Here is a 57,455-nt window from a genome sequence, read left to right on the forward strand (position 1 = left end):
CGACCAGCAGAAAAATGTAGCAGACTCGATGGGATGGAGGTTTTCAATTTTAGATAAAGAAAGAAATCTTCTTTTCAGGCTGAATGAAAATAATATAAAAGAAGATAAAGATTTTGGCTGGCTGGCTTTTCATGCACCGCTTGCCTCAGGAATTTATTATCTGGTTTACAATGGCCCTGTGAAAAGAGAAATTCCGCTGTATGTTTTTGAAGACTGGCAGACGCAGTTTTTTTTGACTTTTAAAAGAACACCTATATTTCCGACAGCAAGAATTTTATTCAGAAAACCCAATTCGGCTTTCGGGACTTTTGAAAAAGACAATATGGAAGTAGACAAACTGCTGAGAAATATGCAGAATGCCATTTACCATGTTCCTGAACAGCTTTTAAACAGGATGGCTTCAGATGACTGGCAGAATCCGATGCTTGCGATTGTGGTTTGCTATGTTTATCTGATGAGCTCTGATGTAGAATCTAATAATTCAATTAAAAAAGTACTGGAAAATCTAAAACGGAGAATTTCAAATGCTTCCGACTGTCCGGATATCAGGGCGATTGAACTTCTTGCAGCCGTCCGTTTCGAAAAGAAAATCCCTGAAATGATTCTGGATGAACCCTGTATGCTGAAGGTAGGTTTTAAAACATTCCTCGAGCAGGCAGCCCGAAATCCTGATAAAATTCAGATTACTGAACTCAGTGAAATCATTACAAGTCTGCACGGCGATATGGTCTGGAGTTCTTACAAACCTGTTGAGAAGAAGAAAATGCAAAGAGCAGTCGGAAATGAAATCGGTTTGGAGATGAGTTTGGCTGAACCTGTTGCGGAACCGAAAGACTGGCTGAGCCAGACGATGATGAATCAGCTTTCGTCAGAAAATTCAGGTCAGAATTCCGTGGCCGATCTGGCAATTCAGTTTCAGGTGAGCCCGAATATGGTGAAAGGATGTCTTCAGAATTTACATTCCTATCTATCAAATACCGGAGTTGATGCTTTTGAAAGTTTTAATGCGGATCAGGAAATTTTAAAATCAAACATTCAGAAATTGATAAACACACAATAATTGGAAATTATCTTAAATAATTGATTAAAGCCAGACTTCTGTCCGGCTTTTTTTGTTCAGTTCAGAAAAGATTTAAAATTTAACTCAACAGATATCTGGCTTTTAAAAAAAATCTTCATCTTTATTAAATAATTAATCATCTTATGTGGAATTGTAACCTTTTTGAATTTATATTTGTCTAAACGTAATAACTGCTGATAAAAATCTAATTTATGAGATATATTTCTTTGTTTGTGCTGATTTCCGCAATGTTTCAGGCTCAAAAATTACAGGTTGTAGATGCTGAAAATGGCAGACCCCTTTCTAATGCGAGAATCATAGCAAATAATCAGATTCTGTACACGAACGACGACGGTTTTGCCCCTTTGGAAAGTACTGTCACCAATTTTGAAGTTTCCGCAGCAGGTTATACCGGTGAGAAGCTGCCTTCATTCAGAAATCTGGTAAGACTCAAACCTTCTTTAAGAGAGATTGATGAGGTGAAAATTGTAAGCGTGGATATCAGAAAACTGTTGGAGGATGTTTTTGATCATTACCATAAACGATACTTTGATAAACCGTCTCTGTATGATGTTGTTATTAAAAGTAAATATTTTGATAATAATAAACTTCATTTTATGGCGATTACCGAAGCTAAACTTTGGAGCAGATCTAATCAGTATGACTACAGGCAAGGTTACAAGAAAAACTATGATCACATATTGCAGCTGCAGGTAAATAACGTGAAATACTTGAAGAAAAGCAGTTCTGACAGTATTTTCAGGGCAGAGACTGACGAGTTCAGACATGAGAAAATAGGAAGTTATTTCTTAAACTATGAGCTTCAACGCACCTTGACTAACATCAGATCGCGGCATTCTAAATCATCAGGGAAACTGCTGTCTGAAAAAGATGGCGAACAGGACATCAGCTTTACAGTAAAAACTGAGAGAGGAACTCATATTAAAGGAAAAATCAAGTATCATACGGCAGACAAAGTAATTACTTTTTTTGAGGCAGATTATTCAATGGATGATTTACCGGTTAAAAAAATGATATCTACAGACGGCAGAGAATTCGGTTATAAATACGGAAACGCCATAATCACATACGATTTTTACAAAAAAGACGGTGTTTATGTTCCCGCGCTGATGAGACGTGAAAGTGATAATTATGTGATGACCTACAACAACGAATCTCATGTGAAAAGAGGGTTGCAGGAAATTATCTACAACACATTTTCAAAATCTGATAAAGACGGAATTGAACCAAGGGCTGATTTCAACAAAAGCATCTGGGAAAATGTTCCAACAAAAGACGATAAAGAATCAACCATTTTGCTTTCTAAAGAAGAGCAGACGTTCGTAAATAATCTTTAATATTAAAAAACTCAAAGTTTTTAGAGTTAAATAATATTTGCGGTTATATTTGCTCTGATCAAACAAAATTGTTTTATGAAATTTATTTTTCTTCTTCTGTTTTGCCCGTGTGCTTTTTTTTTCGGACAGACGGTTAAAGTTTTGGACGCTGAAAACGGAAAACCCATTTCCAGTGCAAGAATCATCATGAAAGATCAGATCGTATATACCAATGATGATGGATTGGCATCTTTAAATCCTGAAGAAAAAGATTACGAAATTTCTGCTTTCGGTTATAAAAAAGAAAAATTTAAAAATTTCAGCAGCATTATCAGGCTCAAAAGGCATTATAACGAAATCAAAGAAGTAAAAATAATTCCGGTAGATTTTAAAAGCATATTTAAAGATGTTCTGAAAAATTATGAAAAACGCTATTACAGCAAGCCTTCACTTTATGATGTAGTTATCAAACAGAAGAATTTTGACAATAATAAACTTCATCTGATGGTGGTTTCTGAAGCTAAACTTTGGTCTAAAAATAATGCTCACGACCTTTCTGAGCGCATGTACATCAATTCTGAACTTCAAATGCAGCTCAACAAAATAAAGTATCTGAAAAAAAATGTGTCTGACAGTATTTTTCTGGGCAATACCAATGACTTTATGCATCCCTTCACCAACGATATTTTTCTGAATTCTGAACTGAGCCGTGTTCTCACACATCTGGATAAAAAGAAAGCAAAATTTTCAGCAAAGATCTTGAATGACGAGGATGGCGAAAGAACGATTAGTTTTAAAATAAAGTCTTTTGCAGGAAATATTATTGAAGGAAAATTCCGATATGATACAGCGAAAAAAGTGATTACTTATTACCAGTCTGTTTATCTGATGGAGAATCTGCCATTAAAGCAGAAAATTTCGAAAGACCGGGTGATCTTTATGCAGAAATATGGTCTGGCGGTGATCACTTATGATTTTTACAGCAGAAATGGAGTGTACATACCTTCTTTTGCGAGGTATGAGATTGATGATTATAAAATGTATCATCAAAGCCGCGAGCACACGAAGAGAGCCATTCGCGAAATTGTTTTCAGCCGTTTTGAAGAATCTGATAAAAAGGGACTGAATCCCAAAGTAGACTTCCGGAAAAATATCTGGGAAAATGTTGAGGTTAAATCAGACACTGAAAGCAATGTTTTGCTGTCAGAGGAAGAGCAGGATTTTATAAATAAAAATTAGCTTCAAAGATAATTCAGCGGTAGATTCCGATCTTTCAACACAACCCGTTAAAAACTTTTTTGCAGGATTTAGCTAAAACTTAATTAAAAATAATCAGATAAAATAAAAACTGTGAAAATCAGTTTTGAAGATTAAAAAAAATATTTTAAACTCAATTTTTAACCTGAATTTTCACAGTTTCTTATATTTTTTAAAACTGATAAACAATCGCATTGATATTCATTCCTGCGCCTACAGAAGCGAAAAGAACAACGTCGCCTTTTTCAATTTTGTGAGATTCCAGTTCATCCTGCATAATCATCGTAAGCAACGAAGGGATCGTGGCTACACTGCTGTTTCCCAATTTGCTGATGACCATTGGCATAATATCCGGTGGAGTAGGAACGCCATAAAGTTCATAAAAACGGTTGACGATGGCTTCATCCATTTTTTCGTTAGCCTGATGAATGATGATTTTGTTGAGCTGATCAATGGTAAAACCACTGTCATCCAGACATTTTTTCATTGCTACAGGAACGTTCAGAAGGGCAAATTCGTAGATTTTTCTGCCATCCATCTTGATGTATTTCGTATCCTGACAGCTGTCATTGTTATACGATTTTCCAAAATAAAGAAAATCTTTTTCATTTAAAGTATAGGATGCAGACAGGTGAGATTTAATTCCGGAATCATCGCTGTCATTGGCTTCAATGATCACGGCACCTGCACCGTCAGCGTAGATCATGCTGTCTCTGTCGTGAATGTCAACCACTCTGGATAGAGTTTCTGCACCGATGACCAGACATCTTTTTGCAATACCTGATTTCACAAAAGCATTTGCCTGAATAACCCCTTCAATCCAACCCGGACAGCCAAACAGAACATCGTAGGCAACACAGAAATTATTTTCGATCTTGAGTAAATGTTTTACTCTTGAAGCCAGACTGGGAACCATATCTGACTGAATTGTGTTGTGACGCACATCGCCAAAATTGTGGGCAAATATGATGTAATCTAGAGTTTCAGGATCTATCCCGGAATTTTCAATAGCTTTCTGCGCTGCGATCAAACCTAAATCTGAGGTTACCTGATCACTCGTTGCGTATCTTCTTTCTTCAATACCTGTAATTTTTTTCAGCTTACTGGTAATGATGGCGTTGTCTTCTTTTAAGGTGATACCATGCTCGTTCAAAAAAACATGTTTGTCAAAAAATAAATTGGTTATGGTTTCTGAAGGGATGTAGTTGCCCACCCCAATAATTTTCCCGGTCATTCTAAATTCAGATTTCTAATTGTATAAAATATATAGCGCTGATTCTTATTTTTTCAAAAACGAAACCCCTTGCTGTTCACAAGAGGTAAAATAAGTAGATCAGTTCTAATTTAATTGCTCGATTAATAATGTATCAGACATGATTATAATGGTTGATATATTTTCATTAAAATCCCCTTTGACGGGGAAAATAGAAATATAAAGTATAATGATAATAAATAAATATGTGTTTTTTGTGTTTTTTATAATTCGTATTTCTAAGGATAAAGGTAAACGATTAAAACTGAAATACACTATAAATCACCAATTATTTTCAATGTATTAACAAATCTTTAAATTGCTTACAAAGCTATTTATTGCATATAGATTTTATTGCTGAATATTTAAATAAACTTCCGGTTTTATCTGAATTTGATTTTATTTGTTTTATGTCTGCGTTTACATCAAACTTTGTTTCAGAAGCATTTTAATTTCTTTCAGTTTGTATTCTTTCACGATATAGGTTTTGCACAAAATATTATTCATGTGCATTGTGAAGTTGGTCTCTTTGTGTTTTATTCCAAGTATTTCGTTCAAAGGTGGAATATAATCTGCAAAAAGCATATAAAATACCGCTAAACATAGTGTGTTTCTTAAGAACGATTTAAATATTGCCGGATTATTTGCGGAATCATCTATCACCTTTATTTTAAATACCCTTTTTCCTAATGTCGTTCCACAAACAGTTTCAGTAACACTTCCAAATAGGATTACTGACGGAATAAGAAGTAACGCTGACAGAATAGGTGATAAACCAAATATAAAATAGAATATTAGAAAAAACGGAATCGAATCAATCAGTTTTGCCAAAATTCTATCACGCTCGTTGCCGTCATAGTTTGTTTTAACAGGTAAATTATATTCAAAAACATCATAAATACGGTTTCCAGCCAGATCAAAATTTTGAGTTGGCCTGTGAATCAGTTTCTTTTCCTTTAACTCTGAAACTTTCATTGTGATTTTTATAAAATCATGCTCAGCTGAATTCTTTTTCTCGCTTCATCTACCTCTGTTACGCGTACCTGAACGTGCTGATGTAATTTCACCACCTCATTTACATCAGAAACAAAGCCGTCTTTCAGTTGAGAAATATGCACAAGTCCGCTTTCTTTAATTCCGAGATCTACAAAACATCCGAAAGCTGTGATATTATTAACGATACCCGGAAGAATCATTCCGGTTTTCAGGTCTGTCATTTTTTTGACGTTTGGATCAAACTCAAAAACTTTTGCTGCCTTTCGTGGATCTAAACCTGGTTTTTCAAGTTCCTTCAGAATGTCTTTAATTCCTAAAATTCCGATGTTTTCTGTAATGTACTGTTCAGGCTGAATTATACTGATTTTTTCTTTATTGGCGATGAGGTCATTGGTTTTTAAGCCCAAATCTTTCGCCATTTTTTCTACAATTCCATAGGCTTCCGGATGCACTGCGGAATTGTCTAAAGGATTTTCGGCGTTGGCAATCCGGATAAATGCCGCCGCCTGCTGGTAAGCTTTTTCACCTAATCGTGGAACTTTTTTCAGTTGTTTTCTGTTTTCAAAAGCTCCGTTTTCAGCACGGAAATTTACAATATTCTCAGCCATTTTTTCGCCGATGCCTGAGACATAGCTCAACAGAGATTTACTTGCAGTATTCAAATTGATTCCGACAGAATTCACACATTTCATCACAGTAGAATCCAGTTCGTTTTTCAGTTGAGTTTGATCTACATCGTGCTGATATTGTCCTACACCAATAGATTTCGCATCGATTTTCACTAATTCTGCCAATGGATCAGAAAGACGTCGGCCAATAGAAACAGCCCCGCGAACGGTCACATCATAATTTGGAAATTCATCACGCGCAATCTTGCTTGCAGAATAAACCGATGCTCCTGCTTCCGAAACCACAAAAACCTGCAAAGGTTTATCAAATCCTATTTTTTTAATGAAATATTCAGTCTCCCGGCTCGCTGTTCCGTTTCCAATGGAAATTGCCTGAATGTTATAGGCATTGACCATTGAACGGATTTTCTTCATCGCCATGCCACTTTCATTTTGGGGAGCGTGAGGATAAATAGTTTCGTTGTGAATTAAATCTCCTTTTTCGTCTAAACAAACCACTTTGCAACCACTTTTGTAACCCGGATCGATGGCTAAAATCCGTTTTTCTCCCAAAGGTGGAGCAAGCAGAAGCTGACTCAGGTTTTCAGAGAATATTTCAATTGCTTTCTTATCTGCTTTCTCTTTGGCTTCCTGCAAAGTTTCGTTTGAAATTGCGGGCTCCAAAAGTCTCTTGTAGGAATCTCTAATGGCCAAAACAATCTGTTCTGAGCTTTCATTTTTAGATTTAATCACAGCATTTTCAATGAAATTTAAAGCTTCTTCTTTATCAATTTCAATATTGGTTTTTACAAAACCTTCGGCTTCAGCTCTCAGCATGGCTAGAAGTCTGTGGGATGGAGTTCTGTTTAAACTTTCTTCCCACTCAAAGTATTGCGAAAATTTTTGAGCGCCATCTTCCTCTTTTTTAGCTTTTACCACTTTTGAAGTAATCACAGCTTTGCGTTGGAACAGTCGGCGGAGATTTTTACGCACATACATATTTTCATTGATCCATTCTGCCATAATGTCGCGTGCGCCCTGCAAAGCCTCGTCTTCAGAGGAAACCTGATCGTTCAGATATTTTGAAGCGAGAAACTGAATATCCTGTGCTTTCTGACTCATAATTATTTTTGCCAAAGGCTCAAGTCCTTTTTCCTTCGCTGCATCAGCTTTTGTTTTTCTGCGTTTTTTGAAAGGTAAATACAGGTCTTCGAGTTCCTGAAGGTCAAAGCTTTCATCAATTCTCTGCTTTAATTCATGAGATAGAGAATCCTGTTCTTCAATTGATTTTAAAATACTTTCTCTGCGTTTTACAATATCTTCAAACTGTCTATTCAGCTTAGAAATCTGCTCAATCTGTGTTTCATCCAAATTTCCTGTAGCATCTTTTCTGTATCTTGAAATAAACGGAATGGTGCAGTCTTCGGATAATAATTTTAAGGTAGCATTGATGCTTTTATCGGATAAATTGAGTTGTTTCTGAATAAAATTTACAGTGTTCATGAAAGATTTTTGAAGTGGCTAAAATACTGAAATTTCAGATGTAGAAAGTAGATTCATTTAACATTGACTGTGAAAAATTTAAATTAAAAAGTACCGAAAGATTTTCTTGATGTATGTTAATGATTTTTACGCTGCGCAGCCTTTATCTTTGCTCCGTTAATAAATCAAAGATTGGTAAATAAAACAATAATCATTATATTTATCACTTCTAAAACATTTAAATAATTACTTAATATGAAAAAACTAAGCGTAATCGCATTGGTAGCTGTAGGTTTGATCTCAGCATCTTGTAACAAAGACAAAACTGCAGACACTGCGAAAACAGGAACAGAACAAAACGTTGCAGAGGGCAAAGGTGAAGCTTTAAAAGCTGATGTTGCTGCTTCTAAAGTAAATTGGAAAGCTTTTCATAAAGGAGGTTTTGCACCAAGATGGGGTACACTTGCTATTCAGTCTGGTGAGTTGAACGTGGATGGCGGACAGCTTACTGCAGGTAACTTCGTAATCGATATGGCTTCTTTGAAAGTAGATCCTGCATCAGTTACTGAAAAAGACAAAAAATCTACAGATCTTGAAGGTCACCTTAAAAATCCTGATTTCTTCGATGTTACAAAATTCCCAACTGCTGATTTCAAAATCACAGGTGTAACTGACCTGGCAACTGCACCTGCAAACGCAGTAGCAGGAGCTAACAAGACTGTAAGCGGTAACCTTACTTTACTGGGCAAAACTGTGAACGTTTCTTTCCCTGCGAAAGTAGATGTTGCTGAAGGTTCAGCAGCTGTACAGGCTAATTTTACAGTGAACAGAGCTGACTGGGGAATCAAATTCGGTACAGACGAAACAGATCCTGCAGAATGGGCTATCAGCAAAGACATCGAAATTTCTGTTGATGTGAAAGCGGCTAAATAGTTTTCTTATTTTAGATAAAACAGTAAAGGCTCACTTCCATGAAGTGAGCCTTTGTTTATTTCATTTTCTGTATAAGTCTAATATTTCTCCGAAAGATACCTGTATGCCTTCAGATACTTATTAAAACGGTGAATATCTTTTTGAGTTAATTCTCTGTTGACTCTTCTCAAATCCATATTATCACGAAGGTCATTCAGTTTTACGGCAACAGCAAGGGGAGAGCGTTCAGTACGTTTTACAAAATCGTCATAATTTTCGTCCGGATCGTATTTGGTAAGGCAGTTGATCGCAAAAAGTATATATTCCGGGAAACCTTCCTCTCTGAGATATTCAAAACTGAATTCTTCGGGATGATCTTCCACCACGTCGTGGAGCACGCCGACAATTTTTTCATCCATTGTTTTTCCGTATTCCATTACGCGCATTACGTGGGCAATGTAGGGAGCGTGGTATTTATCTTTTTGCCCTCTGTGAGCTTTATCGGCAATTTTAATGGCGCGGTGCAGTAATTCTTCTTTGGTCATGTTTTTATGCAAGTAGACTGCAAAAATAAAAAATGAAATACAATTTCAGGGATTCGTTGAGATGAAAAAAACATTAAAATTAAATTTTACGACATTTATCTCATCTTCAAATGTTTCAGATAAATGTGTAACTATTTTTTTGGAAACGCTTTCGGATCTTCAATTTTTACAATCAGATCTTTTGTCTTACCCGCATTGAGGATTTCTATCATTTCAGCATCAGTTTTTTTCTTTACAAGACTTAAATACAACGAATCAGAAGGTTTTTTTACCAAAAGTAAATCCTTTTTCACCAATATGGAATCATGAGGTTTTGTAAAATATAATTTGTCAAGTGAAATTGAATCACTTTTTATATTTAAAGGTGTTCTTGTGCTCTGGCTAAAGAATAAAGCTGAACTGAACGTAGTTAAAAGTACAAGTAATTTCATTTGTAATGCAGATTTTCTGTTGGATAAATTTTGAATGATAAGGTTAAATAAAATTATAATGCAATTTATTAATATTTTTGCAGGTAAAACATAAACGATGATAAAAAGAGGTAGAGGGCAGGAAATATCACAGAAATATTTTAATTTTCTGGATGATCATATCGAAAAAGTAATTACCGGCGAGGTTCAGGATTTTTTCGAACTTAATGAAATTGCTTCACGGCTTGCCATTTCGCACCAACATTTAAGTGATACGATTAAAGCGGAATTGGGTCATCATCCCTGCCATTTTTATGATTTGAAAATCATTGAAAAAGCTAAAGAAATGCTTCTGAAGGAGAAAATATCTGTTTCGGAAGTTGCCCGCAGATTTACCTATGATCCATCTAACTTTTCAAAATTCTTCAAAAACTGGACAGGCGAAACTCCCGGGAGTTTTAGAAAGAAAAATATTTAATTTTTCCGAAAAGTTCACCATGTTTTAACATTTAGGCCTTGCGAAATTTGTAACATCAAAATTTACAGATTATGTCAAGAAATGATTTAAACGGAAAAACAGTATTAATAGCGGGTGGAGCAAAAAACTTGGGCGGACTTCTGAGCCGTAATTTTGCCCAAAAAGGAGCGAAAGTAGCCATTCATTACAACAGCGACAGCACCAAAACAGACGCCGAAAAAACTTTAGAAGATATTTCAGCTGCGGGAGGAGAAGCCTTTATTTTTCAGGCTGATTTAACCAAAGTAGAAAATATTGCGAAACTTTTTGAAGCCACAAAAGAAAGATTCGGCGGCATTGATATCGCCATCAACACAGTAGGAATGGTCTTGAAAAAACCTTTCTTGGAAACTACCGAGGCAGATTACGACACGATGTTTGACATCAATTCAAAAGTGGCTTACTTCTTTATCCAGGAAGCGGGTAAACATCTGAATGATAACGGAAAAATCAATACGATTGTAACTTCACTGTTGGCTGCCTACACAGGTTTTTATTCCACTTATGCAGGAGCGAAAGCGCCGGTTGAGCACTTCACAAGAATGGCTTCGAAAGAATTTGGAGAACGGGGAATTTCAGTTTCCGCAGTTGCGCCTGGACCTATGGATACACCGTTTTTTTACGGACAGGAAGCTCCGGAAGCAGTCGCTTATCACAAATCAGCATCAGCTTTGGGTGGATTAACCGACATCAAAGACATTGCACCATTGGTAGAATTTCTGGTAACCGACGGATGGTGGATTACAGGACAAACTATCTTCGCCAACGGTGGTTATACCACAAGATAAGTGATTTAGTTCAAATTAAATTTATCACAACAGCACGAATGATTATAAACATTCGTGCTTTTTGTTTTATAAAAAATTTCAGATTACTGTTTTTAACAGCAACAATCTCCTCTGAGTGTCTGTTGTAGTAAATGTTTTTAATTGTAGCCAAAAGTCACGGAGCAGGCGGTGTTTGGAACCGCATCCTTTCTGGCAGTGATTAATTCTCATCAATTCGGCTGGTAAACCTGACAAAGTATATTTTTAAATTTTAATTAAGAAATTTCACCCTTTTGTGTAATTGAATGTTATCCCTTAATTAAATGACATTTGAATATTCAAAAAACTGATAACCATGAAAACTTTAATTACAATTCCGGCAATGCTCCTTGCCCTTTTTTCAAATGCACAGGAGCTAAATACAATTGAAACTGATACCGCAGTTATGCAGCGGAGAAATATTATTAAAACCAATCTTACTGCTTACGCATTTAAAAACATTAATGTCACTTACGAAAGAGCCATCAATAAATGGTTCTCTGTAAATGTGGGATATTCGGCAATGCCTGAAGGAAAAGTCCCTTTCATCAACTCTTTTACAGATGGTGATGATGAATTGAGAGACGTTAAAGCCGGAAGTTCTCATTTTACAATAGAAACCCGGTTCTATCTCGGAAAAGGCTACGGGAAGGGATTTTATGCAGCTCCGTATTACAGAAATTCAACTTTTAAAGCCACTAACTTTACCTTCTATCAGGAATATGAAGAAGGTGGAGGTAATACTTCCGAAATACCTCTGAACATCTCCGGAAAGGCCACCGGTAACAGTGTCGGTTTGCTTCTTGGTGTTCAGTTTTTCTTAAATAAAAAAGAAAGTTTTGTTCTCGACTGGTGGATTGTGGGAGCGCATTACGGAAAAGGAAAAGGCGACTTTACCGGAAAATCTTCTCAGACATTAACTCCGGATCAGCAATCTCAATTAAAAGCCGAACTCGAGGATTTAGGAATTCCACTGGTTGAATATTCTGTACAGACCAATACCAATGGTGCTGCCATAAAACTGGACGGACCGTGGGCAGGACTGCGAAGCGGACTTTCTCTGGGTTATAGATTTTAAAATTAAATTAATCAGGGAATTATATTATTACTGAAAGATAACTGGGGAAAAAACCATGATGAAAAATTAATAAAAGATTAGATAGTATTCAATTTTAAATGCCAAAACAAGGGATTATTTCCGGTAGTTTTGGCATTTTTTTCATTAAGTAAAATCAAGTTGGCAAAGATTAAAACTCTACAGTAAAGCACAATTGAAGAATTGAAGATCTTCACACAAGATAATTTTCACTTTCAAACCAAAAGCGATTAGAATATTGTAGGTCACAGATTTTTCATTAAATTTAAAAAAACTAAAAGCCCTGAAAATGAAAAAGTTAATTTTATTCACATCCGTGGCGTTGGCGAGCGGAGTTCTGTTCGCAAATGTGTACAATTCAATGGTGAATGCTGTGGCTACGGACAGTGACATTCCCAATTCGGTGATGGCTGCGAGAGAATTTTTCAAGACCGTAAATCCTGGAGATTTCTTCAGAATATTTTCTCCGGCAACGCAAATTTTCACGTTACTGTCATTGATTTTATTCTGGAGAACCGCAAAATCTGCAAGGGTTTTTCTTGGAATTGCATTGTTGTGCTATATTTTGGGAGATATTTTCGCTTTTACCTATTTTCATCCGAGAAGTGATTTGATGTTTCTGTCTGAACCTGTTCCGGATGATGAAACTCTCAGAAGATTATCTTCAGAATGGAGTTCCATGAACTGGGTCCGGTCGTTTGTGCTTTTAGTGGGCGTTGTATGCCTGTTTTTAGCTGTCGACAGAATTTATTCTTTTAAACAGAAAACTCATCAGACAGAATTATAAACTTTTAATTATTTTTGCGGTTCAATTACAATTAAGCCCTTTCAGCATTCGAAGTGTTGAGAGGGTTGGTTTTTACACAAAATGAATTAAAACTTTCAAAAAACTATGCACCACAATTTACTCCTCATTCTTTTTCTTCTTTTTGCTGTGATGATGCTCGTTTTACTGGCAAAAAAGATAAAAATTGCTTATCCCATTTTTTTAGTAATTGCCGGTTTGGGAATTAGTTTCATTCCTGGAATTCCGGTTTTGAAACTTGATCCCGATATTATTTTTCTTCTTTTTCTGCCACCACTTTTGTACGAAGCTGCATGGTATACATCATGGAAAGACTTCTGGAAATGGAAAAGACCTATCAGCCTTTTAGCATTTGGCTTAGTGTTTTTTACATCGCTTATCGTGGCCTACATTTCATCATCGATGATCCCGGGATTTACTTTGGCTCTGGGATTTTTATTAGGCGGAATCGTATCGCCACCCGACGCAGTTGCCGCTGCAACGGTAATGAAAGGTCTTAAAATTCCGAAAAGATTACTGACGATTCTGGAAGGTGAAAGTTTAGTGAATGATGCTGCGTCCCTGATTGTTTTCAGATTTGCTTTGGCGGCGGTACTTACGGGAACTTTTTCAATGCAGGAAGCTACCGGACAGTTTTTTCTGGTTGCAGGAATGGGTGTGATTGTCGGAATTGTTGGCGGAAATATTATGTATGCAATTCATCGTTTTCTACCCACCACTCCGGCTATTGATGCGGCTTTGACGGTGATGACTCCTTATATTTTATTTCTTGCGGCAGAACAGTTTCACTTTTCAGGTGTCATGGCAGTTGTGACGGGTGGTTTGTTTATTTCCTGGCGCTCTCACGAGATTTTCAAAACGGGAAGTACAAGACTGAACATGCTCGGCGTCTGGACAACGATGATTTTTGTGATGAATGCTTTGGTCTTTATTTTAATAGGTCTTGAACTTCCTGAAATCGTACAGGGTTTAGGTAAACATCTTGTTTTTCAGGGTTTAAAATATGGAATTCTCATCAGCTTAATTGTTATTGTTCTGAGATTTTTGTGGGTGTATCCCATTGCACATATTCCGAGATTTTTATTTAAAAGCATCAGAGAAAACGAACCCAGTCCGGGATGGAAAGGTCCGCTGATAACAAGTTATGCAGGAATGCGCGGCGTGGTTTCTTTGGCAACGGCATTATCAATTCCGATTTATCTGGATGAAAGCGGAACTCTGTTCCCGGAGCGGAATATGATTATTTTTATCACTTTTGTGGTGATATTTATTACTTTGGTTTTTCAGGGACTTACGCTTCCGCTGATTATTAAATGGATCAACATTGGCGAAATCGACAGTACAATTCCTGAAGACCAACAGCGAAAAAGAATTCAGATTCGTCTGGATGTATTGGGTCTGAATTATATCAGCGAAAAATATCCGCAGGAAATTTCTGAAAATGAACTGATAGAATTCTACAAAAACAGTCTTCAGAATGAAATATCAAACAACCAGAAAAGTTTTGATTCCGTAGAATGCAGGGATACAAAAAAAGAGGAAGTGGAGGAGTACCATCACTTGCTTTTAGAAATTCATGCACTGCAGAGAAAGGAACTTTTTAAAATGAGAAAATACAAGGAGTTTGAAGATTCTGAAATCAGAAAAGCCGAACTTCAACTGGATTTGAATGACCTGAAAGTGACAGGAACTGAACATTAGGTATAAATGATAATTGATTAATGATGAGTGATTTATAATCTTAGATTTAACAAATTTTTTTTTAATTATCAATCATCAATCATCAATTATCTATTATCAATCATCAAAACGTAAAAAGGCTTCGACAAGCTCAGCCTGACACTGTCTGAAATTAAATTTGTAGTATTAAAAATGTCACGCTGAAATCGTTGAAGCGTTGTTAAATTAAAAAATAAGTTTAATTTAAACAGAAAATATAATTTATTATCAATTATCAATTATCAATCATCAATTATTGAAACGTAAAAGGCTTCGACAAGCTCAGCCTGACACTGTCTGAAATTAGATTTATAGTATTAAAAATGTGACGCTGAAATCGTTAAAGTGTTTAAATCAGGAGAAAATAAGTTTAATTTAAACAGAAAATTTAATCAATTATCAATTATTAATCATCAATTATCATTTTTCAATTATAAAACATGAACGCAGGAAGAAAATTTACACCGAAAGAATTCATTCTCTGGACGCGCAGAACCATTTACAAAGTTTTTGTTCTGGCATTTATTCCAACATTATTTTACTATTTGGGAGCTGAATATCTGTCGCTTCCGTGGCAGCCTGTCGCAATTTTAGGAACGGCGGTAGCTTTTATTGTCGGATTCAAAAACAATGCAAGCTACGGCAGACTTTGGGAAGCAAGACAGATTTATGGTGCGATTATTAATGACAGCAGGGCTTTCGGATATACTTTGAGAGATGCTTTACAGGGAAATGATACGGAAATAAAAACCATTTTTTACCGTCATTTTGCATGGCTTACGGCATTGAGGTTTCAGCTCAGAGAGCCCAGAACATGGGAAAATATGACCCAGAAATCGAATGTAGAATATCTGTCATTTTACGAAATTCCGGAAAGAGTGACGACCATTGAGAATGATTTGAAACCATTATTGTCAGATGACGAATACGGTTATGTACTAAAAAAGAAAAACCGTGCGACCCAGATTTCAGCATTACAGTCGCAAGAAATAGCGAAACTTTATAAAGACGGCAAACTGAATGATTTCCAATGGACTTTCCTGCAACAGTCGCTGTCGAAGTTCACAGATCATCAGGGAAAAGCGGAGAGGATTAAAAATTTCCCATACCCGCGAAATTTCAGTTCGATTACTACCTATCTTCTTTTTCTGTTTGTAATTTCAGTTCCGTTTGGCTTACTCAACGAATTTGCAAAATTGGGCGAGGGAACCATACTGGAATGTTATTCTGTGTGGCTTAATGTTCCTTTTTCAATGATCCTGATGTGGGTTTTTGTCACTTTGGATACGGTAGGCGAGAGCTCGATGAATCCTTTTGAGGGCAGTGCCAATGATGTTCCGATTACACAAATCAGCCGTACAATTGAGATTGATATGCGGGATATGCTGGATGAGGAAAATCTGCCGCCTGCGATTGCGCCGAAGAATAATATAGTTTTATAGGTTTTGGTTTTGTACTTGAAAAATAGTCATTTTCTTAAATCGTACAAATTTCTAAATAACATCCGATTGCGCCCCGACCTGAGTGGAGCTCTTTTTGCGAGGAAGAATGACGAACAAAAAAGCGGGAATGGAGGGCGGAAATAGGCGCCCAAATAAAAGTAAAAATCCCGAATTATATTTCGGGATTTTTAAATTATTTATCAAACCTTAAAGGTTTTGTATTTAAGAGTGAAATTAATAATGCCCTTTCCCGATATAATGCGCCGCAACCTTCTCAGTCAACGCCACCACATTCGGGTTATTGGTATATTTCGTAAATCTTCTCAAACCAGAAAGCATCATTCTCTGTTCGTCGCCTTCTGCGAAAGAAATAATACCTTCCTTGGCAGCAACGATTATTTTTTCTACGGCTTTGTAAAGATTCAACTGAGCCATTGCAACTTCTACAGAGTCGGCTAAAAAATGTTTTTCTGCTCTCAATACTGTAGATTCTGCCATGTAGATTTGATTTAAAATTTCTGAAGCATTCAACAGTAAATGTTGCTGTTTCTCAATATCCATCATGAATTTCTGAAGTGCAGCTCCGGAAACCATTAAGAAAACTTTCTTCAGATTGGCAATAATCGCTTTTTCCTCACTCATTAGTTCAGAATAATCCGGAACCTCAAAGCTTGGAATTCCCATCAATTCTTTAGAAATCGCCATTGCGGGAGACAGAAGGTCTAATTCTCCTTTCATCGCTCTCTTGATTAACATTCCGACAGCCAAAAGTCTGTTGATCTCGTTGGTCCCTTCGTAGATTCTGCCTATTCTTGCGTCTCTCCATGCAGCTTCCATCGGAGTGTCTTCTGAGAAGCCCATTCCTCCATAGATCTGAATTCCTTCGTCAGCAGTGTTTTGGGTTAAATCTGAAACATAAACTTTAAGAATAGATGCTTCGACTGCGAATTCCTCAACACCTTTCAGTTCAGCCTGCTGATGATCCATTCCGCCTGCAACTAATTCTGCAATTTTATCTTCAACATTTTTTGCCAAACGGTAAGAACCTGCTTCGCTTACGAACACGCCAGTCGCCATTTCAGCAATTTTCTTTCTGATGGCTCCGAAAGTTGAAATCGAAACACCAAACTGTTTTCTCTCGTTTGAATATTGAATAGAGTGATTTAAAATTCTTCTCTGTCCGTCAAGGTTGGCGGCAGCGAGTTTAATTCTGCCTACATTTAATGCATTCAAAGCGATTTTAAAACCGTTGTTTCTCTCACCCAACATATTTTCTACAGGAACTTTCATATCATTAAAGAAAACCTGACGTGTAGATGATGAACGGATTCCTAGTTTATGCTCTTCCTCACCAAAAGACAAACTTTCAGGGTTTTCAAGTTCAGAACGGTTGATGACAAAACCTGTAATATTTTTGTCGTCATCGATTTTGGCGAATAAAGTGAAAGTATCTGCAAAACCGGCATTTGAAATCCACATTTTCTGTCCGTTGATGATGTAATGTTTTCCGTCTTCAGACAGTTTCGCTCTTGTTTTTCCCGAATTGGCATCAGAACCTGCATCCGGCTCAGTCAGACAGTAAGCTCCGAATTTTGTTCCGGTTGCCAAATCCGGAAGATATTTCTTTTTTAATTCTTCACTTCCGTAAAGTAGGGTAGGAAGTGTTCCGATTCCTGTGTGAGCTCCGTAAGCTGTTGCCAATGATCCATTTCCTCCCGAAACATAGTCACAAGCCAGCATCGTGCTTACGAATCCCATTCCCATACCGCCATATTCTTCGGGAACTGTAATTCCTAAAAGTCCCATTTCACCAAGTTTACGCATTGTTTCTTCCGTCAAAGCATAATCTTTTTTCTCAAAACGCTCATGATGAGGAATCACTTCTCTGTCGATAAATTCTTTCGCAGAATCACGGAGCATTTTTTGCTCCTCTGAAAGTTCTTCGAGACTAAAAATCTCGTTTGCAGGAATTTCTTTAATTAGAAATTCTCCGCCTTTTAAATTTGACATATTATTTATTTTTTTTTAATTTTTATTTGGGCAGCTTAATCCGCCTTCCACTCCCGCTTTTTTGCTCGTCGTCCCTCCTCACAAAAAGAGCTCCGTTCAAGTCGGGCTGCAACTTCTACCGCTTCAAATCGAAACCTTGAAGGTTTAAATATTTTACAAAAGTTCAAAAATTGAAGCTGCACCTTGTCCAGTTCCCACGCACATCGAAACCATTCCGTACTTATTTCCTCGTTTTCTCATTTCGTCGAGAAGTTGAACCGTCAATTTAGTTCCCGTACAGCCAAGCGGATGTCCTAGAGCGATTGCGCCACCATTAACGTTTAAAATATCTGGATTTAAGTTCAATTCCTTTTTAATCGCAACAGATTGAGAAGCAAAAGCTTCATTCAATTCAATTAATTCAATATCTTTTAATTCCAAACCAGCCTGTTTCAACGCTTTTGGAATCGCATAAACAGGACCCATTCCCATAATTCTCGGTTCCAAACCTGCTGCTGCATAAGCAACTAATCTTGCTTCAGGCTCCAATCCTAATTCTTTGACCATTTCTTCAGACATTACGATAACGAAAGCTGCTCCATCACTCATTTGCGAAGAGTTTCCTGCAGTAACGCTTCCGCCGTTGGCGAACACTGGTTTCAATTTAGCCAAACCTTCCAAAGAAGTGTCTAATCTCGGACCTTCATCTACTGAAAAATCGAATTTCTTGGTCTGCATTTTCTGATTTTCATCCAAAAAATTATATTCTACAGGGATGGATGCTATTTGATTTGCAAAACGACCTTCCTGATTTGCTTTCAGAGCTTTTTGATGCGATTCAAAAGCAAACTGATCCTGCTCTTCACGGGTAATATTGAATTGTTTTGCAACTTCTTCCGCAGTATATCCCATTCCCCAATAATAATCAGGGTTTGACTTAGCGATCTCCGTTTCAGGAACAGGTTTGTATCCACCCATCGGAATATAAGACATAGATTCTGTACCGCCTGCAATGATGCAATCTGCCATTCCAGCCTGAATCTTCGCCGAAGCGATTGCAATTGCCTCACTTCCAGATGCGCAATATCTGTTCACGGTAACTCCCGGAACTTTGTCGGTGTTTAATCCCATTAATGAAATTAAACGAGCCACATTTAAGCCCTGTTCAGCTTCCGGCATTGCGTTTCCAACGATTAAATCATCGATTCTGTCTTTATCTAATTGCGGAACGGCTGCCATGAGTTTCTCGATAACTGTTGCTGCCATTACGTCGGGACGCGTGAATCGGAGCGAACCTTTTGGCGCTTTTCCGACCGCTGTACGAAATCCCTTGATTATATATGCTTGTTTCATTGTAGATTATAGATTTTTAGACAAGAGATTTGAGACTCTTGCCGTTTAAATTATTTATTAATATTTTCTTTAAAAACGTAAACCATTTTTTGAACTTCATTTAATTTATTCAACAAAGATTCATTTACTTCAGATGAAATAAAATTTAACCTTTCAGAAATTATTAATTGTGTTTGAAGTTCGTAAGAAGACCCGTATGCAATATTTAAAAAATGAGAAAATTGGGGATTTGTATCTCTTCCCGCACCTTCTGCAATGTTGGAAGGAATGGAAACTGCTGACCTTTTGATCTGTGATGAAAGTCCATATCTCTCATCGTTTGGCATATTTGCTAAAGCTTGATAAACATCTACACACAAATCGATTGAATCATTCCAGATTTTTAATTTTTTAATGTTATGCATTTTAGATGGATTTAATTTGGATTTATATTTTGTTCTTAATTCTCAAGTTGAAAAGTCTCAAGTCTGAAGTCTTTCAGTCTCAAGTCTAATTTCTCAACGGCTTTCCTTTCTGCAACATAAACTGAATTCTCTCCAAAGTTTTTCTCTCCCCACATAGCTGTAGGAAAGTTTCTCTTTCAAGATTCAATAAATACTGTTCGGTCACAACTGTTGGTTCGGAAAGATTTCCACCTACTAACACGTTGGCTAATTTATCTGCGATTTTCTTGTCGTGTTCGGAGATGAAATTACCGGTCAACATCTGATCAGTCCCGACATAGAACATTCCTAAAGCATCTTTTCCAAGAACTTTTACAGTTTGTTCGATCGGTTGTGTGTAGCCGTGTTCTGCCAAGCTTTTCGCCATCATTTTTGCGGTCATGATCTGCGTTCTTTTGTCAACAACTACGATGTCTTTTCCTTTTTCAAGAATTCCCATATCGTAAGCTTCGTAAGCTGAAGTGGCTACTTTTCCCATCGCAATATTCATGAAAGCTTCACGGAGACGGTTGTTTTTCACATCATCGCTGTGGAATTCTCGGGAAGTTCTCAAAGCAAATTCCTTCGTTCCGCCACCACCAGGAATTACGCCAACTCCGGTTTCCACCAATCCGATGTAAGTTTCTGCGGCTGCAACAACACGGTCTGCGTGCATCGTCATTTCACATCCACCGCCTAAAGTCATTCCGTGAGGAGCGACTACGACAGGAATTGAAGAATAACGAACTCTCATCATTGATTTCTGGAAATACGCAATTGCCATATTCAAATCATCCCAATCCTGCTCGATGGCCATCATTAAAATCATCGCTAAATTGGCTCCGACAGAGAAATTCGTTCCCTGGTTTCCGATCACCAATCCGTCGTATTCTTTTTCAGCTAAATCGATGGCCCGGTTTAATCCATCCAGAACTTCACCACCTAAAGAATTCATTTTAGAGCGGATTTCAAAGTTGATAATTCCGTCACCCAAATCTTCAATGGAAGAACCTGAATTGCTCCAAAGCGTCTTATTTTTTCTGATATTATCTAAAATAATAAATGATTCCTGACCCGGAATATTATTGTAGTTTCCTGAGTTTTTATCGAAGAAAATGCTTTGTCCATCCTCGTTTATTTTGTAGAATGATTCCACATTTTTCACCCAATCCGAAACTTCGTAACCGGCTTCTTGTGCCAGTTCAATTCCTTTTTCAACGCCAACTGCATCCCAGATTTCGAAAGGACCATTTTCCCAACCGAAACCAGCTCTCATTGCATCGTCGATTTTATAAACTTCGTCTGAAATTTCAGGAACTTTGTGAGAAACGTACGCGAACAAGGCACCTAAAGACTTTCTGTAAAGCTCTCCGGCTTTGTCTTTTCCACCGATTAATACTTTAAATCTGTCAATCGGTTTATCAATGTTTTTCGTTAATTCTAAAGTTGAGAAAGATGATTTGCCCTGAAGTTCGTATTCTAAAGTATCAAGATTTAATCCGTGAATTTCAGATTTTCCATCGGCACCTTTCACTTTTTTGTAGAAGCCTTGCTCGGTTTTTGAACCCAGCCATTTGTTATCTACCATTTTCTGAATGTACTCAGGAAGGGCAAAAACATTGTTGAAATCATTGGCTTCAGCGCCGCTTTGACGGACACCATTCGCAACCATAACTAAAGTATCCAGACCAACAACATCAGCAGTTCTGAAGGTTGCAGATTTCGGGCGGCCGATAACCGGACCGGTTAATTTATCAACATCAGAAACATTCAAACCTAATTTCTGAACATTGTGCAGCAAATCCATCATTGAGAAAACACCGATTCGGTTGGCGATAAATGCAGGAGTATCTTTTGCTAAAACTGTCGTTTTTCCCAAGAATTTCGCACCATATTCCATATAGAATTTTGCAATTTCAGGATCTGTATCTTTCGTTGGAATTACTTCTAATAATGGTAAATATCTTACCGGATTGAAAAAGTGAGTTCCTGCAAAATACTTTTTGAAATCATCGCTTCGTCCTTCCACCAACATGTTGATAGGAATTCCGGAAGTATTGGATGAAACCAAAGTGCCTGGTTTTCTGAACTGCTCGATTTTTTCATAAACCGATTTTTTGATATCGAGCTTTTCAACTACAACCTCAATAATCCAGTCGGTATCTTTAATTTTCTGTAAGTCATCATCAAAATTTCCGACTTTAATTCTCTCCGCAAATTTCGGAGAATAGAGGAGTGCCGGACTTGCTTTTTTCAGTTTTTCAAAGTTTTCGGAAGCAATTCTGTTTCGAACAGCTTTGTCGTCTTTCGTCAAACCTTTTTTCTGTTCGGTTTCATTTAATTCAAACGGAACAATATCAAGCAGTGAAACCTGCACGCCAATATTGGCAAAGTGCGCAGCGATACCGCTTCCCATAATTCCGGAACCTAAAACCGTAACGTGTTTGATTCGTCTTTTCATATGTAGATTTTATTATTTTGATTAATTAATGAGTTGATTAATAGCCTGATTCTTTTTACTTTTTCCCTGCCTCTTTCTAATAGCGAATCTGTCGCAGCCAGACCTGAGTGGAGCTCTTTTTACAAATTTCAGGGCCGGTAAACGCAATGGGAAATTTGCAAAAAAGCGGGAACGGAGCGCATAAACGAGAAAAAGCAAATGCTTTGTCTAAGTTTACGAACGGAGTTCAAAGCTGCCCAAAAAATAATTTTAAAAATCGCTATCCAGAGCAGTCAGAAGTCGCCATAAAAAACAACTAGCTCCTACAATCTCAATGGCTATGCGAATAATAGTCTATATCTTTAAAACTATTTCTTATTATTCAGGTCATTAGATATTTTCATAATCTCGGTCATGACTTCTTTAAAAACTTCCAGTTTTTCAGGATCTATTTTTTCCATGACTCTCTTATTGAAGTTGACTACGACTTCTTTTGACAAATTTCTTGAGTTCAGTCCTTTATCTGTGAGTTTTATGATCACTTCACGCTTATCCTGTGTGGTTTTTTCTTTGTAAATGTAACCATTGTCTTCCAAAAGTTTAATAATTCGCGTCAGAGAAGTGGGCTCGATGGCCATTTTAGGACCTAAATTGGTGCTTCTGGTTCCTTCCTTGGGATCGATCTTCAAAAGTGTAAGAGCTTGTACAGCAGTGGAATCGTATTCCTGAGCAAGATCTGAATACATTTTCTGTACTGAAATCCATGTTTGCTTCAGAATGAGATCGATGTTTTCGGTTTTTTCTTTGTTGTTCTGATCCATACTTTTTTATGTGTTATGGTGTAATTCAAATTTAATAAATATTATGCATGCATAACACTTTATAACGTTAAAATTTGTTAACATTCTGGTATTTAGAACGTTAAATTGTATGAAAAGCATAATACTATGCATGCATAGTATGTAAAATCCATAATGATATTGGTCTGTTAATGAATGTTTTGAATGATTTTTAAGATTTCTGCAAAAGATTCACATTTGTGTGTAGAATTTGAGTGTGAGACAATCCAAAAGTTGTCGTGAAATGTAAATTTGATCTGAGAAAGATCTTTCTGGAAATTTTTCTGCAGTAGTGAGAACAGCATTTCCTTCTGAATTTCCGGAGAATTAATTAGTGGCGCAACAAAATTTTTGTTGATGTTGAAAAGTGAGGCATTGGTTAATTCTTCGTGCTGAAGAAGAACATCTTCCACAATCCCGGAGTACAGGTTCTGATCTTTTATATACCAGATTTTATCTGCAAATTCCTTTGCCAGGCGCCAGTCGTGAGAGGAGAACAGAATTAATTTATTTTGTTTCTTAGCGAGTTTTCTCAGCGTTTTGAGAATGATAATTTTATTTTTTTCGTCTAAATGTGTGGTGGGTTCATCTAAAATAATTATTGGAGAATTCTGCGTCAGAGCTCTGCCAATAAATGCTTTCTGAAGATTTCCGTCTGACAGATTTTTGAGAGGTGTATTTTTATACTGTATTAAATCCAGTTCATGGATAATATCTGAAACCTCTTTTCTGTCATTTTGATTCAGTTCGAAATAATACGGATAGTGTATGTATTTACCCAGTGAGATCAAGTCTTCAACAGTATAATTTTGTGGAATTACTGCTTTAGAAAAAACAATGGCAATTTTTTCAGCAATTTCTTTTACAGATAAATCTTTTACGTTTTTATTGTCAATTAAAATTTCTCCGCCCAACAAAGGATTCTGATGGAGAATGGATTTTATTAACGTCGTTTTCCCCACACCATTATTTCCGATCAGCAGGCAGACGTCGCCCAGTTTCAGGGATGCGTTGGCATTTGAAATGAGGGTTTTGTCGTAGCCGATATTGGCTTGGTTGATTTGTAGGTGCATGGTTAAACAGAAATAAAAATAACAAATAAAATAAGAGGGACAAGACTAAAAGTAAAGTATAAAAATTTATGTTCTTCAATATCTACTAAACTTAAAATCCCTAAAATTAATGATCCAAAAAATGCTGCAGGTATTCCAATCATAAACCACCAATTATGACCGAAGGAGTAAATCCAATGCTTGTCTGTGCTCATTCTGAACAGCTTTGAATATTCCAGAAATGCCACGCTAAATGCGAACAAAATTATATTAGCAATAATTAATTTCTTATATATTATTCTGGTATTCATCTGCTTATTATTTTGTCATAATGAAAATCCCTCCGTTAAATTGGTTTAGGGTTGTACGGAAAGACAAAGTGTACGTGTTTTTCAGATATTAAATTAAAAAATATTCAAACATATGCGTCATTTGTAAAATCTGCAGGAAATTTAAAAAATTCATTATTGATCCATTCACAATTCACTTTCAAACTTTATTCTGCCTCAAAAGCATCATCAAAATGACAGGAATTCCAAAAACAGAACTGATCACATTTAATGGAATCTGCGTTTTTTCTGCAGCAATTGAAAATATCAGCATGATAAGCATTCCCAAAAACATATTCAGAATCCATTGTTGCCATAGTTTAGCGGGATTGTAAATTAAACGGCAGAAGTGTGGAACAATGATTCCAATAAATAAAATAGGTCCCAAAAAAGCCGTTACAGAAGCCGACAGCAGGGAAGAAGTAGCAATGATTAGCAATTTCAGATGATTTAGATTTACACCGAAGCTCTGCGCATATGATGTCCCGAGGGAATTTCCGATTAATGGTTTTATCGTTTTAAAACAGAAAAATAATCCAGTTCCAACTAAAATTGACAATACAGTTATTTGATTTCGGGAAACCATATTATTGGCACCAAATGACCATAAAATGTAGTTTTTTAGACTTTGATTTTCGGCGTAAAACTGTAGCAGTGAAACAATAGCTCCGGCGAAAGCAGAAACCAGAAATCCAAAAATAATCAAATATGATTTATCCTGAAATTTACTGGACATTGACAACAAAATAAGCATCAGAAGTAAACTTCCAATAATTGCAGAGATGCTCAAAAAACTGTTCTGTAAAAATTCAGGCAGCAAAATACTGTCTGAAAAAAAAATATAGAACGCCACAGATAAACTTGCGACGGAAGTGATGCCCAAAATATCAGGTCCGGCAAGAGGATTCTGAAAATATTCCTGCATCAGAAATCCCGAAGTTGGAATTGAAATTCCTGCCAGAAGCATCGCCAAAACGCGGTTTATACGAATTTCAGCAATCTGGTTGTTTGATGTATCACTAAAAAAATCATTAAAACTGAGATTTAAAAATCCCGTATTCAAATTAATTATAGAAATGAAAATGATTGCTACAATTAATATAAAACACAGGATTTTGAATTTTTTTGACATTTTTAAATTGACTCTCTGAAATTTATTTTAAAAGACTGGCAATTTTTTCGTTAAGCTGCTGCTCACTGATATTTCCTAAAGTTTCGACGGTTTTGTCTCCTTTTCTCATGAAAGTAAAAGGAATTGCACTTCCAGTCCATTCTTTAAAATTCGAAGAGAAAAAGTTTTGATCTAAAAGCTGACCATCCAACAAAACTGTGTGATTTTCAATGCCATGTTCCTGAGTAAATGCCGGAACTTTTGAATTCCAAACTTCTTTCTGATCAAGGCTTACAAAAGTGATCTTCACAGGCTGACCTTTGAATTCTTCAATTTTCTTTTTAAAATGTGGAATTTCCTGCACACATGGCCCGCACCAGGTTGCAAAAAAGTTGGTAACGTAAAGCGTGTCATTTTTCTTCGCCAAAAAATCTCCAGTTTTTGCAGGACTGACCTCTGGTAAAGGCTTTGCTGCAGGTTTTTCAACGACCTGAGAAATGGAGTCTTCAGTTTCAGAATTATTTTCGGTATTTGTGGTCTCCTTTTTACAGGCAGATAAAGCGACCAAAACAAATGCTGACAAAATGATTGTCTTCATATTTTTTTATTTATTTTTGGAATGAACTTATGAAACAGCAAATTTACAAAGGCAAACTCACGGAATTTCACCCGTTAAAAATAGCTAAAAAGCAAGACCTGACCAAAAATACTTTCTCTCTGGAATTTGAGATTCCTACTGATCTGGCCGGACTTTTTTCATTTGATGCCGGTCAGTATGTTACGGTACTGACTGAGAAAGACGGTGCAGAATATATTAATGATTATTCAATAACTGCGGCTCCTTTTGAAAATAAAATTACTCTGGGACTTAAAATTAATTCAGATAAAAGTGCCGCTTCACTGATTCACAATCAATACAGTGAAGGTGATTTGATGTACGTCAGCAAACCTGCAGGAAGGTTTACTCTGGTTTCAAAGCCGAGCGAGTTCAGAACGATTGTAGGCTTTGCGGCGGGAATTGGTATTACTCCGATTCTGAGCCATTTCAAAAATATCCTTCATCAGGAACCGAGGACGCGTCTTTTTCTTTTTTACGGAAATAAAAATTTCGAAAATCTTGCTTACCGTGAAGAACTGGATCAGCTTGCCCGTTTTTATGGTGACAGACTTCAGATCTATTATTTTTTCTCGCAGGAAAACACTTCTAATTCTTTTTTTTCGGGAAGAATTGATGAGAAAAAATTAAATTTAATTATAAATCAGATTTTGCATTTAGATGATACTGATGAAGAATCTACGATTTGGGATGCAGTGGACGAAGTTTTGATTTGTGGAAAAGGTGAAATGATAAAAAGTCTTGCAAACGCCTGCTATCACCACGGAATTCCAAAGAATAATATTCATTTTGAACTTTTTGAAGAGTTTAATGAAGATATTTATCCGGTAGAAAAAGAATTTCCTTTAATAGAAAATATTGAAGTTGAATACACAATGCTTGGGAAAAATTTTCAGACTGAACTTCACGATAACAGAGAAAAAATTCTGCAGCAGCTTTTAATTCAGAAATTTCCGGTGCCATACTCCTGCAAGTCAGGAATTTGTGGAAGCTGTGAGTGTTTTCTGGAAGAAGGAGAAGTTGAGCTGTTGGAGAATGAATATTTAACAGAAAAAGAAGAAGCTCAGGGGAAAATTTTAGCCTGCATGTCAATTGCCAAAACTAAAAAAATAAAGCTTAATTTTGATTTCAATTGAGAATCATTAAAAACATATTCAAATTTATTTTTCTCTCATCAGAACTCATTATTCTTCTGATGGCTTTGTGCAATGCGTGGGTTTTTGGGTTGACCAACGGCAGAACGTACACCAAGATTTCAAAAATTCCTCCCCGTGAAGTGGCTTTGGTTTTGGGAACGTCGCCAAGAATGAGATCAGGAATTTCAAATCCGTACTTTACCAAAAGAATGGATGCTGCGGCTTTGCTTTATCATCATGGGAAAATAAAAACCATCATCGTAAGCGGCGAAAAAAGTCAGGGTTACGATGAGCCTGCAGCGATGAAAAATTATCTGATTTATCAGGAAGGAGTTCCAGAACATATCATCGTTGAAGATCCGAAAGGTTTTAATACTTATAAAAGCATTCTGCGCTGTAAAAACACTTACAAAAAGAAAAACGTCATCATCGTTTCTCAGGGATTTCATAATTTACGGGCACTTTTTTTTGCCAGAAACAATTCGATGAATGCTTTAGGATTTGATGCTCAGGATGTATCAAAACCTGAAAGTTTCTACAGAAATCAATCAAGAGAAAGCCTCGCAAGAGTGGCTGCTGTTGCTTATTTTATACTGGGGATTTCGCCTGATTAAATTTAAAACGGATATCCGAATGCGATGTTCATCGTCGGTTTCAGAGGCTGGAAGTATTTTAATCTCCATCGTTCTGCATCCGGTTTATTGGGGTCGTACATTTTATAGGCAAGGTCTAATCTCAAAGTGATGTAAGCAATATTCACTCTCAATCCCAATCCACTTCCTACACCCATCTGGCGGATGAATTTGTTGAATTTAAACTGATCATCAAAACCGCTGTCTTCAAGATTCCAAATGTTACCGATGTCTGTAAATATCGCTCCTTCGTACATGTCATTGAAAGGCAGACGGTATTCAATATTTGTTGTCAGTTTTACATTTCCCATCAGATAAGTACGTACACGCTCATCAATTTGCGAATCTCCAGGACCTAAACCACCGAAGGCAACCCAGGCTCTGATATCGTTCGATCCTCCATTGAAATATGAACGTATAAAGGGCATAGATGAAGAGTTTCCGTATGGAATACCGACACCTACAAACTGTCTGAGAGCTAAGGTCTGATTTCCATTGACTTTAAAGTATTTTCTTACATCGAAATCAAATTTTACAAATTGCGCATAAGGAATTCCGAAAATCGTCTTCTGCGGACTTGTTACAACGCCTCCTTCATCTCTTTTCTGATTAAAAATACTGGGAATATTTCCTGCCAGTTCTACTTTTCCGTTAAAATAGAAAGCATTTGGATAATCTTTTTTACCAATTTCATTATAAACAAAGTTGTAAATCATCGATGAAATAATAACATCCTGCGTCTGTCTGTCTTTGTTTACCAAAGTCCCTGAAAAAGACAGAAGTCGGTCTGCCTGTTCCTGATTGAGTGTATTTACGTACCCTTCGTCCTGCAGAATCATCATTGAAACCTGATCTCTTGTAAGCAGTCCAGCGTTAAACTGCTGTTCCAATTGTGGATTGTAGGCAAAGTAATCTGTAAACGCAGCCCGTCTGATATTATCGTCACCCACGAAAAAATCGTAGTAGCTGTCTTTATTTTTGGTTAAACTGAACTGCGTGTTAAAAAGTGACAGTCTGTGAGAAACCTGATCGTTTACATTGGCAAAATAATTTAGACCTGTATTAAAATTGACTCTTCCCAAACCAATGTTATTCTGTACTGAAGCTCCCAAAACAATGGATGAAGTAGGAGTGTACCGCTTAGGAATCAATTTGTAATAAGAAAACGGTAAAAGCAGTCGTGGAAACTGAAGCGATGCCTGAGCTGAAATTTCGTAGGCACCAATTCTCTTACTGATATCTCTCGGATTCACAATTCTTCCGAAAGTTCCTGAAAGACTTGTTGTAAGGTTTTCTGCACCGCCAAAAATGTTTCTCGTAGTGAGATCTACAGACGGAGAAATTCCTAAATTCAATAGTTGGGAATAATTGATATCCGTTCCCAGTTTCAGTTCAAATTTATCTAAAGGTTTCAGAATATATAACACATCAATAATGCTGTCACTTATTTTTCCGCCGTCATCTTTTCTGTAATCAACTTCAGATTTTAAAACGCTGAAGTTGTTCATCGCTAAAAAGTTACGTTTGGTCAGGTTAAGTTTTTTCTGATCATAAACAGATTTGTTATCTTCAATGACCGCGCGCCACAAAGCCTGATTTTTGTACCGGTTATCCATTTTATGGAAACGTATTCTTCTGAGGCTGTCCTGTGTTGTTCTTTTTTCGTAATAATCTGAAATATCATCCACTACTGCAACATCGATATTACCAATGGTTGCCACTTTGTATGGAGTATTTACTGAGTCTTTATGAATTTCAAGGGTCAACGGAACTTCTTTTCTGCTCTTCAGGGAATCTGCTACAAAATAAACTTCATTATTTGCACTGTTGAATCTGTAATATCCGCGGCTCCGCATGATTTCGTTGATCCTCGTCACCTCTTTTTCAAGATTGGTCTGATCAAGAATATCACCTTTTTTGATTGTAGTTTTAGAAATGTTGTCTTTAAAGTGTGACTTAATTGCGAAATCCGGAATATTGTAATAATAATCTTTGATGATTGTAGGGCTGTTGTGCTTTATCGTATAATTTACACTTGCCTTTTTATTTGCAGAATCTTTTTTGTCCGAAGCAATGACTTCTCCATCCCAAAAACCTCTGTAGGTCAGTCTTTTTTCGATTGATTCTGCGCTTTTTTCGGTTCTTGTTTCGTCAAAAATTACGGGAGGGCTTCCCCAGTTGTGATAAAGCCTGTCCATGAAAAGACTTTTCCCGACACTGCTCTGCATATTGTATTTTATGAACAGTGAATCTCTCAACTTCTGATTTCTCATTTCGCTGGGATAGGTCATGTATTCATTTAAAACCGTATCGTATTTCGGATTGGCGGCGTTGTAAAACCAAAGACTCAGTGGAACAAATAAGAGCTGTTTTTTATTTGGTTTTTGCTGAACGTAATCCTTCAGTTCATCATCAAAAGGCTGTTTGCCGTCTTCAAATTCGAAAGTATTGCTGGTAAGAAGATACTCTCCATCTGGCACTTTTTTGGTCGTACTGCAGGCATAAAGTAGAATAATAAATGTTGCAAATGAAAGAATTTTATAATACTTTTGAGGAGATTTCTTATAATGCTTACAGCTCATACAATAAAAATTTTACAGTCTCTTGATAAAAAGAAGTTCAGGCAAAAATACAATTTGTTTTTGGTTGAAGGCAACAAAATCATTTCCGAACTTCCTCAATCTAACTATAAAATTAAAGAAATATTTTCCACCGATCCGGAAAGATTGGTTTTAAAAGATATTTCAGGCATACCAATTTCCGAAAGTGAACTGAAGAAAATAAGTTTCCTTCAAAATCCAAAAGATTCTGTTGCGGTATGTTTTCTGGATGATAAAAAAGATTTTGAGGAAAAAGATTTTCAGATTGTTTTGGATGGAATTCAGGATCCCGGAAATCTGGGAACGATAATCCGTTTGGCAGACTGGTTCGGAATCGAGCAGATTGTCTGTAGTGAAGATACTGTAGATTTTTATAATCCTAAAGTAATTCAGGCTACGATGGGCTCATTTACAAGAGTGAATATTGTATATAAAAATCTTCCTGAATATTTATCGGAAACCAGGAATCATAATATTGGAACGGATATGACAGGCGAAAATATTTACAGTTTTAAAAAGCCTGAAAGAATCAATTTAATTTTAGGTAATGAGGGCAACGGAATGCGTTCCGAAACTGAAAAATTTTTGACTGAAAGTATTTCTATTCCAAGATTTGGGAAATCACAGTCTACAGAAAGCCTTAATGTTTCAATGGCTGCGGGAATTATTTTAGGACAGCTTTTTAGGGTTGGAGGGTGATAGAGTTTGAGAGTAGTAGGTTTGTTCTGTAAAGTTTGAGGGTGTTACGGTTGTAGAGCAGTAGAGTTGCTCATTGAGAAGTTTTTTTATAGAATTAGAGAGTAGGAGGGCTCTTGATAATCTAAACACTCCGACTCTCTAACACTAAAACTCATATAAGCTGTTCCATACTGGAAACACTTTTTGATTTCTGATATGCTTCAAGCTTATTTCTTAAAAATTTCAAAGCTACCGGGGCAAGATAAATCATCGCAACACCTATTGCTTTTTTCTTCCAGTTGCTGCTTTTAAGATTTTTCTTGGCATAATTGGCAACCAATGCAGTGGTACCCAGTTTTATCAAACCTTCCAGCGCGTCACCTTTAAATGCGGAGTTGGCCAGTCCAATCGCAGCATTTTTGCTGAAGATCATATTTTTAACCTCGGAAGTTACCTGCTTTGCAATAACATCTTTTCTGAGTACTGTTTTTTCTTCACCGTCATCATCTGTTTTTTCTTTCAGATACTGATCAGTAAAGCCGTTTGTGAAGGCACTTAAGCTCTCCTTAGCATTCTTAAAAGTGAGGAGTGCTTCAAGATCATCTACTTCTGCCTGCAGAAGTTTTTTCTTTCTCTTAAGTTCTTCAAGACTGTTAAAATTTACACTCATAATATTAATGATTTATAAATTGCACCACTTTATCAGCGATAATATTGACTATTTTTTTCTTCAGAACAGCAACAATGATCATCAGTACAACGTAGAATGCTGCAACAATCAGAAAACCATAAGCGGTGTTATCCAGGGCTTTGCCGATTAAATAAGCCAATCCAAAATTGAATAAGATGATAAAAAAGGCAAACGCAATAAGAAATATGATAAGATAAGCGATGATTCCCGCTGAGATGGAGGTTTTTTCGGTAGCCTGTATCTTGATAAGATCTAGCCTTTTCGTTGCATATTCTTTTAGAGTTTCTACCATTATTTTTGTTTTTAAAGTTACAAAAAAAGGAACTTTAATTCAAAGTTCCTTCAACTATATTGTTGTGAAAATAAATTATTTCAAATCATTAAGACCGTTTTCCACATCCTTTACAACATCTGAAGTTTTGGATACGATTTGGTCTTTGTACTTGTCATAACCGTCTTTTACGGTATGTGCTACATTATTTGCAGTATCTTTAAAAGTAGTTGAGATATTGTCGTACTGCTCTTTTACTTTGTCAGAAACTTCTCCGTATTTATTTTTAGCCTGATCTTTCAGATCGCTAGCTTTTGTTTTAATTTTTTTTCTTGTCTCTTTACCTTCCTCAGGAGCGTAAAGCATTCCTAAAACTACGCCAGCTGCGGCACCTGCTAATAATCCTGCTAAAATTCCTGCTGTATTTCCTTTTTTAGACATTTTTTGTTTTTTTTAATGGTTAATATATTCGGTTTAATGTTTTTTAAGTTTGCAATTAATATACCAATCGAACCAAATGAATGATAAAAACTGTTAAAAGTTCTTCACATGATTCAATATCGTTTCTATCGTTTCTTTTTTGGTCATATCAGTATTATCAATGACGATGGCATCTTCCGCCTGTCTGAGTGGTGCGACTTCTCTTTCACTGTCAATACGGTCTCTTTCTGCCAGATTGTCTGCCACCTGCTTCTCATCAGCCGCAATGCCAAGACCTAAAAGTTCCTGATATCTTCTTTTTGTACGTTCTTCAATACTCGCTGTCAGGAAAAATTTAAAATCTGCGTCCGGCAAAACTACAGTTCCAATATCTCTGCCATCCATGATGACACCGCCTTTTTCAGCAAGTTTTCTCTGATATCCCAGAAGGAATTCCCTTACTTCAGCCTGTTTTGCTACATTGCTGACATTATCAGACACTTCATTGCTTCTGATTTCTTTTGTAATATTGATTTCGTTAAGAAAAAGAACCAGTTCGTTTCCGATATTTCTAAATTCAAGATGAATATGATCAAAGTTTTTAAACAGCTCCCCGATATCAACTGTTCCGTCTGCTCTGCAACAGTTCTGAAGTGCAAACCAAGTAACACCACGGTAAAGTGCGCCTGTATCTAAATGTACAAGCTCAAGACGCTGCGCAATAATCTTTGAAATAGAACTTTTCCCCGTAGAGGAAAATCCGTCGATGGCGATTACCGGTTTTTTCATAAAGGCAAATTTCAAGAAATTTTCTTACAAAATCAATATTGCGTAAGATAAAATCTCAGATTTTATGGAGTTTTTGATCTTAATTACTCACCACGGCGGCTTGTAAGATCCACAGAAATACCCAATTGATTTACATTGGAAGCGTTATGATATCTGATGTGAGCATAATCTAAACGGAATCTGGATAGTTTAATCCCAAAACCTCCAGAAAGACCCGAAAAATTTCTCTGATCCACAACTGCAAGTTCGCTTCCTCTTCTTACATTATATCCTAAACGGATGTTGAAACTTTTTTCAGGAAAAAGTTCGGCTCCCAAAGAAAAGTGATCTGCGATTTTTCTTCCGATATTTACTTCCTGTCCGTTGGCGTTCAATTCAGAAGAAATATCAAACTGCTGTAGATCGTGTGCTGTAATAGTTACTGCTAAAGGGAAATTTGGAATAATTCTCGTATATCCAAGATCAATTCTGAACGGCAGATCTTCTCTGGTTCCGTTGAATGATTTAAACTGATATCCGAAATTCCTGAAAACCAAAGACGCAGTCTCCTTGTTTTTCTTGTGATGATAAGTGATTCCGGCGTTTCCTGCAAGAGCAGAAGAAGTGTAGGTATCAATTTTTGAAGTAATAAAGTTTAAACCTCCTCCAATCGTCCAGTTTTCTTCAAACTGATAGGCATATCCGGCACCCACGGCGACATCTGAAGCAGAAAATTCTCCCATTTCAAAACCACTTTCATCGGTTCTGGGGATATTTCCGTAACTCATATATCTTGCGTTGGCTGTAAGAAAATGACCGTTATCCATATCTTTTGCAAAAGCGATGGTTCCGTATTTTGAATCTGCGAGATAAGCAGTTGCATTCAGGGCAAGCTGCATATCTGAATCCCTATTTAATAAGGAAGGATTGGCAATTGCAAACGACACATCCTGATCTCTGACAGAGATCGCATCGCCACCCAAAGCTGCCTGTCTGGCAGATACAGGTATGTTTAAGAAAGGATACACATTCGTTCCGTTTTGTGCAAACGAAACAAAACCTGCGAGCACGAGAGGGAAAAATAAAACTTTCTTCAATTCATTATATAATTAATGCAAAAATAATCCTTTTTAGAACTTATCAAAATATTTGTTTAAGTATTTAACCGAATTATTGTTAAATAATCTGAAGTTTCACAATGATTCTCAGTTCGTAACCAAAAAAGGCACTTAATTTACGGACATCTATAAGTTTTCGGGAACAGATTTCTTTTTCATTCTGATTGAATTTAAACTTAAATTAAAACTTTTCAAGCTGCAAAATTTCTAAAAAATAATTAGTATTAATGTTTATATTTGCACAATTAATTTTAAAAAAATTAGTGCCTTAAAATTATTACTGAAAGACATGAAATATAAAAGAATCCTTCTGAAATTGAGTGGTGAAGCCCTGATGGGAGATAAGCAATATGGTATCGACACAGAAAGACTGCAGGAATACGCTGCGGAAATCAAAAAAGCTGTTGAGAAAGGTTGTGAAGTGGCAATTGTGATAGGAGGAGGAAATATTTTCCGTGGTGTGGCAGGAGCCGCAAAAGGTATGGACAGAGTACAGGGCGACTATATGGGAATGCTTGCGACTGTAATCAACGGTATGGCTTTGCAGGGTGCTTTGGAGGATGCAGGAATTAAGACTAGACTGCAGTCTGCAATCGAAATGGACAAAGTTGCCGAACCTTTCATCAAAAGAAGAGCGGTAAGACATCTTGAAAAAGGCAGAGTGGTTATCTTCGGAGCCGGAACCGGAAATCCTTATTTTACAACTGATACTGCAGCGACTTTGAGAGCTATCGAAATTGATGCTGAAGTGATTTTAAAAGGAACAAGAGTAGACGGAATCTACGACAGTGATCCAGAGAAAAACGAAAATGCTGTAAAGTACAACTCACTGTCTTTCGACGAAGTTTTCGAAAAAAATCTTAAAGTGATGGATATGACTGCTTTCACATTAAGCCACGAAAATAAACTTCCAATCATCGTTTTCGATATGAATAAAGAAGGAAATCTTTTAAAAATCATTGAAGGAGAAACTGTAGGAACTTTGGTGAATCTTTAGGAGAAGAGCCAGATAAAAAGTATAAAGAACCAGGTGAGACGGAATGTAATTTAATTTAAATCACTTATTTCCCATCACTTATTACTCATATAAATGTGTAACTTTTCAAATTTTATAATATATAATGGAAGAATTAGATCTTATATTAGAATCTGTAAAACAGGACATGGACGCAGCGGTAAAGCATTTGGATCATGCATTTCAGAGAATCAGAGCGGGGCGTGCTTCTACGTCTATGGTGCAGGATGTAATGGTAGAATATTACGGATCGCTTACACCAATCAATCAGGTGGCGAACGTTTCTGTGCCGGATGCAATGACAATTTCTATTCAGCCTTGGGACAGATCTGCTATCACTGCAATTGAAAAAGCGATCATCAATTCAAATTTAGGTTTTGCTCCTTCCAATAATGGTGAAAATATCATTCTGAATGTTCCGCCATTGACTGAAGAAAGAAGAAAAGAGCTTGCAAAACAGGCTAAAGGTGAAGCTGAAGATACCAAGATCGTTGTAAGAAATGCAAGACAAAACGGTATCAAAGAACTGAAAAAATTAGAAGGTGTTTCTGAAGATATCATTAAAGATTCTGAGGCAACTATTCAGGATTATACAGATAAATATGTGAAAATCTGTGACGATCATCTGAAGTCGAAGGAAGCTGAAATTATGAAAGTTTAATCTTCATTCATTTCATTACAATACAAAAAGAGATTTCCGGTTTGGGAAATCTCTTTTTTGTTTTAAAGACAGGTTTTAAGGTCTGTTTTATCATTTTTATGTTTGATAAATTTTGCCAGTTCTGAAAGCATTTCCTCAGCCTTACAGTCTTTAGACTTTTGATTTGGAAAGTTCGAAGGATCCGGTTTTTCTTTATCAGCAGATTTTAGAATGTATTTTTTCTCAAGACAGTCAATCATTTTTCCATTAACAAAATACATTCTTGATTCTGTGATGTTGTCTTTTGTTTCTGGCTTTTCCGGTGTGCCTCCGTCAAAACTCCAGACCGATTCATCCCGGAAAATAAAAAATGGCTTTTCTTTATTCATATAAAATTTTTCTACCGCAGAATAATGACTGTACTCTGAATATTCATGTTTAATTATTTTTAATTCATTATTTTTAGAATAATAAATTACCCGCCCGTCTCTGCCATCGCATTCGTAATCCAGAGAGGTGGAATCTAAAGCTTTATTCTGTAAATCATTTTCAAATTCCGCACAATACTTCTGCACATCTTCTTTAGATAAAATCGAAATACTGTCGTCTGTTACAGTGGATTTTCCGGCTGGGACTGTATTTTCCTTTTCGGTTTTTAAATCTGTCTTTTCTTTTGAGCAACTTTCAAAAACAAGAAAGAAAGTAAGGATTATTGGGATAATTTTCATATTTTACATTTTAAAATCAAGTACAAAAACTGTGCAGGTTGGTTTAAATATTGTTTAAATAAAGCCTCAACGAAAGTTTTAAACTTTAAAAGAATTAATTTTAAAAGAAAAATTATGCAGATAGACGCAAGAAATCTAAGTGTAGACGATCATGAAGAGCTGGTAAAAACGATGAAAAGGGCTTACCCTACGATGTCAGACTACATTTGGCCAAAGAAAAGCATAGAAAAACTTACCAAAATATTTCCTCAGGGACAAATCTGCATCACCGTAGACGGAAAACTGGCAGCTGTCGCGCTTTCAATCATTGTGAATTATGACGACTTTGGTGATGACCATACTTACAAAGACATTACGGGAAACTATAGTTTCAGCACACACACCAATTCTGGAAATGTGCTTTACGGAATTGAAGTTTTTGTAGATCCAGAGTACCGTGAACTGAGGTTAGGCCGGAGATTATATGATCTGAGAAAAGAACTTTGCGAACAGCTTAATCTGAGAGCCATTGTTCTGGGAGGAAGAATTCCGCATTACCATAAATACAGTGATGAATTATCTGCGAGAGATTACATAAGAAAAGTGCGTGACAAGGAAATTTATGATCCGGTGCTTTCTTTTCAGTTGTCTAATAACTTTTTACCGATTAAAGTTCTTAAAAAATACCTTCTCGAAGACGAATCTTCGAAAGAGAATGCCGTTCTCCTTCAGTGGAACAATATTTATTACAGCAAGCAACCCAACACAATGCAGGACAGCGTTATCCGTCTGGGATTGGTGCAGTGGCAGATGAGACAGTTCAAAGATATTCATGCATTTTATGAGCAGGTAGAGTTTTTTGTAAATGTGATGGGCGACTACAAAGCCGATTTCGTTCTTTTTCCTGAACTTTTCAACACGCCTTTACTCGCGCCTTTCAACCATCTTTCTGAAAGAGACAGTATGATTGAACTGGCAAAACTGACAGATGATATCAGAACCAAAATCTCTGAACTTGCGATCAGTTACAATGTCAACATCATTTCTGGAAGCATGCCTTTTTATGATGACAACGATTTGTACAACATTTCTTATATGATGCACCGTGACGGGAGGATTGATGAGTACAGAAAAATTCACATTACACCCAACGAGAAAAAATATTACGGAATGAAAGGTGGCAGCGAAATCAAAGTTTTCGACACCGATTGCGGGAAAGTCGGACTGGTGATTTGTTATGATGTTGAATTTCCTGAACTGCCGAGGATTTTAGCGGATCAGGGAATGAAAATTCTCTTTGTTCCATACCTTACAGACACGCAGAATGCATACATGAGAGTTCGTCACTGTGCGGCAGCAAGAGCGATCGAAAATGAATGTTATGTTGCCATCGCAGGTTGTGTTGGAAATCTTCCCGGTGTGAATAATATGGATATTCAGTTTGGGCAGGCTGCTGTTTTTACGCCTTCCGATTTTGCTTTCCCATCCAACGCTGTGAAAGGTGAAGCCACCCCGAACACAGAAATGACCTTGATTGTTGATGTAGATTTAAATTTACTAAAAGATCTTCACCACAACGGTTCAGTGCAGATTTTAAAAGACAGAAGAACTGATTTGTATGAAATAAATTATAAATAAAGATTATTTTACAAAGTATAAAAGCAATTACCGGATGATGGTTATTGCTTTTTTTTTACAAATTCTGCAGGATGAATTTTGAATTTGATAAAATATTATTTCACGTTTATAGAGAATTATTTGTATTTTGCAGATAAAATACACAAATGACAGACCAGTTAAAATCAAAAAGCAACATTACGGATGAACTGAAATATGTTGCAAAACTTCTCAGCAAAGCGACTCTAAGTTTTCTTAAAATCAACCTTATCGGGCAAATCTCAATTCTTATTATCTGCATTTCAACAATTTTTATTGCCATGGGTCAGATGTATGGAAATGAGGGAGTCAATACTATGATTTCGCAAAGACCAATACCATTCGCAATGGTTTTACTGAATATGATTGCGAGTCCGTTTCTGTTATTTTCATTGGGAAATAAATATGTGATGACGCGAACGATCAACAGATTAATTTCAGATAGAGGCGAACAGTTGCTTTTCCCGATTATTGACAGAATTTTAAATAAAGTAAAAGCCAATCAGCCACAATTGTTTCAGAAAGGTGCAGATAAAACAAAGCTTCAGCTGAAGATTCTGCAGGAAATAAGAGATTCGAAAGAAAACAAATGGTTTAAGAAAATAATTGCTTTCGGATTTAAAAAAATTGAACTCAGTGAAGTAGATTTCAGAGATGAGAACGTAAGTTTTACCGAAATCATTAAAAATAAAATCATTGATAAACTGAAAGGTATTTCAGCACCAAGCCGGCTATTTTTCTATCTAATTTTGGGATGGCAGGCTTTGATCTTGTGTTAACGGTTTTCTGGGTGATTTAATTAAGGTTATTTTTTAAATTGAATGTTGGTACATTTATTTTTTCCATACCAGTCAAGCCAGATTTTTTTATCATCTTTGTAGACTCCGCCGGGATAAATACCCCCATAGTTAAGCAGGCTTTCGCTTGTAACGTGAGTATATTTTGAAATAAAATTTAAGGTTTCACGGAATTTTCTTCCCTGATTTGAATTTATCAGAATATCAATGAATTTTATCGATTCAAAAAATTTCTCCTTGAACTCAGGATTTTCTTTACAACGAATAGTTTTCCCGCAAATATCCGGACTGTCAAGAAGAATCAACCTGTAATCTCTATAATTAAAAATTGTATCTATCCCCTCGTGAAAATAGACTTCACCGTATGTTTTTGATAAGTAATTGAATTTTGCGTCGGTTTTAACTGTTAGTTGATATATCTGAGCAGTGTCAATTATTGATCTCATTTCCTCTGTACAAAACTTAGACTTTGTAAAAAAGGCTTTCATTGTATCATTTTTCAGAAAATATACATAATCATTTCCAGTTGAATCAATCCGGGATATTTTAGCGTAAACATCTAATGTTTCAGATATAAAATTGACATTTTTAACGACGTATGATTTACATGATAAAAAGAGTAACGGTATTAAAAATAAAATAAATTTTTTCATGTTTACTATTTTGAAAGTTCAGGAGCAATATATTTTATTAGAGTAAACCGGGGATTAATTTGATTACCTGTAATATTTTCGCAGTCTTCAAAAAATTCAGAATTCATGCCTTCATCCCACACAACTATATTGCTTATAGTCATGCTTCCCAATGTAGTTCTATGGTGACCTGAATACATTTGTTTTTGAAGAAAAAGAGTATAGTTTTTATGTAATTTAATTTTTCGGTAATTCTTATTCGCAAAAGCTGTATCAACAACCTTTGTAAAAACGCCTTCAATGGAATCATTTTTGAAATGAAAAATGTGAATTCCATTTTTGGTTTCTATATCGAAAAATTTTGCTTTAGTCAGAAAGTAATTGCCACGGAGAATATATTCTGTATTTTTTCTTGAAATACAATTTGTAAAAAGGCTGAGAATTAAAAGGAATAATAATTTTTTCATCACAAATCAAAAATATAAATTCTTTCTTAGAATTCAGACTAAAACTTTCATCAGGAACATTTTTTGAATATCTTAGAACCAATTATTTTCAAGACCATGTTCGATAAGCAGCAGCGAAAACTAAAAAGATCAGCAAAAATGTTTTCTGTACTCAGTAGGTATGGGTTTAAAGACGTTTTGGCAAGAATGAATGGTGGAAAAAAGTCTGATAATGCAGATTTTCAGAGTGATGAAGTGATCTCGAAAGGAACTGTTTACGAAAGAATTAGAATGGTTTTGGAGGAACTCGGTCCTACTTTTATAAAGCTTGGGCAAACCTTCAGCAACCGGGAAGACCTTCTGCCGCCGGAACTGATTCAGGAACTTCAGAAGCTTCAGGACAGAGTAGAAGTGGTTGATTTGAATGTAAAAGAAATTCTCGAAAATGAAATCGGAATTACTGCAGACGAACATTTTGCGTTCATCAATCCAAAACCTCTGGCAACCGCTTCCATAGCTCAGGTTTATGAGGCACAGCTTCTCGATGGAGAAAAGGTTATCCTGAAAATTAAAAAGCCAAACGTTCAAACCTACATCGAAGATGATCTTCTCTTGCTGAAAGATATTATAAAACTTCTCTATTCCTACACAGATTTAGGCGAAAAACTTAATCTGAAACAGGCAATCTCGACCTTTGAAAAATCATTGCTGGAAGAACTTTCCCTCGTCAATGAAAAAGAAAATATTCTGCAGTTTTCCAGAAATTTTAAAAACAATAAAGAAACGTATGTCCCGAAGGTTTATGATGAGTTCTCAAACAATACCGTGCTGTGTATGGAGTTTGTGGACGGGATCAAAGTAACCGATAAAATTGCTCTTCTAGAGCATAATATTGATCCTGTGACCGTGTCTGAAGTAGGCTTAAGACTTTTTGTTTCTCAGATTTTAGATTTTGGATTTTTCCACGCAGATCCTCATGGCGGAAATATTCTGGTGAAAAAAGATGGTAAAATTGTTTTTATAGATTTTGGTGCTGTCGGGAAAATTCAGCCGAATGACAAAGAGATTTTAGAAAATCTGATCATTGCATTTATCGCTAAAAATTCGCATAAAATCGTGCGCTATCTGAAAAAAATGTCGGTGAGCTACAGTATTCCCGATGAAAGAAGATTTGAAAATGACGTTCAGGAAATTCTGGATTTTGTTCACAGTTCGTCACTTAAAGACATCGATGCAAATGTGGTCATGAATAAAATGAAAGATGTTCTGAAGGACAACAGACTTCACATGCCCGATTATTTTTACCTTCTGTTTAAAGGAATTGGTCTGATAGAAGGTGTTGGGAGAAGTATAAATCCAGATTTAGATGTTGTTAAAAGCCTGAAACCGTACACAAAAAAGATTTTCGCACGCAAACTTACTCCTGAAAATATTCTGAAAACAGGAATAGATAAAATGATGAATTTTACTGATAACGTAGATGAAATTCCAAAAGAACTGCGTTCTGTACTTCAGAAGCTGGACGAAAATAAATTTACCGTTACAAGCGAAATAAAAAATATTGAAAAGACGAACCAGTTAATCAAATCAAGTATTGTCAATTTAATTTTAGCGATGATTTTAGGTGCGAATATCATCGCCACAGCGATTGTTTTTGTATCAGAATCCGAACCGAGGATTGGAGAAATGTCTTTGGTTGCTGTTTTGGGATTTTGTTTTTCTGTTTTGCTGGTGGTTATTCTTTTGTTGAGAATTTCCCGCAAGTAAAGTTTTCATCACCTTCGGTTCCAAAGAATCTTGTAAACGGGGTAGATTAGTCTGGACTATCTTTAAAAAATGATACAGAAATTCTCTCGCTGATTTTACAGATTTTGCAGAAGACTTAGAATAAAATCAGTGTTAATCCGTGAAATCTGTGCGACAAAATTTCCAGCTTTCCTCATCCATCTTCCTCCTTCAAAATACAAATATTAATTCCCTATCTTTGCAAAATGGAAAAACTCACTTTTGCAGACTTTGACCTTCCGGTGAAGGTTCTTGATGTTTTAGCAGATTTAAATTTATTTGAGCCCACTCCAATTCAGGAAAAAAGTATCGGTCCTATCCTTTCAGGAAGGGATGTGATGGGAATTGCGCAAACGGGAACGGGAAAGACTTTAGCGTATTTACTTCCGGTTCTAAAGACCTGGAAATACAATAAAAATGGAAATCCTACGGTTGTGGTTTTGGTTCCTACAAGAGAATTGGTGGTTCAGGTGACAGAAATCGTTGAAAAACTGACAGAAAATCTTACTGCAAGAGTAATTGGAATATACGGAGGTAAAAATATCAATACCCAAAAATTATTGTTCAGGGATGGTTGTGATATTTTAGTTGGAACGCCTGGTAGAATCATGGATTTGGCCATTGATAATGCGATTTCTCTTAAAGAAGTTCAGAAATTAATCATTGATGAATTTGATGAAATGCTGAACCTCGGTTTCAGACCACAGCTTACACATATCTTCGAAATGATGCGGGATAAGAGACAGAATATTCTTTTCTCAGCAACCATGACCGAGGCTGTTGACGAAATGCTGGATCAGTATTTTGCAGGTCCGATAGAAATTTCACTGGCAAAATCAGGAACTCCGCTGGAGAAAATTGAGCAGACTGCCTACAAAGTTGAAAACTTCAATACGAAGATCAATTTGCTGGAACATTTGCTGAAAAACAGTGAAGACATGTCTAAAGTCCTGATTTTCGCGAATAACAAGAAGCATTCAGATTTACTTTTCACCCAAATTAATGAGCTTTTTCCAGAGCAGTTTGATGTAATTCACTCCAATAAATCTCAGAACTACAGACTCAAGGCAATGAAACGTTTTGAGAATGAAGAAATCAGAGGTTTAATCACAACCGACGTGATGGCGAGAGGTCTGGATATTTCAGATATTACGCATGTGGTCAACTTTGAAACTCCTGAAGTTCCGGAACAGTATATTCACAGGATCGGTAGAACGGGTAGAGCAGACAAAAACGGTAAAGCCATCTCTTTTGTGGCAAAAAAGGAAGAAGAAGCTGCATTGGACATCGAATTACTGATGGACAAAGAGTTGGCTTACATTGATTTTCCTGAGGAAGTGAAAATTAATCCGAAGAAAATTGCATCTGAAGAAGATCAGATCGTAATGAAAAATCCTGCTCACGTTAAACTTTTTGATGGAGGCGGTGCTTTCCATGAAAAGAAAGATAAAAACAAAAAAGAAAACTGGGGCGGACCTTCAAAAAGAAAAACTCCCAAGAAGTTCGGAGCCAACAGAGCACAGCAAAAAGCGATTTCGAAATCGAAACGTAAGAAATAAAACAAAAAAACACTTCCGATCGGAAGTGTTTTTCGTTATTTTATAATTACAATGATAATTTTATCGTCAATGCCGTCGCCATCTTCATCGTCATAGTGACTTACGAACTGTAATTCGTTTTGCGTACGGCTTACGATTTCAATATTCTCACCATCGATAACCAATTTACTTGCGTTGTGGTCATAAGAGTAAGAAACAGTTTCAATTCCTGTGCTCACGCAGTTTCCGCTGATATTATTTTCAAAAATATTGGATACTACGGTGTTATTGGATTTAAAATCTAACGTACTGGATCTGTAACATGGTGAATAATCAGTATTTGAAAGAGTGACTCCCGTGCTTCCGGAAACCACAATCTCTCTTGCAGGATGCCATACGCCCACAAGCGAAAATTCATTGGTGAAATCGTCATCGTCATCAGTAGTACATGAATTGAAGATAAAGCCGGCAGCCAGGGCAAGTAATAAGAGTTTTTGCATAATTCTATTTAGTTACGTATGCAAATAAAAGAAATTTTTATCAAATATTAGTGAATTTAATAATGAGATTAATGATTTTACATTAAATCACTCATCATCATCTTCATAAAGAAAATTCAGTTCGTCGTCGCGTTGAACGTAATCTCTGGCGATTCCCGGCGGATTAAAGAGTCCCCAGTCGTCTACTATAAAATGTTTTGGATTGAAACCTTCAACCCATTCAGCAAACAAAATTCTGAATTCCTCCACCAGCTCACGCACCACTTTGTAATATTTGGCATCTTCAAATCCAAACATTTCAAGACAGTTGCCGCCCACCATAATATCTCTTGCTGCTTTTCTGATAATCGCTGCATTTTCCATTTTGATGTCATACAGTTTCACGGCTTCGGCACCGGAAATTTTCGCCTGAATAATCATGCTGTCGCCCAGAAGATTATGTTTTACTTCCTGCAGATAATCATTGTCTTCCGGAAATAAAGCTGTAATGGTTTTTAAAGCTTCATAAATTTCCTGAGATTTTTTAAAAATCGGAGTGTTTCTTGAAGGTCTGTCCATATTATTTCATATAGGGTGTCATTACAATGCTCCAGAGTCTGTAGCCTTCAGGTGTCATATGAAGCATGTCTTCCACAAAGAGCTCCTTGCGGACTGCTCCATTAGTATCGGCCATAATTCTTGTGATATCAATAAACTCAGCATTTTTTTCTCTCCACATAAATTTTGCAATCTGCTTGTTGGCTTCTCTCATCTGAGGCCATAAATGCGTTCTGCTTGGTGAATATTTTATAGAGATAAAATCAACTTCGATATTCGGGAATTTTTTGCGGATTTTCTTGTAGAAAGCTTTAAATCTGTCAATCACGACATCAGCTTCAAGTTTTGCATTGTCAGCAAAATCATTTTCACCACAGTAGACAATAATTTGTTTGGGTTGATAAGGGGATAATAAATCTTCAGCGTAAAAATTTAAATCTGTCAGCCTTGATCCTCCAAAACCTCTGTTGATAATGGTTTTGCCAAGAAAATACTCATTAACGTCTGTCCATTTTGTGAAAGATGAACTTCCTATTAACAATATTGAATTCTTTGCGGGAGGATTTTCCTGATCCTGTTTTTTGAATTCCTGAATTTCCTGCCAGTACATTGGTTTATCTTCCTGAGCAAAAAACAGGGCATACGTCATCAGTAAGAATACTGAAAAAAACTTCTTCATTAAATTAAATTTTAGAAGCATAAAGGTATAAAAAAACTCCCGAAAGGCTCGGGAGTGTTGTATTATCTTTTAAAAGTAACGTACGTAAAGTCTGCTTTCGTATCTCCGTTGAAATCGAAGTTTCCGGATTTTTGTTTTAATCTCAATTCGGAACTGCTAAGAATCACCACTTCATAAGGCATTGGGCCATCGTCCTCAAGATGTATTATCATTTCTTTCGTCTCTTCGTTGTAGGAGTATTTTCCTTTAGCAAGATCTATAGAGCATGTTACACCGGCACCAGAGTACGCATGATGAGACATTGTGAAATCAGTAAGGAAGGTTGTATAGCTTTTTGCATCGCATCCTGTTGGAACGATGGTGTTCAGTACAGTGGTGTTGTCGGCTCCGGAGATGATTTCAGTTTTTTCTGTCTTCCAGTCACCTTTCAGCAGATCCATTTCATATCCCAAAACGTCATCGTCTTTACATGAATTCAAAGCTAATGCGGAAAAGGCAAATAAAAGTAAGTGTTTTTTCATTTTCACAATTTTAAGAATGTGCTAAAATATAAATAAATTTGAAATATAAGTAATGAAAATCGGGATTTTTGGCTAAATCTTTGTAAAAACTTCTTTTTGTTTTAATTTTTCACCGGAACTTTCTATTCACAGGTCTTTTTTACGGTATAGATTCCATTACTCTGTTGCTTTATCTGTCCGTTTTTTCGTTTAATTGTAATTAAAAAAGATTCTTTAACGTCGGGACATTTTTTAGTTTTAAAAGTTTTCAGATAAAAATTCTGTTCATCTTTTTTGAAAGATCCGCCTTCAAAATGATTAATGTCTATTAAGAAACCGTGAGTATTGGCTATTAAAACGGCTTCTGCTATGTTATCTACTTCACCGATAAATTTTCGCAGATCTTTTTCGTCTGCAAAGTATTCAGGTCTGTCATTTTTGCAGGCAATAATATAATGAAAACAGTTTTCACCAACACATTTCTGAAAGAAACCTTTTTCAGGCACCGGTTCAAGAATGGTCATCGGCTCAGGATATTGGCTTTCGTACAAAACCGCCTTTTCAGGATCTGAATGATTAGTGAAGGCCTTCCAGTATGATAAATTTTCTGAAGGTTTTATAAACGGATATAGATTTTCTGCAGTATCAAATACGTCAGGAATCTTTTGGTAACCTACAGTCTGCACAGTCTGGCCCGAAAAAAGCTGAGATAGGAGCAATATAGCGAATCCTGATTTTTTCATGAATAGGGTTATACTTTTATAAATGTTAAAATTAATGATTAGATAATCAAATTCAGAAACACATCTGATAATCTGCTTTAAATTTAATAATTTTTAAATCTTAAAGCTATTATTTTTAAACATAAATCTATTACTTTTGTTGTATGATACACGACCAGCGCACAGAAAAATTCAGGCAGATTGTTGAAAACAAGTTTCAGATTTACAACTCACTCTTTATGAGTTTGCCCTATGATAAAATGACCAACATCGGGATGCTTCTTCCTTTTTTATATGAGGAAAGCAAAAATGGTTACGAAGCCGGCAAAACTCCCGAAGAAATTGTGGAAGAATTTTTTAAAAGTCATACCGATCTTCAGACAGAAGATCAGAAACTGGAGCTTTTATTTAAAATTATACAATATATAGAAAGGCAGGTCGTATTGTTTGACAGTATTGAGGATGCTGCTTTCCCAAGTCTGCACGCGGAAAATGATAACGGAACAGTCACTCATTTATATGAAAAGGCGATCAATAATCATGAACTGGAAAAAGTGCGTGAAAAGCTGGAAGATTTTAGTGTGAAAGTTGTATTTACGGCACACCCAACACAGTTTTATCCAAATTCTGTTCAAAAAATCATTCATGATTTAAGGGCAGCCATCACTTCAGACTCTATCACACAGATTGATACGCTGTTGCAGCAGCTTGGGAAAACGCCATTCGTCAATAAAGAGAAGCCAACGCCGATTGATGAAGCTTTAAGCATTATCACTTATCTCAGATTTGTGTACTATGAAACTGTGGGCGATTTATTTACCAAAATCAAGAGAACATTTTCAAATGATAATTTCCAGCTTCATGAGGACATTATTCAGCTGGGATTCTGGCCTGGCGGTGACCGTGATGGAAACCCTTTTGTGACCGCTGAAGTTACCAAAAGAGTTGCGTGCGAACTGCGTTCTGCCATTTTAAAATCATATTACAATCATTTGAAATTTGTCAGAAGAAGACTGAGTTTCAGAGGAGTTTCCGATATTTTGAGAGACCTGAGCGAAATGCTTTACGATGCTATTTTTAAGGATAATGCATTAACTGCTCAACAGATTCTTAAAAAAATTGACGAAGCAGAAGAGATTTTGGTAAAACACCACAACGGGCTGTTCCACGAAATTCTTTTAGGATTTAAAGACCGCGTGAAAATTTTTGGAACTCACTTTGCCACTCTGGATGTGAGACAGGACAGCAGGGTGCACCAGCAGGTGATTGATGCGGTCTACACAAAATTATTTGGCAGTGAAGAGGCTGATTACAAAATAAAATATTCAAGACTGATTGATATCTCAGAAAAAGTCGATATTAATGATTTTGAAGATATTGTAAAAGACACGCTTGAAACAGTTTGTCAGATCACAGAAATTCAGCAGCAGAACGGATTAAGAGGTATGAACCGTTACATTATTTCCAATTCTGACGATATTAAGGATGTGATGAATGTTTACGCATTTTTCAAACTCTGCGGTTACAAAGATGAAGATATTAAAATGGATATCGTTCCGTTATTTGAAACGATGGAAGGTCTTGCCAATGCCGAATCAGTGATGACGGAACTTTACAGTCATCCTGTCTACAAAAAACACGTAGAACACCGTGGACAACAGCAAACCATTATGCTTGGATTTTCAGACGGAACTAAAGACGGTGGTTACTTAAAAGCCAACTGGGAAATTTACAAAACCAAAGAAGTTTTAACTTCAATTTCAGAAAAAAACGGAATCAAAGTGGTGTTTTTTGACGGCAGAGGAGGTCCGCCTGCGAGGGGTGGAGGTAAAACCCATGATTTCTACGCGTCACAGGGAAAAACAATCGCCAATAATAAAATTGAATTAACCATTCAGGGACAGACAATTACGAGTATTTTTGGAAACAAAGAGCAGGCAACATTTAATTTTGAACAGCTTCTGACTGCAGGGGTAGAGAATGATGTATTTAAAAGCAGTAAAAAAGATCTGACGGATGCTGAGAGAAGTTTAATTTCTGAACTTTCGGAAATCAGCTTCACAAAATATTCAGATTTAAAGGCTCATCAGATGTTTGTACCGTATCTGCAGGAGATGAGTACGCTTCAGTATTACGGGAAAACCAATATTGGAAGCCGTCCTTCGAAGAGAGGAAGCGGTGATGAACTAAAATTTGAAGACCTTCGCGCCATTCCATTCGTTGGATCCTGGTCTCAGCTGAAACAGAATGTTCCCGGATTTTTCGGTTTTGGTTATGCTATGAATCAACTGAAAAAGGAGGGAAGGTTTGACGAAATCAAGCAATTGTATTCAGGTTCTGATTTCTTTAAAACTTTAGTCCTGAACTCGATGATGAGTATGAACAAGACTTATTTCCCTTTAACCTATTATATCAAAAATAACTCAAAATTTGGTGAATTCTGGACCATCCTTTTCGATGAATATCAACTTTCGAGAGATATTATGCTTGAACTTACAGGTTTTACCATTCTGCAACAGGAAGATCCGCTTTCGAGAAAATCGGTAAAAATCCGTGAGAAAATTGTTTTGCCGCTTCTGAGCATTCAGCAATATGCGTTGATGAAAATTCAGAAAGGTGAGGGAAATAAAGAAGCCTATGAGAAGCTTGTTACAAGATCGCTTTTTGGAAACATTAATGCGAGCAGAAATTCAGCTTAGACTTAGAAACAAAACTTTCATAAAAACAGCCCAAAAATTGAAATTTTTTGGGCTGTTTTATTTTAAATTATTGTGATCTGATTATTCTCCATTTAATCCCAGCATAATTCTGTTGAGATATTCCTGTTCTTTTAAAACCTTTTCATAAGACTGTTTGGCGTAAACCGGCGAAATTCTGTAGTTTTCTGAAAATGTATCAAAACCCTGATTCTCGACAAATCCCGAGAAATTTGCAAGATATTCTGATATAAAATTATCAATTAATTTTTTTCTGATTTCGCAGACAGTACTGCTTTTCATTCTCTGTAAAGAATTGAGAACAAAAGATTTATCTGACCCGAAACTGATAATTTGTGAAACTACTGATTTACTGCTTAAAACCGTTGCTTCCTGTACAACCGGCTTTGGATTATCTTCAAACATCATGATCTAAAGTTTTAAATTTAAACAGTTTTGAATCAAATTGTGGCTTTCCCTTCAACCCCGTCGGAATTGTCGCTTTTCTTTCCGCTCACGGCTGCAGCTACAAAACTCAGGAGACTTACCAGTTTGCCGGCCTTTGTGTCCCAGTAGTAGGTGTCTTTTGGCTCTACTCTGATAATGGAAACTGTAGGATCATCTTTACCGTCAAACCATGCATTGGCCATTGGAGACCATTTGTCTTCAATGGTGGAACGGTCTTTATAAACGAACGCTTCTCCGTAAATCGATAAATATTCAGAATTTGAATTATTCATGAAGTAAAGCATCACGCGGTTATCATCCTTGATCTCAAAATTTTTGTTGCTTGTGTCACTGCTGATGAACCACAGATTTCCAGAATCGTCGGTTTCCTGCAGACCCATTGGTCGGGAATTACCCGGGATCTTTCCCAGTTCTGTGCAGAACATGCAGATTTTAGCAGCTTCAGACAGTTCTTTGATTTTTTTAATTGCGTCTTCACGCATGAGATTTTCTGTAGACATAATATTAATATTTTAGTGTGTGATTTAATTTAGCAATTCAAAAAGCCGACCACTTTTTGCAAATTATTTTGAAATTTACACAAAAAATATATTATTTATTCAATATCAGTATATTAATTAATAAAATTTCAAAATTTGCGTACATACATGATTATAATCATAATCTGTTTTTGGCGATCTTTATATTTTAGCGTGCGAATTCAAAATCACATTTAAATCAAATTTTATGAAAAAGTACTTTTTAGTAGCGGCAATCGCTGCATTTACCTTAAGCTGTAAAGAAAAAAAAGAGGTAGAAAACAATACGACAAACATGTCTGATTCTACTGCTACCGATCCAATGGCTGCACCTGTAAACCCGATGCCTCAGGACACCGGAAACATGACTGCAGACTCAGCAAGCACCTCAAATATGAGGAAAGATTCTATGAAATAAAAGTTTGTTTCGTTATTTAATAATCACAATTCTATTCTTAAAAAAGAGTAGAATTGTTTTTTTATTTTAATACAAAATTTGTAAATTAGTTTAAAATTATTCTTTTTATGGCCGATACGCTTCCTGTAGCTAAGACACTGAGTTGTATGAAAATAGATGAAAAACTTCTCCTGTCTTTTGGTGGTGAAATAAAATCCTACTTACAAAATGAATTCGTCTTTAAAGAAGACGAAAAGCCGGTTTTTTACTATCAGATTATCAGTGGTAGTATAAAAGAAAATAATTACAATGAGCTGGGAAGTGAGTTTATTCAGAATATTCTGGGTTCAGACCAGAGTTTTGGTGATTCTTTTCTTTTCTTGCACAAAAATTACAATATAAATGCTGTGGCATTAACCGACTGCGAAATCATCAGGCTCAGGAAAGATGACTTTTTTAAACTCATTACCCAATATCCGGATTTATCTGTGGATACCAATAAATGTCTATCGCAGAGACTGTATTTCAAAACGGCTATGATTCAGAATCTCGCTTCACCACTTCCGGAAAAAAGAATTCTGGGACTTTTGGATTACTTAAAAAGTTTTCATAAAGATGATGATAAGTTTTCCTTCCTTGTAAAACTTACACGCCAGCAGATTGCAGATTTGATCGGCCTTCGCGTAGAGACGGTAATCCGAACTGCCAAAAAACTTGAGAGAGAGAACTTTCTGAAAATTGATTCAAGAAAGATTTATTACTGATTTAATTTAATAGAAAATCTTGCGGTTCTGAATTTTTAAAATTCCGGTTTTCTCCATTTTTTTTATTGCTCTGATCACGGTTTCTACGCTGAGACCTGTGATGGACGCAAGTTGCTGTCTTGTAAGCGGTACCTGCAGCGAAAATTCAGACTGATCTTTTTCATCGTCTTTAAGGTAATTCAGAAAAGCTGTGATTTTTTTCTCAGGGCTCTGTACCGCAATCGTCTGCATCATCACAAACTGATAATGCATGTATTCTGACAAATTGCTCATGATGGAAGGGTACAGGTTTTGATTTTCTTTCAGTAATTCCAGAAAAGATACTTTCGGAAGCCGCAGCACAGTGACATCGCTAATCGCAATACTGTTGATGCTGTATTTTTTCCTGGTGAAGAGATAAGATGTCCCCACACTGCTGTTTTCACCAACGATACCGTGGATAAATTCCTTACCGTTTTCTATGTAATTGTTGAGTTTAACTTTCCCTTCGGTAATATGATAAAAATAATTGGCAACTTCATTTTCAGAGAAAATTTTGTCGTCATTGTCATAAGACTTGTATTCGGCTCCGAATGAAAGCAGGAGGTCTTCAGAAATCATGTATAAATAAGCGGTTTGTCTACTGTGAAATTTTAAAAATGTAAAGAAAAAATATTTTTACTCACAAGTGAATTAATGTGGTACCACACAGATACCATAAAGCGTAATTTCATTGAAAAAATTCCTGTATTTGCAGTAAAACTACGTGATTTCAATCATAAAAACTAAATGAATAACAATAATATATTTGGATTACTTTAAAAAATCGTTTGAATAGGCGGGAAATAAAAAGTAAATGCAGTTCGGAAACTGTCTGTAAAAACCATAAAAAAAGGGGATAATTTTATATATGAACAACAAAAATTTAAATATTTCTAAGACTCAAAAGAATATTTTCACAGAAAATCAGGAAATCGTTGATCTCGCTAAAGACAATTCTCCAAGACTGCTGAATACCTGCAGATCAATGTTTCCTACATTTTTTGAAAACCTCAAGCAGATCAATCCCGATTTGAAAAAATCTGAACTGATTTTCTGTATTTACCTCAAGTTGGATTTTAGTACCAAAGAGATTGCGATCTATACTTTTGTGACACCAAAAGCTATACAGAACAGAAAAAACAGAATCAGAAAGAAACTGAATATAGCTTCCGATGTTGATATTTACAAATGGTTTGATGAGTTGTAATTTTTAAATTTCATAAATTTCGGCATCCGTAAAAACATAATATCTTCCTTTTTTAGGGAGATTTTTTGTATCGAGACCTGTAAACTCACTGAAAGCCGGAAGCAGCAGCTGATTTTCAGTCACTACAAAACAGGGCAGTTTAATTCTTTTAACTGCTGAATTAATCACATATCCCGGATGAATATGACCCGAAATCTGAAACTTTTCCTGCTTTCTGTCAAAATCGTGAATGAAAAGAAAATCTTCGGATTCATATTTTTCAGCTTTGAAATCAAGACATAATTTCTTGTCTAAAACTTTTGAAATCCGGTCATGATTACCTTCAATAAGATAGAATTTTAAGTCTGGAAACTGCTCTTTCCAGTTGCAGAATTCTGCCACTTCTGCATTATCACCGGCATGAAGAAGATCACCCACTACGATAAATTTTTCAGGCTGAAAAAATTCAATCAGTACGGATAAACGCTGAAGATCACTTTCAAAAACCTGATTGGCAAGAGCGATTCCGTTTTTTCTGAAGTGGGCTGTTTTCCCGATGTGGAGATCAGAGAGCACCAAAGCTTTTTCGTTTTCCCAGAACAGCGCACGCTGGTTGGTAAGAACAAAACTTTGATTTTTAATCTTAATTGCTTTTGTAGAAACTTTCATTTGAGCTTGCAAAGCTATCGCTTTTATTTCAGTTTAAACAAAAACAGAACCCTGAAAAACTTCAGGATTCTATTAAAAATTTAGGATTATATAGATGTGTGTTTTACTTTTTCAAAATTTTCTGCATGTGTTCTGATCCGTCTTCAAATTTCAGTTTTAAAATGTAATTTCCGGTGTTCAGATGAGAAACTGTAATCTTTTCACTGTCGAATACTGTATTTATTTTCTGTCCGACTGTACTGTACAATTCAGCAAATGCAATTTTTGCTTTTCCTTTTACGTAGATATAATCCGCTGCTGGATTAGGATAAATTGCAACATCTGATTTTTCAGCATCCTGAACGGAAAGCAGTGATGATGACGTAAATCGCTTAACTTTCACACCGTTGTCTACATATGCAAACACAACTTTATTATTAGAATCCACTGCAAGCTCGTTAAATGTTGCTGCTCCTTCAGAAATCACAGTACCTCCTATTTTATTCCATGCTGATGCGCCGGGATTAAGAGCATAAACCTGATTCTTTGAATGATTGGCATTCTGACTGTCCCAAATACTCGCTGCTGCATAAACTGTCCCGTCACCCGCCAGTGCAATTGAGGTATTATTTACGACAGAGTCTGAAAAATTTGCAGCTCCAACCTGTATCCAATTTGTGCCGTCAAACTTTTTTACGTTCAGTTTTCTTCCATCACCTGAAGCGGAAACGTAAGAAACAAAAGGAATATTATTACTGTCTAAAGCAAGATCAATGAAAGAATTATCTGAAGAATAGGCTGTAGCTGCATTTACACCTCCAACTAGAGTCCACGAATCTGTACTGCCCGCATTAACACTTATTTTGTAAACTTTCAAACCACTTGCTATCTGTGCTACATAAATAAAATTATCACTGCCAACAGCCATTTTTACATAAGTGGAACCTCCGGCAAATCCGGTATTTCCAACCTGCTCCCATGCTCCGTTTTTATATCTTTTTACCGTACCTGAACTTAGCGAGTGATGGGCAAAAAGATCACCGGACGAAGAAACAGCCAAGGCCTGGTAATTAATCTGTGAAGCGGCTGCATTAGGAAGCATGGACCATGCACCATTGCTGAATTTTCTTACTTCCATTCCGGCAGCCCCTGCCTGATTACTGTAATAGATGCTGCCCGCATTGTCCATTGCCATACAGCCATAAAGAGCTGTTGTTGCTGTAACTCCTGGAGAGCCGCCTACATAAGACCACGACTGGCCGTCAAACTGCTGTACAGATCCTTTAGCAACGCTCGTATCATAGTAAGATAGATAATAATTTCCGGAGCCTGTCGTTAGGAGGTTTAGCCAGCTGGCTCCAGCTGCAGAGACTGTACTGGAAGTTCCAACGTTTTCCCACTGTTGAGCATTGCCTTTCGCAGCAAGAAATAACAGGGCAGAAGCAATGATTGTTTTGCCCGAAAAAATAGTTTTGAATGTCATAGTTTTTGATTTTTAGAATTATAAAATAATAGTCAAAATTTTATCAGATTTTAAAAATGATTTTAAAGTCATTTCCTGTTCCTGATCACATTTACAAATCTAAAAGACCGAAAAAAGAAAACATAATTCTGAAGTACGTCATATATGTTTTTACATACTCATTACATACTTTTATCTAAAAAAATATAAAATAAGGTACGTGAAATTTTAATTCTTCTGAAAATCTGAAAGCCTTTGAGAAAAAATCAGCGGAAATTTTTGTTGTTATTATTAAAAAAAACCGTTAAATATTTAACAAAAAATTGATGATTTTATTAAATATAATATATCAAATAGTGTCAATATAATGGTAGATATCGATGTCTTGAGGAATATCAAGTTTTTTACGCAATCTGTATTTTTTGTTTTGAACCGTCCGTGTTTCTATAAAGGTATATTTAGCGATTTCTTTTGTGCTCAATTTTAGTTTTAGCATAGCACAGAATTCTCTTTCAGAAGGTTGCAGTTCGGGATATTTTTTGGAAAGATTAGAAATAAAATCGGGGAAAGCAATTTCAAAATTGATGAGAAATGAAGGATCATTCTTTTCCAGAAGTTCAATGAGCTGTTGAATGATTTCGGTTGACGGTCCTGTTTTTTCCTGTTTTGTTTCACCAAGATGAATTGGTGCAGATTTTCTTTTTTTGGTAAAATAATAGATCCCAAACGCACTGATAATGCCCATTCCTAAAGTAATGTAGAGGAAATACATTGGGCTTTTATTCTGCTGATCTTTCTCTTTGCTTAAAACTTTTTGTAAAGAATTGTATTTGCTGTTTAATATTTTCAGATCATAAGTCTCAGCTTTTGTACGGTAAAATTCAGCACTGTCTTTCTGATTTAATGCAGAATATATTCTCTGAAGTGGAAGGTATATCTCATTTAAATTTAGATCAGTCCCGTTGGATTTATTAATTTTCAGAGCTTTATGAAAATAATAGATTGCTGATTTAAAATCTTCTTTTTTCTCAAAATAATTTCCGAAAACGGTGTAGTTGGTGATTAAATTCCGGTTGTCAGCTTCTTGTTGTGGCCGTATAGCAAAAGATTTGTCGGCGAACATTTTGGCAGAATCTATATCGATCTGAAGATAAATATTGGCAATATTTGAGTAATTCAGGTACTGAAAAGCGTTTCTTTTATCTTCATCTTCTATCTGATTTCCGTTTTCAATAACCTGTAAAATCTTTTTCGCGGCTTCTTTGGGCTGTTTTTTATCAAGATAAATGTTGGCGAAACTGCTCAGTACATTGGCTTTTGCAAAAAATACCTTTTCACTCTTCTGATCTGCTTTTTCCAGAAGTTCGTAGGCATTATTCAGATTTGTGATGGCGAGGTCAGGAAGATTGTTGATGGAATACGTCTCGGCGAGGTACACGTGAGCCATAGATTCGAAATAGTAATCCTGAAGATTGGCTGATACTTTCTTTAATTTTTCTGCCTCCACAATAAGGCTGTCTGTGAGGTTTTTACTGTAGAAATACCTGCATTTTCTGTCCAGGATTTTCATTTCAGCTTTTCCATCTTTTAAAGTTTTCGAAAGTCTGAGAAGTTCCGGAAGCTGCTGGAAAGCCTGATCAATATTGTTGCGGTAAAGTTTAGCGTTCTCATCCAGTCTGCGGCCGAGTTCCTTTGCAGCGTTTTTATTCTGTCCGTGCAAAACTCCACTCAATAGCAGAAAACAGCCTGAAAAAAATAGTATTTTAATGGCCTGAGAAAAATTCACAAAAACTTAATTTTAATTTATTGAGTAAATGTATAGAAAAAGAAAGAATTTATGAAATATTAGGCACAATATTGTCTGTTATACTAAAAATAATCTGCGAAAAACTGAATTAAATTAATTTACTTAATCTTTTTAGCCTGCTGAATCAGCTTTTGAATTCTTGAATCCAAATCTTCACTCGTCAAAGTCTGTCTCAAACTGTCAACCTTAATCGGAAAACTTAATGGTGTAAAGGCGTTGGCGAACTTCAGTACAAACTTTGATTTTTCAATCCGCTTAAAAGCTTCCACTAATCTTTGCTCCTGCAACTGCATATTAAAAACTTCCGTATAAGCTTGTCTCACGAGAAAATGATTGGGGTCATAATCTTCGAGAACTTTAAAAATCAATCCGGCTGAACTTTGTAAAGCTTTATTCGAACGTTGCTGTCCGGGGAAATTCTGCACGACCATTCCCGAAATCACCGCAATATCTCTGAATTTACGGCTAGCCATTTCTGCTGAATTGATACTTGAAATCACATCAATCATCAGATTATCTCTGGTTAGAATTCTATCTAAATTATCTTCAGTCACAGGAATTTCTTTGTCGCTGAACAGTTCAAAACCGTAGTCATTCATCGCCATCGAAAAAGAAATCGGAGCCA

At 36.2% G+C, this 57,455-nt stretch carries 58 protein-coding genes (1 of these 58 cut by a window edge); 23 read left to right on the forward strand and 35 right to left on the reverse strand.

Going from position 1 to position 57,455, the window contains the following annotated elements:
• From ASG21_RS10105 to ASG21_RS10115, 3 genes are all read left to right on the forward strand, one after another.
• On the forward strand, positions 1-1,060 hold a 1,060-nt coding region (locus tag ASG21_RS10105; protein ID WP_185113725.1), incomplete at its 5' end, for a hypothetical protein.
• A gap of 212 nt (positions 1,061-1,272) precedes the next feature.
• On the forward strand, positions 1,273-2,418 hold the full coding sequence (locus ASG21_RS10110) for a hypothetical protein (RefSeq protein ID WP_056079160.1): 1,146 nt from the start codon (positions 1,273-1,275) through the stop codon (positions 2,416-2,418).
• Between the two features lie 75 nt (positions 2,419-2,493).
• A complete protein-coding gene (locus ASG21_RS10115; protein WP_056079163.1) occupies positions 2,494-3,636 on the forward strand; it encodes a hypothetical protein in 1,143 nt (380 codons plus the stop codon).
• 190 nt (positions 3,637-3,826) lie between these two features.
• On the opposite strand, the gene ASG21_RS10120 is transcribed toward ASG21_RS10115, so the two are convergent.
• The 3 genes from ASG21_RS10120 to ASG21_RS10130 all read right to left on the reverse strand — a co-directional run bounded on the left by ASG21_RS10120 (position 3,827) and on the right by ASG21_RS10130 (position 8,013).
• The gene (locus ASG21_RS10120; protein ID WP_056079166.1) at positions 3,827-4,888 is read right to left on the reverse strand and encodes a ketoacyl-ACP synthase III; all 1,062 of its coding nucleotides are present in this window, start codon (positions 4,886-4,888) and stop codon (positions 3,827-3,829) included.
• Between the two features lie 438 nt (positions 4,889-5,326).
• Complete coding sequence (locus ASG21_RS10125; RefSeq protein WP_056079169.1) at positions 5,327-5,881, reverse strand: RDD family protein; 555 nt, start codon at positions 5,879-5,881, stop codon at positions 5,327-5,329.
• Positions 5,882-5,889: 8 nt separating this feature from the next.
• Entirely contained in the window at positions 5,890-8,013 is a 2,124-nt protein-coding gene (locus ASG21_RS10130) for a Tex family protein (RefSeq protein ID WP_056079172.1), read from the reverse strand.
• Positions 8,014-8,247: 234 nt separating this feature from the next.
• Here ASG21_RS10130 and ASG21_RS10135 point away from each other — a divergent pair, with 234 nt between their 5' ends.
• Positions 8,248-8,925, forward strand: a complete 678-nt coding sequence (locus ASG21_RS10135; RefSeq protein ID WP_056079175.1) for a YceI family protein — start codon at positions 8,248-8,250, stop codon at positions 8,923-8,925.
• Between the two features lie 77 nt (positions 8,926-9,002).
• Here the strand turns inward: ASG21_RS10135 and ASG21_RS10140 are convergent, their stop codons facing one another.
• Entirely contained in the window at positions 9,003-9,449 is a 447-nt protein-coding gene (locus ASG21_RS10140; RefSeq protein ID WP_056079178.1) for a phosphohydrolase, read from the reverse strand.
• Positions 9,450-9,580: 131 nt separating this feature from the next.
• The gene (locus ASG21_RS10145; protein WP_056079181.1) at positions 9,581-9,880 is read right to left on the reverse strand and encodes a hypothetical protein; all 300 of its coding nucleotides are present in this window, start codon (positions 9,878-9,880) and stop codon (positions 9,581-9,583) included.
• 97 nt (positions 9,881-9,977) lie between these two features.
• Between ASG21_RS10145 and ASG21_RS10150 the strand changes: the two genes are divergently transcribed.
• The 6 genes from ASG21_RS10150 (at position 9,978) to ASG21_RS10175 (ending at position 16,244) form a co-directional block, all read left to right on the forward strand.
• Complete coding sequence (locus tag ASG21_RS10150; protein ID WP_056079184.1) at positions 9,978-10,337, forward strand: helix-turn-helix domain-containing protein; 360 nt, start codon at positions 9,978-9,980, stop codon at positions 10,335-10,337.
• A gap of 71 nt (positions 10,338-10,408) precedes the next feature.
• Complete coding sequence (locus ASG21_RS10155; protein ID WP_056079187.1) at positions 10,409-11,164, forward strand: SDR family oxidoreductase; 756 nt, start codon at positions 10,409-10,411, stop codon at positions 11,162-11,164.
• Positions 11,165-11,498: 334 nt separating this feature from the next.
• Positions 11,499-12,260: a hypothetical protein gene (locus ASG21_RS10160; RefSeq protein ID WP_056079190.1), complete on the forward strand. Its 762-nt coding sequence runs from the start codon at positions 11,499-11,501 to the stop codon at positions 12,258-12,260.
• A gap of 307 nt (positions 12,261-12,567) precedes the next feature.
• Positions 12,568-13,065 (forward strand): DUF1772 domain-containing protein, encoded by a 498-nt coding sequence (locus ASG21_RS10165; protein ID WP_056079193.1) that lies wholly within the window; start codon positions 12,568-12,570, stop codon positions 13,063-13,065.
• Between the two features lie 105 nt (positions 13,066-13,170).
• A complete protein-coding gene (locus tag ASG21_RS10170; RefSeq protein ID WP_056079196.1) occupies positions 13,171-14,784 on the forward strand; it encodes a Na+/H+ antiporter in 1,614 nt (537 codons plus the stop codon).
• 458 nt (positions 14,785-15,242) lie between these two features.
• Positions 15,243-16,244, forward strand: a complete 1,002-nt coding sequence (locus tag ASG21_RS10175) for a bestrophin family ion channel (protein WP_056079200.1) — start codon at positions 15,243-15,245, stop codon at positions 16,242-16,244.
• 234 nt (positions 16,245-16,478) lie between these two features.
• Here the strand turns inward: ASG21_RS10175 and ASG21_RS10180 are convergent, their stop codons facing one another.
• The 9 genes from ASG21_RS10180 to ASG21_RS10220 form a co-directional block, all read right to left on the reverse strand.
• Positions 16,479-18,254, reverse strand: coding sequence for an acyl-CoA dehydrogenase family protein (locus ASG21_RS10180; RefSeq protein ID WP_056079202.1), 1,776 nt, complete (start codon positions 18,252-18,254; stop codon positions 16,479-16,481).
• A 153-nt stretch (positions 18,255-18,407) separates the two neighbouring features.
• Positions 18,408-19,586 (reverse strand): acetyl-CoA C-acyltransferase, encoded by a 1,179-nt coding sequence (locus tag ASG21_RS10185; RefSeq protein WP_056079205.1) that lies wholly within the window; start codon positions 19,584-19,586, stop codon positions 18,408-18,410.
• A gap of 50 nt (positions 19,587-19,636) precedes the next feature.
• The gene (locus ASG21_RS10190; RefSeq protein ID WP_056079208.1) at positions 19,637-19,990 is read right to left on the reverse strand and encodes a four helix bundle protein; all 354 of its coding nucleotides are present in this window, start codon (positions 19,988-19,990) and stop codon (positions 19,637-19,639) included.
• An 85-nt stretch (positions 19,991-20,075) separates the two neighbouring features.
• Positions 20,076-22,469 (reverse strand): 3-hydroxyacyl-CoA dehydrogenase/enoyl-CoA hydratase family protein, encoded by a 2,394-nt coding sequence (locus tag ASG21_RS10195; protein WP_056079211.1) that lies wholly within the window; start codon positions 22,467-22,469, stop codon positions 20,076-20,078.
• 347 nt (positions 22,470-22,816) lie between these two features.
• Complete coding sequence (locus ASG21_RS10200; RefSeq protein WP_056079213.1) at positions 22,817-23,269, reverse strand: MarR family transcriptional regulator; 453 nt, start codon at positions 23,267-23,269, stop codon at positions 22,817-22,819.
• Between the two features lie 167 nt (positions 23,270-23,436).
• Positions 23,437-24,360 (reverse strand): ABC transporter ATP-binding protein, encoded by a 924-nt coding sequence (locus tag ASG21_RS10205; RefSeq protein WP_056079216.1) that lies wholly within the window; start codon positions 24,358-24,360, stop codon positions 23,437-23,439.
• A 2-nt stretch (positions 24,361-24,362) separates the two neighbouring features.
• Positions 24,363-24,650 (reverse strand): hypothetical protein, encoded by a 288-nt coding sequence (locus ASG21_RS10210; RefSeq protein ID WP_056079219.1) that lies wholly within the window; start codon positions 24,648-24,650, stop codon positions 24,363-24,365.
• Between the two features lie 178 nt (positions 24,651-24,828).
• Positions 24,829-25,800, reverse strand: a complete 972-nt coding sequence (locus ASG21_RS10215) for an iron ABC transporter permease (RefSeq protein ID WP_056079221.1) — start codon at positions 25,798-25,800, stop codon at positions 24,829-24,831.
• 22 nt (positions 25,801-25,822) lie between these two features.
• Positions 25,823-26,377: a redoxin domain-containing protein gene (locus tag ASG21_RS10220; protein ID WP_056079224.1), complete on the reverse strand. Its 555-nt coding sequence runs from the start codon at positions 26,375-26,377 to the stop codon at positions 25,823-25,825.
• Between the two features lie 29 nt (positions 26,378-26,406).
• On the opposite strand from ASG21_RS10220, the gene ASG21_RS10225 reads away from it, so the two are divergent.
• Together ASG21_RS10225 and ASG21_RS10230 are read left to right on the forward strand one after the other, a co-directional pair.
• Positions 26,407-27,531 (forward strand): 2Fe-2S iron-sulfur cluster-binding protein, encoded by a 1,125-nt coding sequence (locus ASG21_RS10225; RefSeq protein WP_056079226.1) that lies wholly within the window; start codon positions 26,407-26,409, stop codon positions 27,529-27,531.
• Positions 27,528-28,145, forward strand: a complete 618-nt coding sequence (locus ASG21_RS10230) for an ElyC/SanA/YdcF family protein (protein WP_056079229.1) — start codon at positions 27,528-27,530, stop codon at positions 28,143-28,145. Before ASG21_RS10225 ends, ASG21_RS10230 begins: the two co-directional genes overlap by 4 nt.
• 2 nt (positions 28,146-28,147) lie before the next feature.
• On the opposite strand, the gene ASG21_RS10235 is transcribed toward ASG21_RS10230, so the two are convergent.
• Positions 28,148-30,745 (reverse strand): BamA/TamA family outer membrane protein, encoded by a 2,598-nt coding sequence (locus tag ASG21_RS10235; RefSeq protein WP_056079232.1) that lies wholly within the window; start codon positions 30,743-30,745, stop codon positions 28,148-28,150.
• On the opposite strand from ASG21_RS10235, the gene ASG21_RS10240 reads away from it, so the two are divergent.
• On the forward strand, positions 30,731-31,462 hold the full coding sequence (locus ASG21_RS10240) for an RNA methyltransferase (RefSeq protein ID WP_056079235.1): 732 nt from the start codon (positions 30,731-30,733) through the stop codon (positions 31,460-31,462). The two genes, ASG21_RS10235 and ASG21_RS10240, sit on opposite strands and share 15 nt — an antisense overlap.
• A gap of 151 nt (positions 31,463-31,613) precedes the next feature.
• On the opposite strand, the gene ASG21_RS10245 is transcribed toward ASG21_RS10240, so the two are convergent.
• From ASG21_RS10245 to porQ, 5 genes are all read right to left on the reverse strand, one after another.
• A complete protein-coding gene (locus tag ASG21_RS10245; protein ID WP_056079237.1) occupies positions 31,614-32,111 on the reverse strand; it encodes a hypothetical protein in 498 nt (165 codons plus the stop codon).
• A gap of 4 nt (positions 32,112-32,115) precedes the next feature.
• A complete protein-coding gene (locus ASG21_RS10250; protein WP_056079240.1) occupies positions 32,116-32,424 on the reverse strand; it encodes a phage holin family protein in 309 nt (102 codons plus the stop codon).
• Between the two features lie 75 nt (positions 32,425-32,499).
• Positions 32,500-32,844 (reverse strand): YtxH domain-containing protein, encoded by a 345-nt coding sequence (locus ASG21_RS10255; RefSeq protein WP_056079244.1) that lies wholly within the window; start codon positions 32,842-32,844, stop codon positions 32,500-32,502.
• Between the two features lie 93 nt (positions 32,845-32,937).
• The gene (gene cmk / locus ASG21_RS10260) at positions 32,938-33,612 is read right to left on the reverse strand and encodes a (d)CMP kinase (RefSeq protein WP_056079248.1); all 675 of its coding nucleotides are present in this window, start codon (positions 33,610-33,612) and stop codon (positions 32,938-32,940) included.
• Positions 33,613-33,695: 83 nt separating this feature from the next.
• The gene (porQ, locus tag ASG21_RS10265; protein ID WP_056079250.1) at positions 33,696-34,688 is read right to left on the reverse strand and encodes a type IX secretion system protein PorQ; all 993 of its coding nucleotides are present in this window, start codon (positions 34,686-34,688) and stop codon (positions 33,696-33,698) included.
• Between the two features lie 310 nt (positions 34,689-34,998).
• Between porQ and pyrH the strand changes: the two genes are divergently transcribed.
• A complete protein-coding gene (gene pyrH / locus ASG21_RS10270) occupies positions 34,999-35,706 on the forward strand; it encodes a UMP kinase (RefSeq protein ID WP_056079254.1) in 708 nt (235 codons plus the stop codon).
• A 124-nt stretch (positions 35,707-35,830) separates the two neighbouring features.
• Positions 35,831-36,385, forward strand: coding sequence for a ribosome recycling factor (gene frr, locus ASG21_RS10275; RefSeq protein WP_056079257.1), 555 nt, complete (start codon positions 35,831-35,833; stop codon positions 36,383-36,385).
• A gap of 62 nt (positions 36,386-36,447) precedes the next feature.
• On the opposite strand, the gene ASG21_RS10280 is transcribed toward frr, so the two are convergent.
• On the reverse strand, positions 36,448-37,092 hold the full coding sequence (locus ASG21_RS10280; protein ID WP_056079260.1) for a hypothetical protein: 645 nt from the start codon (positions 37,090-37,092) through the stop codon (positions 36,448-36,450).
• A 114-nt stretch (positions 37,093-37,206) separates the two neighbouring features.
• Between ASG21_RS10280 and ASG21_RS10285 the strand changes: the two genes are divergently transcribed.
• Positions 37,207-38,709: a bifunctional GNAT family N-acetyltransferase/carbon-nitrogen hydrolase family protein gene (locus tag ASG21_RS10285; RefSeq protein ID WP_056079263.1), complete on the forward strand. Its 1,503-nt coding sequence runs from the start codon at positions 37,207-37,209 to the stop codon at positions 38,707-38,709.
• Positions 38,710-38,855: 146 nt separating this feature from the next.
• The gene (locus ASG21_RS10290) at positions 38,856-39,506 is read left to right on the forward strand and encodes a hypothetical protein (protein ID WP_056079266.1); all 651 of its coding nucleotides are present in this window, start codon (positions 38,856-38,858) and stop codon (positions 39,504-39,506) included.
• A 26-nt stretch (positions 39,507-39,532) separates the two neighbouring features.
• Here the strand turns inward: ASG21_RS10290 and ASG21_RS10295 are convergent, their stop codons facing one another.
• Both ASG21_RS10295 and ASG21_RS10300 read right to left on the reverse strand, forming a co-directional pair.
• Positions 39,533-40,177, reverse strand: coding sequence for a hypothetical protein (locus tag ASG21_RS10295; RefSeq protein ID WP_056079270.1), 645 nt, complete (start codon positions 40,175-40,177; stop codon positions 39,533-39,535).
• Between the two features lie 5 nt (positions 40,178-40,182).
• Positions 40,183-40,623, reverse strand: a complete 441-nt coding sequence (locus ASG21_RS10300; RefSeq protein WP_056079275.1) for a hypothetical protein — start codon at positions 40,621-40,623, stop codon at positions 40,183-40,185.
• 138 nt (positions 40,624-40,761) lie between these two features.
• Between ASG21_RS10300 and ASG21_RS10305 the strand changes: the two genes are divergently transcribed.
• Together ASG21_RS10305 and ASG21_RS10310 are read left to right on the forward strand one after the other, a co-directional pair.
• Positions 40,762-42,369 (forward strand): AarF/UbiB family protein, encoded by a 1,608-nt coding sequence (locus ASG21_RS10305; RefSeq protein ID WP_241773485.1) that lies wholly within the window; start codon positions 40,762-40,764, stop codon positions 42,367-42,369.
• 224 nt (positions 42,370-42,593) lie between these two features.
• The gene (locus tag ASG21_RS10310) at positions 42,594-43,946 is read left to right on the forward strand and encodes a DEAD/DEAH box helicase (RefSeq protein WP_056079280.1); all 1,353 of its coding nucleotides are present in this window, start codon (positions 42,594-42,596) and stop codon (positions 43,944-43,946) included.
• A 35-nt stretch (positions 43,947-43,981) separates the two neighbouring features.
• On the opposite strand, the gene ASG21_RS10315 is transcribed toward ASG21_RS10310, so the two are convergent.
• The 5 genes from ASG21_RS10315 to ASG21_RS10335 form a co-directional block, all read right to left on the reverse strand.
• The gene (locus ASG21_RS10315) at positions 43,982-44,425 is read right to left on the reverse strand and encodes a lipocalin family protein (protein WP_056079282.1); all 444 of its coding nucleotides are present in this window, start codon (positions 44,423-44,425) and stop codon (positions 43,982-43,984) included.
• 87 nt (positions 44,426-44,512) lie between these two features.
• Complete coding sequence (locus tag ASG21_RS10320; RefSeq protein ID WP_056079285.1) at positions 44,513-44,983, reverse strand: hypothetical protein; 471 nt, start codon at positions 44,981-44,983, stop codon at positions 44,513-44,515.
• A gap of 1 nt (position 44,984) precedes the next feature.
• Positions 44,985-45,641 (reverse strand): GDSL-type esterase/lipase family protein, encoded by a 657-nt coding sequence (locus ASG21_RS10325; RefSeq protein ID WP_056079288.1) that lies wholly within the window; start codon positions 45,639-45,641, stop codon positions 44,985-44,987.
• A gap of 62 nt (positions 45,642-45,703) precedes the next feature.
• Positions 45,704-46,162 (reverse strand): hypothetical protein, encoded by a 459-nt coding sequence (locus tag ASG21_RS10330; RefSeq protein WP_056079291.1) that lies wholly within the window; start codon positions 46,160-46,162, stop codon positions 45,704-45,706.
• Positions 46,163-46,284: 122 nt separating this feature from the next.
• On the reverse strand, positions 46,285-46,884 hold the full coding sequence (locus ASG21_RS10335; protein ID WP_056079295.1) for a hypothetical protein: 600 nt from the start codon (positions 46,882-46,884) through the stop codon (positions 46,285-46,287).
• Positions 46,885-47,027: 143 nt separating this feature from the next.
• On the opposite strand from ASG21_RS10335, the gene ASG21_RS10340 reads away from it, so the two are divergent.
• The gene (locus tag ASG21_RS10340; protein WP_056079300.1) at positions 47,028-49,562 is read left to right on the forward strand and encodes a phosphoenolpyruvate carboxylase; all 2,535 of its coding nucleotides are present in this window, start codon (positions 47,028-47,030) and stop codon (positions 49,560-49,562) included.
• Between the two features lie 81 nt (positions 49,563-49,643).
• Here ASG21_RS10340 and ASG21_RS10345 read toward each other — a convergent pair whose 3' ends face one another.
• Together ASG21_RS10345 and ASG21_RS10350 are read right to left on the reverse strand one after the other, a co-directional pair.
• Positions 49,644-49,988, reverse strand: a complete 345-nt coding sequence (locus tag ASG21_RS10345) for a hypothetical protein (RefSeq protein WP_128414274.1) — start codon at positions 49,986-49,988, stop codon at positions 49,644-49,646.
• A gap of 32 nt (positions 49,989-50,020) precedes the next feature.
• The gene (locus ASG21_RS10350) at positions 50,021-50,527 is read right to left on the reverse strand and encodes a pyridoxamine 5'-phosphate oxidase family protein (RefSeq protein ID WP_056079305.1); all 507 of its coding nucleotides are present in this window, start codon (positions 50,525-50,527) and stop codon (positions 50,021-50,023) included.
• Between the two features lie 226 nt (positions 50,528-50,753).
• On the opposite strand from ASG21_RS10350, the gene ASG21_RS10355 reads away from it, so the two are divergent.
• Together ASG21_RS10355 and ASG21_RS10360 are read left to right on the forward strand one after the other, a co-directional pair.
• Entirely contained in the window at positions 50,754-50,963 is a 210-nt protein-coding gene (locus ASG21_RS10355; protein WP_056079308.1) for a hypothetical protein, read from the forward strand.
• Positions 50,964-51,070: 107 nt separating this feature from the next.
• The gene (locus tag ASG21_RS10360) at positions 51,071-51,706 is read left to right on the forward strand and encodes a Crp/Fnr family transcriptional regulator (protein WP_241773486.1); all 636 of its coding nucleotides are present in this window, start codon (positions 51,071-51,073) and stop codon (positions 51,704-51,706) included.
• Positions 51,707-51,712: 6 nt separating this feature from the next.
• Here ASG21_RS10360 and ASG21_RS10365 read toward each other — a convergent pair whose 3' ends face one another.
• On the reverse strand, positions 51,713-52,306 hold the full coding sequence (locus tag ASG21_RS10365) for a Crp/Fnr family transcriptional regulator (RefSeq protein ID WP_056079311.1): 594 nt from the start codon (positions 52,304-52,306) through the stop codon (positions 51,713-51,715).
• Between the two features lie 289 nt (positions 52,307-52,595).
• Here ASG21_RS10365 and ASG21_RS10370 point away from each other — a divergent pair, with 289 nt between their 5' ends.
• Positions 52,596-52,934 (forward strand): LuxR C-terminal-related transcriptional regulator, encoded by a 339-nt coding sequence (locus tag ASG21_RS10370; RefSeq protein WP_056079314.1) that lies wholly within the window; start codon positions 52,596-52,598, stop codon positions 52,932-52,934.
• A 3-nt stretch (positions 52,935-52,937) separates the two neighbouring features.
• Here the strand turns inward: ASG21_RS10370 and pdeM are convergent, their stop codons facing one another.
• The 4 genes from pdeM to ASG21_RS10390 all read right to left on the reverse strand — a co-directional run.
• Positions 52,938-53,582, reverse strand: a complete 645-nt coding sequence (gene pdeM, locus ASG21_RS10375; RefSeq protein WP_056079317.1) for a ligase-associated DNA damage response endonuclease PdeM — start codon at positions 53,580-53,582, stop codon at positions 52,938-52,940.
• A 103-nt stretch (positions 53,583-53,685) separates the two neighbouring features.
• Positions 53,686-55,044: a T9SS type A sorting domain-containing protein gene (locus ASG21_RS10380; RefSeq protein ID WP_056079320.1), complete on the reverse strand. Its 1,359-nt coding sequence runs from the start codon at positions 55,042-55,044 to the stop codon at positions 53,686-53,688.
• 328 nt (positions 55,045-55,372) lie between these two features.
• The gene (locus tag ASG21_RS10385; protein ID WP_128414275.1) at positions 55,373-56,809 is read right to left on the reverse strand and encodes a LuxR C-terminal-related transcriptional regulator; all 1,437 of its coding nucleotides are present in this window, start codon (positions 56,807-56,809) and stop codon (positions 55,373-55,375) included.
• A 119-nt stretch (positions 56,810-56,928) separates the two neighbouring features.
• Positions 56,929-57,455 carry the 3' end of a ligase-associated DNA damage response DEXH box helicase gene (locus ASG21_RS10390; protein ID WP_056079327.1) on the reverse strand. The gene runs 1,921 nt beyond the window's last position, so only the last 527 of its 2,448 coding nucleotides appear in the window; its start codon lies off the right edge, out of view; the stop codon is at positions 56,929-56,931.

The sequence above is a fragment of the Chryseobacterium sp. Leaf394 genome, assembly GCF_001424105.1.
Taxonomy (GTDB): Bacteria; Bacteroidota; Bacteroidia; order Flavobacteriales; family Weeksellaceae; genus Chryseobacterium.

Excerpts from the sequence above, each read along its gene's own strand:
- ASG21_RS10110 (WP_056079160.1), top strand. The coding sequence starts at position 1,273 with ATGAGATATATTTCTTTGTTTGTGCTGATTTCCGCAATGTTTCAGGCT.
- ASG21_RS10115 (WP_056079163.1), top strand. The coding sequence starts at position 2,494 with ATGAAATTTATTTTTCTTCTTCTGTTTTGCCCGTGTGCTTTTTTTTTC.
- ASG21_RS10120 (WP_056079166.1), bottom strand. The coding sequence starts at position 4,888 with ATGACCGGGAAAATTATTGGGGTGGGCAACTACATCCCTTCAGAAACC.
- ASG21_RS10125 (WP_056079169.1), bottom strand. The coding sequence starts at position 5,881 with ATGAAAGTTTCAGAGTTAAAGGAAAAGAAACTGATTCACAGGCCAACT.
- ASG21_RS10130 (WP_056079172.1), bottom strand. The coding sequence starts at position 8,013 with ATGAACACTGTAAATTTTATTCAGAAACAACTCAATTTATCCGATAAA.
- ASG21_RS10135 (WP_056079175.1), top strand. The coding sequence starts at position 8,248 with ATGAAAAAACTAAGCGTAATCGCATTGGTAGCTGTAGGTTTGATCTCA.
- ASG21_RS10140 (WP_056079178.1), bottom strand. The coding sequence starts at position 9,449 with ATGACCAAAGAAGAATTACTGCACCGCGCCATTAAAATTGCCGATAAA.
- ASG21_RS10145 (WP_056079181.1), bottom strand. The coding sequence starts at position 9,880 with ATGAAATTACTTGTACTTTTAACTACGTTCAGTTCAGCTTTATTCTTT.
- ASG21_RS10150 (WP_056079184.1), top strand. The coding sequence starts at position 9,978 with ATGATAAAAAGAGGTAGAGGGCAGGAAATATCACAGAAATATTTTAAT.
- ASG21_RS10155 (WP_056079187.1), top strand. The coding sequence starts at position 10,409 with ATGTCAAGAAATGATTTAAACGGAAAAACAGTATTAATAGCGGGTGGA.
- ASG21_RS10160 (WP_056079190.1), top strand. The coding sequence starts at position 11,499 with ATGAAAACTTTAATTACAATTCCGGCAATGCTCCTTGCCCTTTTTTCA.
- ASG21_RS10165 (WP_056079193.1), top strand. The coding sequence starts at position 12,568 with ATGAAAAAGTTAATTTTATTCACATCCGTGGCGTTGGCGAGCGGAGTT.
- ASG21_RS10170 (WP_056079196.1), top strand. The coding sequence starts at position 13,171 with ATGCACCACAATTTACTCCTCATTCTTTTTCTTCTTTTTGCTGTGATG.
- ASG21_RS10175 (WP_056079200.1), top strand. The coding sequence starts at position 15,243 with ATGAACGCAGGAAGAAAATTTACACCGAAAGAATTCATTCTCTGGACG.
- ASG21_RS10180 (WP_056079202.1), bottom strand. The coding sequence starts at position 18,254 with ATGTCAAATTTAAAAGGCGGAGAATTTCTAATTAAAGAAATTCCTGCA.
- ASG21_RS10185 (WP_056079205.1), bottom strand. The coding sequence starts at position 19,586 with ATGAAACAAGCATATATAATCAAGGGATTTCGTACAGCGGTCGGAAAA.
- ASG21_RS10190 (WP_056079208.1), bottom strand. The coding sequence starts at position 19,990 with ATGCATAACATTAAAAAATTAAAAATCTGGAATGATTCAATCGATTTG.
- ASG21_RS10195 (WP_056079211.1), bottom strand. The coding sequence starts at position 22,469 with ATGAAAAGACGAATCAAACACGTTACGGTTTTAGGTTCCGGAATTATG.
- ASG21_RS10200 (WP_056079213.1), bottom strand. The coding sequence starts at position 23,269 with ATGGATCAGAACAACAAAGAAAAAACCGAAAACATCGATCTCATTCTG.
- ASG21_RS10205 (WP_056079216.1), bottom strand. The coding sequence starts at position 24,360 with ATGCACCTACAAATCAACCAAGCCAATATCGGCTACGACAAAACCCTC.
- ASG21_RS10210 (WP_056079219.1), bottom strand. The coding sequence starts at position 24,650 with ATGAATACCAGAATAATATATAAGAAATTAATTATTGCTAATATAATT.
- ASG21_RS10215 (WP_056079221.1), bottom strand. The coding sequence starts at position 25,800 with ATGTCAAAAAAATTCAAAATCCTGTGTTTTATATTAATTGTAGCAATC.
- ASG21_RS10220 (WP_056079224.1), bottom strand. The coding sequence starts at position 26,377 with ATGAAGACAATCATTTTGTCAGCATTTGTTTTGGTCGCTTTATCTGCC.
- ASG21_RS10225 (WP_056079226.1), top strand. The coding sequence starts at position 26,407 with ATGAAACAGCAAATTTACAAAGGCAAACTCACGGAATTTCACCCGTTA.
- ASG21_RS10240 (WP_056079235.1), top strand. The coding sequence starts at position 30,731 with ATGCTTACAGCTCATACAATAAAAATTTTACAGTCTCTTGATAAAAAG.
- ASG21_RS10235 (WP_056079232.1), bottom strand. The coding sequence starts at position 30,745 with ATGAGCTGTAAGCATTATAAGAAATCTCCTCAAAAGTATTATAAAATT.
- ASG21_RS10245 (WP_056079237.1), bottom strand. The coding sequence starts at position 32,111 with ATGAGTGTAAATTTTAACAGTCTTGAAGAACTTAAGAGAAAGAAAAAA.
- ASG21_RS10250 (WP_056079240.1), bottom strand. The coding sequence starts at position 32,424 with ATGGTAGAAACTCTAAAAGAATATGCAACGAAAAGGCTAGATCTTATC.
- ASG21_RS10255 (WP_056079244.1), bottom strand. The coding sequence starts at position 32,844 with ATGTCTAAAAAAGGAAATACAGCAGGAATTTTAGCAGGATTATTAGCA.
- cmk (WP_056079248.1), bottom strand. The coding sequence starts at position 33,612 with ATGAAAAAACCGGTAATCGCCATCGACGGATTTTCCTCTACGGGGAAA.
- pyrH (WP_056079254.1), top strand. The coding sequence starts at position 34,999 with ATGAAATATAAAAGAATCCTTCTGAAATTGAGTGGTGAAGCCCTGATG.
- frr (WP_056079257.1), top strand. The coding sequence starts at position 35,831 with ATGGAAGAATTAGATCTTATATTAGAATCTGTAAAACAGGACATGGAC.
- ASG21_RS10280 (WP_056079260.1), bottom strand. The coding sequence starts at position 37,092 with ATGAAAATTATCCCAATAATCCTTACTTTCTTTCTTGTTTTTGAAAGT.
- ASG21_RS10285 (WP_056079263.1), top strand. The coding sequence starts at position 37,207 with ATGCAGATAGACGCAAGAAATCTAAGTGTAGACGATCATGAAGAGCTG.
- ASG21_RS10290 (WP_056079266.1), top strand. The coding sequence starts at position 38,856 with ATGACAGACCAGTTAAAATCAAAAAGCAACATTACGGATGAACTGAAA.
- ASG21_RS10295 (WP_056079270.1), bottom strand. The coding sequence starts at position 40,177 with ATGAAAAAATTTATTTTATTTTTAATACCGTTACTCTTTTTATCATGT.
- ASG21_RS10300 (WP_056079275.1), bottom strand. The coding sequence starts at position 40,623 with ATGAAAAAATTATTATTCCTTTTAATTCTCAGCCTTTTTACAAATTGT.
- ASG21_RS10305 (WP_241773485.1), top strand. The coding sequence starts at position 40,762 with ATGTTTTCTGTACTCAGTAGGTATGGGTTTAAAGACGTTTTGGCAAGA.
- ASG21_RS10310 (WP_056079280.1), top strand. The coding sequence starts at position 42,594 with ATGGAAAAACTCACTTTTGCAGACTTTGACCTTCCGGTGAAGGTTCTT.
- ASG21_RS10315 (WP_056079282.1), bottom strand. The coding sequence starts at position 44,425 with ATGCAAAAACTCTTATTACTTGCCCTGGCTGCCGGCTTTATCTTCAAT.
- ASG21_RS10320 (WP_056079285.1), bottom strand. The coding sequence starts at position 44,983 with ATGGACAGACCTTCAAGAAACACTCCGATTTTTAAAAAATCTCAGGAA.
- ASG21_RS10325 (WP_056079288.1), bottom strand. The coding sequence starts at position 45,641 with ATGAAGAAGTTTTTTTCAGTATTCTTACTGATGACGTATGCCCTGTTT.
- ASG21_RS10330 (WP_056079291.1), bottom strand. The coding sequence starts at position 46,162 with ATGAAAAAACACTTACTTTTATTTGCCTTTTCCGCATTAGCTTTGAAT.
- ASG21_RS10335 (WP_056079295.1), bottom strand. The coding sequence starts at position 46,884 with ATGAAAAAATCAGGATTCGCTATATTGCTCCTATCTCAGCTTTTTTCG.
- ASG21_RS10340 (WP_056079300.1), top strand. The coding sequence starts at position 47,028 with ATGATACACGACCAGCGCACAGAAAAATTCAGGCAGATTGTTGAAAAC.
- ASG21_RS10345 (WP_128414274.1), bottom strand. The coding sequence starts at position 49,988 with ATGATGTTTGAAGATAATCCAAAGCCGGTTGTACAGGAAGCAACGGTT.
- ASG21_RS10350 (WP_056079305.1), bottom strand. The coding sequence starts at position 50,527 with ATGTCTACAGAAAATCTCATGCGTGAAGACGCAATTAAAAAAATCAAA.
- ASG21_RS10355 (WP_056079308.1), top strand. The coding sequence starts at position 50,754 with ATGAAAAAGTACTTTTTAGTAGCGGCAATCGCTGCATTTACCTTAAGC.
- ASG21_RS10360 (WP_241773486.1), top strand. The coding sequence starts at position 51,071 with ATGGCCGATACGCTTCCTGTAGCTAAGACACTGAGTTGTATGAAAATA.
- ASG21_RS10365 (WP_056079311.1), bottom strand. The coding sequence starts at position 52,306 with ATGATTTCTGAAGACCTCCTGCTTTCATTCGGAGCCGAATACAAGTCT.
- ASG21_RS10370 (WP_056079314.1), top strand. The coding sequence starts at position 52,596 with ATGAACAACAAAAATTTAAATATTTCTAAGACTCAAAAGAATATTTTC.
- pdeM (WP_056079317.1), bottom strand. The coding sequence starts at position 53,582 with ATGAAAGTTTCTACAAAAGCAATTAAGATTAAAAATCAAAGTTTTGTT.
- ASG21_RS10380 (WP_056079320.1), bottom strand. The coding sequence starts at position 55,044 with ATGACATTCAAAACTATTTTTTCGGGCAAAACAATCATTGCTTCTGCC.